The organism is Palaeococcus sp. (in: euryarchaeotes) (genome assembly GCF_053987695.1).
In genome coordinates this window covers 1-56429 of sequence record NZ_JBMXHE010000058.1, presented here as the reverse complement: position 1 = coordinate 56429, position 56429 = coordinate 1, and the positions used below count along the sequence as shown (strand labels likewise).

Below are 56429 nucleotides of genomic sequence, written 5' to 3'. Positions count from 1 at the left end.
AATAAAACCCGGGCAGATCGTTGGAAAGCACTATCATAAAATACAATATGAAATATTCTATGTAATCGAAGGAAAGGCGGAGCTCGGCATAGGTAAGAGCACATACGAAGCTACACCTGGAGATATCTTCCTCGTCAAACCGAAAACGGTTCACTGGGTGAGCAATAATAAAAAAGAGCCGTTCAGACTGTTCGTGGTTAAGTTAAATTACGAAGGGGAGGACACGGTCTGGCTATAGGAGTTCGCTGAAAAGGAGATCTTCCTTTCTTCCACCTGCTCTTTTAAAAATTTTCTCACTCCATCTGATTTTCCCCACATCCTCCGGCTGATGGGCATCGCTTGCAAATACGAGCTTTACGCCCCGTTTAATGCACTCCCTTATAAAATCAAGCTCCGGCACCCTGTAGCGTGAGCTTATCTCAAAGGCTTTCCCATGGGCTTCTGCAATCTCTATAACTTCCATGATCTCTTCCCTCGAGGGGTATCCTATGTAGGGAAAAACATTTCCAAAATGCCCTATTATGTCGATGTTTTTATCCTGAATCGCCAGTTTAACGAGCTCCACGTACTTCCAGCTCTCCCCGGGGTTGAACCATAAATGGACGGATGCAATAGCGTAATCAAGCCTTCCCCTTATTTCATCGGTTATGTCAACCCCTGTTTCCATTATATTGGCTTCTATCCCTGCTAGAATTGGTATTTCACTCTCTTCTCGGGCTCTCTCAATATCCTTCAAGTAGTGGTTCAGGTTTGTAAAGCTCAAGTAATGAATGTGATCGCTTATCCCTACAAGTCTAATGCCATTTAGGGCTCCATAGGCTGCGTTGTCCCACACTTCCCCTATACCATCCGAGAATTTTGTGTGAGTATGGAGGTCCATCATGGTATAAGGTAGGAGGGGGAATTAAAAAGGTTCACCCTCCCTCTCTCCAATTATTATGGTGGCGTAGTTTAGCATATAATATACCGTTATGATCACACCGCCTATGGTTGCCACAGCCATCAGCTGGTATGCCTCTAAGTATTTCATCGCTACTCCAACAATCCCCATGCCTAGGGGTGTCGTACCCATGGCGAGGAGCTCAAAGACCGAGAAAACCCTTCCCCTGAGTTCGCTGGGAACCATTTTTTGAAGCTTCGTCATTATGGGGACGTTTACGAGGGCGTTCGTGATCCCAAAGGGCACCTGAACCGCAACGAAGGAAAGGTACAGCTGCCATGTCTCCATCCTCACATAGGGAGACGCAAGGAGTGTCATAATCCCTGCAAGTATGAGCTCCCCGAAGAGACACTTAAAGAGCAGGTTTTCAGCTCTGGAGCCGAGCTTTCCCATTATAAGCATGTTTCCAAGGAGCATACCCACCATGAACGCCGTCTCAAGGGAGCCAAACTGGGTTGATGAGAAGCCGAACTGGACACGGTAGAGATAGGGAAGGACCACGGCACCTATGGGATTGAAGAGGAAATTTAGTATCAGGGCGTAAATTAGAAGGAGGCTTATGGATTTCCTTGCCTTTAAGAACGATAATCCTTCCTTTAAATCCTCCCAGACTTCCCCGACATTCCCGATTTTTCTGCTCTCCCATTCGTAGTGGATTAGCATCTCGAACAGCCCGGATCCGAAAAATGAGATTGCATTTATGAGTATGGCGAGCCTGATGCCACCAAAGGCATAGAGTACACCTCCCATTATGGGACCCGCTATCCTCGTGACTATTCCTGCACTCTGGATTATTGAATTGGCCTTTGCAAGCTCTTCTTTCTCCACCAAATCGGGATACATCGCGCTTATCCCGGCGGAGAAGAACGTTCCTAGAATGCTCATTAGGATTTGAACTATCAAGAGCGACTTTAAATCCAGAAGATTTAACCATATTATCGAAAAAAGGAGGATGCCTCTCGCTATGTCCAGCCATACCATAAGAGCTTTTCTGTTATAACGATCTCCCACAACACCTGCAATGGGATTTAAAATAAGCCGTGGAACAAGTTCAGCCATGACGAAAACGCTCATCATTGCCCCGCTTTTGGTTTGATCGAGGACATAGAGAGGTAAAGCCACATCCTGCACTGCCCATCCTATCTGAGATATGAAGCGTCCTATGGTGTAGAGCCAGAAGTTTCTGTTGAGCATTACCACCACCTAAACCCTTTCTGAGTGCTCAATGGGCTTTAATTTTGTGAGCACTTTTGAACACCTTAATGTTGGAGTAACCTTTATTAAGTTAAGTGTCCTCCATATACCAACGGTGGGTGGAATGATTGAAGTTGAGGGACTCGTCAAGAAATTTGGCTCAAAGGTTGCTGTCAATGGTATAAGCTTCACGGTTCACGATGGGGAGATTTATGGCCTTTTGGGTCCCAACGGAAGCGGTAAATCAACTACGATGAAAATCCTATCCGGAATTTTGAGACCCACCAGGGGTAGGGTTCTCGTTGGTGGAATAAACGTTGCAAAAGATCCCATAAGAGTGAAGGAAATCGTGGGATATGTACCGGAGACTCCCGTCCTCTATGAGAGCTTAACTCCCAGTGAACTATTCAATTTCGTTGGGGGTATAAGAGGCATCCCTAAAGATAAGCTGGAGGACAGAGTGAACTACTTTGTTAGGGCATTTGAGATAGAGGAATACCTCGAACAGTTCATAGGGACTCTGAGCTTTGGGACACAGCAGAAGGTATCCCTCATAACTGCTCTCCTTCATGACCCTAAGATTCTTGTGATGGATGAGTCAATGAACGGTCTGGATCCCAAGAGCGCACGCATTTTAAGGGAGCTTTTGATTGAATTCAAGCGACAGGGTAAAAGCATAGTCTTCTCAACCCACGTGCTGCCTCTCGCCGAAATGATATGCGACAGGGTCGGTGTGATATATCAGGGAAATATAATTGCTGAGGGAACCATAGAGGAGCTCAAGAGCAAGGCACATGAGGAGAACCTTGAAGACGTCTTCCTGAAGCTGACGGAGAGTAAGGATGAGGTTTACAATATCGTCCAGGCACTGAAAGAAGCCCTCTAGGTGGTCTCATGTTTGAAATCGTGAAGATACTCTACCGGGAGCTCCATTATCAAATTGTGAAGAGAAATCCTCTGGTCGCAAATAATGAGCGCAGGTTTAGGAAGCAACTCAAAACATCCCTCAACATGAAGAGGAGTGTGGGGATGCAATCCATAGCCTTTCTCGCCTTTGGTGCGATGTCCGCCATGGGAATAGCAATCAGTCCCGAAAAGTATGTAATAACCTCGCTGCTGGCATCCCTCGCCTTGATACCTTTCATATTCGGGATATACGTAACCGCTGTTCAGTCATCCTATGTGCTTTCTCTGGGCCTATTTGAACCTTTAAAGGTGCTTCCGCTGAGAGTTGGAGCCCTATACTTAAGCGAGCTCCTGTCGATTGATTTAATTCCCTCCTTTTCCATAGTCCTTCCGAGCATTCTCGTGGTCATTGTGAAGTACCCCATCAGTGGAATTTTAGCCCTATTGTGGATGATCCTCGGCGTTTTCATTGGACATACCCTCGGGCTTCTGATTTTAACCTTCTTTGGCTTGAAGGTCAGTCAGAGGAAGGGAAGGGGTCACTCGTTGAAGAACCTCTTCAAAATATTTGCCCTGATGCTTTACATGGGTGTCTTCTACGTGATGGCATATGCCCAGAACTACATAAAGGCTCACAGCGAATATCTTGCCTCCTTTATGGGCAGATACTCCCTTGCATATCCCTTCACGATAGCATCAATATTTGAACCATTTAAGAGCTTCCTCCTCCTCGCGGTGTACTCCGTAATCTTTGGCTCCCTCTATGTGGTGGTCATAAGGAGGACATGGTCGAAGATAATCGAGCCTGAAGTAATCTCATCGGCTCAGAAATTCTCAAAATTCAGACCCTCTAAAGGCGGGAGCCTCTTCGCATTGGTTTCCAAGGATTTGAGGATAATATTCAGAAAAACAGCAATGTTAACGGGATTTTTGGTTCCCCTCTACTTTGCCCTGCCCCAGCTCATAATGGGAATTCAAAGTGGAAATTTTGCTCTCTCGGATGCGACTGCGTTATTCTTCACGGTTGGTTTTATGTCAACTGCAGGGGCAGATGCTATTTTAAAGGTTGAAGGAAAAACGCTTGATTTCCTCAGGACACTTCCCCTTAAAAAGGGCACTTATGCCCTGAGCAAGGCGCTCTCAATGAGCACTGTGCCTTCAATAATCTTACTTCTAGTTCTTGGGGTAACCTACTACTTCAACGGGATCAAAGCGGTTTATCTCCTGCCCTATGCGTTAATGCTTCCACTGACGTCTTCCCTCATAGTCATGCTTTACTTCTTCCATTACAAGGCAGAAGAGATAGGAATTTCCGAAGTCAACTTCGGACATATCATTGTTCTCTTCATAATAGTTGGGGTAGCCTATGCCCTTCTAGGAGCCCCCCTGGTTCTTCTGGGGCTCTTGAAAGGTCTTCCTTTAAGCTACGGAATCGATGCGATTTTGATAGCAGTACTTCTGTATGCACTCGGAGTTAGCAGGTGATGTGAAATATTCCAAGAACCCTCTTCTCCCCTTTGAGCTCATTGAAGAGCTTTACCGCTTCAGGGGTTGGTCTTTCAATGATCTCCTTATTCTTGACGAATTCTCTGCTCTCCGGAAGGAGGCTCAGGAAACCGTAGATTCCGGTACCAACAATGAGAACATCGAAGTCTTCCTTTAAGTACTCCTTCAGTTCTTCGGGATCGAGCCTATGGCTGGTACCATGCTTTTTCTTTGAGAGCCACTTCTTCCGCTCTTCTATTTTCCCCGAGGGGTATATCACAATATCATGCACATACTCCACACCATCTATCAGAATCCTCCCAAATTCCACCCTCTCAATCATCCCTTCGCCTCCAGATGGGCTTTTTTAACCCTCAAAATACCTGAGTATGAGTAGGGGTCAAAATGTTTCTCAATTTCATCAAAAACTATCCGGGATTTGAAGAACGGGGCGTCCCTTACGAATGTTTCAAATTCCCCACCTTCGCCCCCGATGTGTATTCCATACTTCTCATGGAGCCTCTTTAAGTCGGCTATAGTCCTCTCATCTATCCTCCTTCCAAGCCACTTCTCATCGAGACCGTATGCTGACACCCCGACGATTACGACATCGAAGCCCTCTCCAACGAGTTTTTTTAAATATTCCTCAGGGTCGATGTGCCAGAGGGGTGAAAAGGCTTCTATCCCGAGTTCCCTGCAAATCCTCTCTATCCTATCCCTCTGGTATCTGCTCGCAAGGGCTCCCGCCACCACACCATCGATATCGAGGTTCTCCAGAATGCGCTTTAAGTCCTCGACTTCCTTCTCCTTCTCTCCGCTCGTGAAGCCCCTGACGAGGGGAATTCCTATTGCTCTAGCCTGAAGCTCGGTGAGGTGTATGTTGGGGACGTGATACATATAGCTCTCGTCGCTCTCCGAGTGCATGCTCACCAGATATTTCACATCGAACCCCTGCTTCAACGCCCAGTAGAGGGCATATGTGGAGTCCTTGCCTCCTGAAAAGAGTGCCGCTATTTTCATGTTCCCCCCGGATTAAGCTTTCTTGAGGAACTTTTAAACCTGCCGCCGGTATAAACTTTTAAACCATTGCCCTTCACTCTAGAGCATGAACATATATGAAATGCTCGGGATAATAGGCACGGGTTTCGTACTGAAACGAATTGTGGGAGGGGGATGAGCCTTTTCTGACCTCCCCACCTTTGTGAGGGTTCCAATGAGGGTGGGGAGGTTCTCATTAGGGAACCCGTTAGAAAGAGTTCCTCGAACCCCGAGGTGGGGCACGGCGGTTCCACTGGCTATCCAGAGAGCATGAGGGAACTTCTTGTTGTGGATATGGGGCCGCAGGCAAAGAGACGGCCGTTTCAATAGCCGCAAAGGATTCAAGCGGTCCCCATGACTATGAAATGACGACGAGGCTTATAGAGCTGGCAGAGAAGAGGGAAATTCCACATGTTGTGGATGTCTTTCCCTACTACGGCTCCGATGGTTCGGCAGCATTAAGGGCAGGATGGGATGTTAGAGTGGCGCTCATCGGTCAGGGTGTCCATGCGAGCCATGGGATGGAAAGGACGCACATTAAAGGTTTGCTTGCCACGAAGGATCTTATACGAGCCTATATTGGGGATAAACTTTAAAATTTCTTCACCCTTTTTTTTTGTCGGTGATTGGATGCACGAGCTTTACACAGTTTTAGCCGGATATTATGATGCAATTTACAGCCGTCGGGTGCAGGACATAGAAAAGGAAATCGACTTTGTGGAGAGCATCTTTATGGAAGATGCCAAAAGAGAGGTCAAAAAAGTCCTGGATCTGGCATGCGGTACGGGTATTCCAACCCTTGAGATGGTGGGGAGAGGTTATGAAGTCCTGGGTGTGGATCTCCATGAGGAGATGCTTGAAGTTGCCCGGAGAAAAGCGAAAAACTGCCAGAACGTGAGCTTCATGCAGGGAGATGCTCTGGAAATAGCCTTTAGGGAGGAGTTCGATGCCGCAACGATGTTCTTCTCGAGCATCATGTATTTTGATGAGGATGCTATAAAGAGACTCTTTTCCTCTGTGGTCGGCGCCATTAGAGAGGGAGGGGTCTTCATAGCGGATTTTCCAAATCCTCTTGTAATGAAGAGCAGCGGGCCCTTCGTATGGGATGAGAAAAGGGGAGATGAGACATTGATAATAACGGACTGGCGTGAGCTCGAAAATGCCTCTCAAAGGCTCCATTTTAAACGTCTGGTTCAAATACTCAAGCCGAGCGGGGAGGTTAGAGCATTTTACGTGCACGACATACTGAATCTGTACACTCCCAGGGAAATGAGGCTCCTCGCAAGGGAGTACTTCAGTGATGTGAAGATCTATGGGGATTTAAAGAGGGAGCTTGGAGGAAATGCCCGAAGGTTCTGGCTGGTCGGAGTTAAGTGATTCCACGAGTTCAAGGAGCTGCCAGAGGGTCTTTACATAATAATCCGCATTTTCAACTTTTTCAAACCTCACTATCTGAACTGCTTTGACCCCTGCCCTGTGTGCCGCAAGGACGTCCGATTTTGAATCCCCCACCACGAGGGCTTCCTCCGGGGAGATTTTTAGGGTTTTGAGAGATTTTTCTATCAAATAGGGGCTGGGTTTTGCACCATCCAGATATGAGTAATCCTTTCCAAAAACAGCATCGAAGTATCTCCTCAACTTAAAGAGGTCGAGCACAAATTCTGTGCACTCCTGGGAGGCGTTGCTTACTGCAGCGAGCTTTAATCCCATGTCTTTGAGCTCCTTTAAAGCATCCACATCGGGAAAGGGCTTTATCTTCCCTCTTTCTGCAGCTTCGATGCGGTATTTTAGATTCGCCCCGTCCACTGTCTTCCAGAAGAGCACGTGACTTACCCCAAAGCGTTCCACATAGCTCCTTGGAAGCTCTCCCCGCGTCATCTTCCTGTAGGTTTCGGCATCAATCTCAATGCCTAGGCGCTTTATGGCTGGGGCGGTGTACCTTCCGAACCACTCCTCGAGGTTATATCCTTCATAATAAACGAGTGTTTCATCAACATCAAAAATCAATGCCCTAATTATATGCCTCACCAAAGCAAGTATTTCCTGGAGTTTTTAAGATTTCCGAAGACCGAATCCCCGGTTCCATCCTGATTTAAAAATCTCATTCTCCCTTTTGCCCCAGCATCACTCTCCAAAAACCTCCTTGAGAACAGGGAATTCTCTCTTCAGAAGTGTGAACTCCTTCTGTGTGAGAATCTCCTTTTCAATGGGAATGATTACCGTTGATTTGTGGAGGAGCGCATGATCCTTGAGGGTGGTGAGAAACTTGAACATGCTCTCAAAACCGTTCTCCATTATCATGTACTCCAGACCTTCGAAGAGTATCACCTTAGCTGTATCCTCTCTTCTCATGAAACCTATGAGCATCTCAAGGAGATATGGGAGGCGTGAGGGGTGTATTGTGTTCTCTCCCTCCATTTTGGTTATCCATATAACGGGCGTCTTTTTGAGCTTCAGCTCCCTCTGGATCACCTTGGGAGGCACTCGTGAAATTATCAAGCCCGCTCTTCCGCTTAAGAACTTGAGGAACACCGCATACGCCTTTCCTCTGCTGAGGCAGAGGTAAACTCCATGGGGCGCTTTAGTTCCCTTTTGATTCTCTTTCTCTTCGAATTCTAAAGTTGGAACCAGCGTGTATTTAACCAGAACAGATGTTATAATGAACATCCAGCCGAGGAGAAAGAGGACGAGAGCCAGTGCAAATAGAATATTCCCCAAGGCGGCCATTAGGGCACGAGTTGAAGGGGACAGTTTTATAACACCACAGTCTTCGAGATCAAGCCCGAGGAAAACGAGCTTTGAAATTGCCCCCAGGAGCCATCCACTGAGCATATAGTCGTAGGCTTTTCTCATGCCTGGATAATGTTCAATAACCCGATTCCTGTATCTCAAGCTAACCGCAAAAACCGCTATAAGAATGAGCTCCACCATGAGGGCTATCGCAACCCTCACAATATCCATGACATATCCCATATAATATCTCCTTCAACCCAATTAAATTTTTCTCTAATATTGCACAATGCATGTAAAAAACTTCGTTAAATGAACCAAAATGTCAGAAAAAAATGGAAAATTAAACCTCAGATAAAGCCCATCTTCTTTCCGATCTCCTCAAAGGCATCAATTGCATACTGCAGGTCTTCCTTCGAATGTCCTGCGGATGGCTCCAGTCTTATTCTTGCCGTTCCCTGTGGGACGGTTGGATAGACTATGGCTTGGGCGAAGATGTTATACTCCTCATAAAGGCGCTTTGAGAACTCCTGGGCTCTCTTCTCATCGTAGAGCATGACGGGAGTAATTGGATGCTTTGTGTTTCCTAGGTCATATCCAAGCTCCCTAAGTGAGCTCTGGAGGAATTTGGTGTTGTCCCACAGTTTTTTAACGAGCTCATCGCTGTGCTGGAGAATTTCAACGGCAGCTATTGCGGCAGCGACATCGGGTGGGTTGACGGCACTTGAGAAGAGGAATGGTCTTCCCCTCTGCCTCAGGTAGTCTATGGCTTCTTCGGGTCCGGCGACATAACCCCCTATGACACCGAATGCTTTGCTAAGGGTACCCATCTCAAAGTCAACGCGGTCATGGAGCTTGAAGTGGTCAACTATACCCCTACCGCTGTCGCCCAAGACACCTTCTCCATGAGCATCATCTATGTATATCATAGCGTCGTACTGCTCTGCCAGTTCCGCCATCTCCGGCAGTGGGGCAAGATCTCCGTCCATTGAGAAAACACCATCGCTCACTATGAGCTTCTTCTTTTTGTCTTTGACCTCTTCGAGTTTCTTCTTTAAGTCTTCCATGTCAAGGTGCTTGTAGATAACCTTTGGTGCACCGCTTAATTTCATTCCGTCAATAATACTTGCATGGTTAAGTTCCTCGCTCACAAAGACGGCATCTTCATTCTTCTTTATGAGGGCACTCAAAGCCCCGAGGTTGGCGTTATAACCGCTCTGGAAGAGTATCGCGGCCTCCCTCTTCTTGAACTTGGCGAGCTTCTCCTCGAGCTCGACATGGAGCTCCATGGTTCCGGCTATTGTTCTAACGGCACCAGCACCGACACCATAGTCAAGAATAGCTCTTATCGCGGCTTCCTTAATCTTTGGATGTGCAGCAAGGCCGAGATAGTTGTTTGAACACATGTTGAGAACTTTCTTCCCATCAACAACAATCCATGGCCCTTGGGCGCTTTCAAGCTTTCTAATGGTCACATAGAGACCTTTCTCCTTAAGTTCCTTCAGTTCTTCACTAATCCAGTCAAGCTTTCCCATAAAACCACCCATGGGAGAATAACGCTTTATGAGTATAAAAGCGTTAAGATTATCTCATTCAGTTTCCTTCCTTTTGTTTTGTACAAATGACAGTGAAAAACAACATTGGTTGATGTTATGGAGATAAATGATAGAAAAGATTATTTAAAGAGCACTTTGAGCTCCTTTTTGTACAGATTCCAATTTAGGGCTAGGTGGATGATTATCAGAACGTTCATTATAGGACCCAGAATATTTCTGGCATTAAAAAGCTCGGATTTGCTCATGCCCAGAAAAGGATTTCCCGTTTTTGTTATGTATAACACTCCTATTGTGATTACTAGAACCCCAATAAACACCACAAGCAAAATCGAGGAAAGTAGCGCCCGTACCTTTACTATGTTCATGATATCGCCTCCAAGTTTTGTGATAATGTGGAAGATAAAAAACTTTTGAAAATAGAAGATTATTGCAAAGAGGAACTCATTCAAACTGGAATGGGGAGATGTAATCGCCATACTTCTCCTGTGCCTTTGTGAGTCTGTATCTCTCCTCTTCTAGGATTATAAAGAGCTCCTTTGGGATATTACCTATTTCGTTGTAAATTCTCTCTATCCTGTCAATCTTGGCCAGAAGCTCGGGAATCCTTATAGTGAACTGCTTTTCGTAATCTTTCCGGCTGTACTCCTTGTTGAGCACTTCTTTGAAGAGCCTTGCTAGATCCTCGTACTTTGGAATGTAGCCTATGGGAGTCTCTATTGCATCCACATCACCGTGAACCCTGAGCTCCATCCATTTAAGCCACACAGCTTTGTCGAGCTTGTGATTGAGCCACTTCCCATCTCTATCTTTGAGGAAGTAGTTCACGGCGAAGATTTTGGGCTTGATACGGAGGCATTTCTCAAATTGCAGGTAGTTCTTTAAATATTCTCCGATGTGGACGCTCATGAAGTCAAGGATTGCCATGGGGTTGAATTTTCTAACTCCTTCCTGTCCAAGCGTGGCAGCTGTGGTTTCACTTTCTAGAGCGGCGCCCATAGTGATTACACCATGTGCCCAGTCGAAGGATTCTCTAACAGGAGGCCATGTATCAGCGTCTCTTCCCCCAAAAATCATCCCTCCGATTCTAACACCGCACGGAGCATCGAGAGCTTCTCTATCAAGGTTTTTGAAAGCTTTTAAATCGACGGTAAAGCGGGCGTTTTTGTGTGATGGAGGGATTTCATTCCCCTCAGCATCCCTTTTACCACGCCACCACTTCCCGCTGTGGTTTTCGCCTTCATCGGGTATCGGAACGCCCATATCGTTCCAGTAAGGCTTTCCATCCTTGACGAGCACATTTGAGAATATAATCTCGTTTGGAGAGTGTAGCACTTCCCATATTATTGGATCATCAACTTTGTTCACACCCTGTATGATGCCAAAAACGCCTTTCTCAACGTTGGCACCTCTTGCCTCCCCCTTCATGTTAACTATGAAGGTTAAGTCATCTCCGACTATATTCTCCCATGAGACCATGGCGGTTGATGTCTTTCCGCACATTGAGGGATAGGCACCGGTGAAATATGTCCTTCTCCCATGGGGGCCGTTCACCCTCATTAGGAACATATGCTCACTCAGCCATCCTTCTTCAACGGCTCTCTTTATGGTGAGCCTAAAAGCGAGCTTTTTGAGACCTATCGTGTTCCCTCCGTACTGTGTGTTGGCCGAGAAAACAGTTTCACTCTCCAAGTCGATGTAAATCCTTCTCTTGTCTATGTTCTTGCTGGTCTTTCTCTCATCAAGCTCCCCTTCACTGTGCACGAACTTCAAAAACCTCGCTTCCTTTCCAAGCCTTTTAAAGTCTTCATATCCCTTCCTGTAGAGGATGAATTCGCTGTGAGCTACATAAGCTGAATCGGTGAGCTGAACAGCGGGAATTGTAAAGATGGAATTTTGGGGTCCCAGGGTGAAGAAACACACGAAGAGTTCCTTCCCCTTCATTATATCCTTCATGATCTCGTGAATCTCTTCCAATCCCTCTTCCCTGTCCAGAGTATTTATGAAGGGGATGCTCTTTCCTCTGGGCACGAGAATTTTGGTTCTCTCCTTATCCCGGGCTTGATCATAATAGCCGTCGTAATGAACGGTATGCCCCTCCATAGCCAGAGGGTTCTCCTCACCGTACTCAATGGCTTTCTTTCTTATATAATCCTCATCTTCTGGCGAATCTGTGGCTACAAAAACCTTTGAGGGATTTAAATGCTCAATATACTTTGCCAGAAACCCGTGAAGTTCAGGGTTATCTATGGCGCTGATTTTTTCAAACTGTTCTTTTTCGAGTCTTTTTTCGAGATATTCAAGAGCATTCATAATTATCACCCATTACTTTTGTGGATATGGGACAATTCGAAAAAACACCTTAAGAACCTTTTGGCACAATGACAAGATGAAGCCCTTTTTGGACATGAAATTGGCGAATTTCCAAAGGCAAAAAAAGAGTGAAAAATCACTCCTTGGGGAAGAAAACAACCTTGCCTGTCTTTCCTGCTCTCATGAGCTCGAAGGCTTCCTCAAACTCGTCAAAACCCCTGTACTTGTGGGTTATAACCGGGTCGAGATTGAGTTTGCCGCTCTGAATCAAGGTGGAAACGGTGTACCACGTTTCCCATAGATGCCTTCCGGTTATGCCGTGAACCTCGAGTGCCTTGAATATGATCAGATTGTTAAAGTCTACGCTAACGTCCCTCGGAAAGAGTCCCAAGAGTGAAACCCTTCCTCCGGGAGTCGTTGCTTTGAGACCTTGTTCAAGGGCTTTTGGTGCGCCGCTGAACTCGAGGAAGACTTCGACACCAGCACCATCCGTTACGTCCATAACAAATTTGACGGGGTCTTCCTCTATCGGATTCACAACGTAGTCGGCTCCCACCTTCTTGGCAAGCTCTCTTCTAAACTCACTTGGTTCGCTGACGATGACGGGATAAGCACCGCTGGCTTTCGCAACGGCGACTCCTAAAAGACCCAAGGGGCCGGCACCTGTGATGAGGGTGCTCCTTCCCGCTATTGGTCCCGCCAGAACAGTATCAACCGCGTTTCCAAGGGGCTCCTGAAGTGTGGCGTACTCGGGTGGCATGTCTTTTGGATTTTTCCAAGCGTTTTGAGCCGGAACTATCGCGTAGTTCGCAAAAACTCCATCCATGTCGACGCCGAATATTTTGGTATCCTGGCAGACATGATAGCGGTTGTGTTTGCACGCATAGCACTTGCCGCAGACTATATGGGTTTCCGCACTTATATAATCCCCGACTTGGAGATCATCGACTCCGGGTCCAACTTCAATAACCTCCCCGGCGACTTCGTGCCCCATTATCTGAGGGGGATGTATCCTGCTCTGAGCCCATTCATTCCACTCGTAAATATGCAGGTCGGTTCCGCATATGCTAGTCGCCAGCACTTTAATTAGCACTTCTCCTTCTTTGGGCTTTGGAACATCGACTTCTACGAGCTCAGCACCATAAGCGGGCTCCTTTTTCATAATTGCAACCATCTTATCTTTCATGCATATCATCTCCATAAAACGCTTACATGAGTATCTAAATGCAACCCGATTTAAACTTTTTGCGAAATCTAAGGCATCTGTTCTCACAAAGTATATTAGGCTGGAAGAGTATAATACCATGGGTGAATCTATGCAGGCTGTTTTACTAGCAGGAGGCAAAGGAACGCGTTTGCTACCTTTAACTGTCTACAGGCCCAAACCCATGATTCCATTTTTTAACAAGCCCATGGCAGAGTACATACTGAAAAATCTGGTTAGCATGGGTGTTGATGAGGTTTTTGTTCTCGTGGGTTACTTGAAGGAGAGGATGATGGAATATTTTGGCGATGGCAGCGATCTGGGTGTTGAGATACACTACTCGAACGGGGATAATATTAAGCTCGGAACTGCAGGGGCAACGAAAAAAGTTGTGAATAAAATGGAGGATACCTTCATAGTCGCGTCCAGCGATGTTCTCACAAATTTGGACTTAAAGGCTTTTTATGAGTATCATAAAAGGAAAAAAGCCCTCGCCACGATTGCCCTCTCCCGGGTGGATGACCCCACCCAGTATGGAATCGCCATAATAGATAATGAGGGCAGAATAATGAGGTTTAAGGAGAAGCCAAAACCGGAAGAAGCCTTCAGCAATCTGGTTAACGCGGGGATCTATGCCTTTGAACCGGAAGCTTTTGATTTATTCCCAAAGGGGCAGAACTTTGACTTTTCAAAGGATCTCTTCCCAAAAATGCTGGAGGAGAATCTCCCTCTCTACGGATTCCCCTTTGAGGAGTACTGGAATGACGTTGGAAGACCCTCAAGCTATCTGCAGGCGGTTCATGACGTGTTCTTAGGGAGACTCAAACTTTCGGAGGTTCGTGTGGATTCCCTTAAGGGGAATATGGAATATGGAGGGGCAATCTTCACGGGTAGGAGATGCAGAATCAGACGTTTCGATGTTAGGGGCTTTGCAGTTCTGGGAGATAATATTGAGATCGGGAGAAATGTTGTAATAGATCGCTCCGTTATTTTTTCGAATGCTGTGATAGAGGAGGGTGCTGAGATTAGGGAAGCCATAATAGGGGAAAACGTTCATATAGGAAAAGGTGTCCAGATAAAAGAGGGAAGCGTTATAGGCGATAACAGCGTGATTGAGGAGTTCAGCAAAATTGGTTCAAATGTTAAGATTTGGGTGGAATCCAGGATAGGTAAGGAGAGTATAGTCTTGCCTGATTGAGGTGATATAAATGGAAGTGTATGCTTCGAAAAAATTCAATCCTGAAGAACTCGCGCTATTGGGAAGGGCTGTTGGAACCGTTGTTCAGGGAACTATAATCGTTGGAAGGGATGGGAGAGCAATCTCCAGATATGGAAAGAGGGCAATGGTCGTTGGGACAGTAAGTACGGGAACAGCAGTCATGGATGTTCGATTGATCCCCTTGGTCGTCTTAAGGGACTTCGCCCATAAGAAGGGGTTTCCTCTGGCTTACGTTTATTACAACCAGGGAGTTAAGGTGGAGATAAGCAGCATGGACATCGATGAGGTGAAAGCCATTCTGGACAGCAGGAACTTTGTGGAAGCACATCCCAATGATATAGGGGCGACAATTTATTATCCCAACGCTCTGGATGATTTTCTCCATGACATTTTCAAATATTATAACTTCAGAATTGATGGTAAAGTCCTTGTGGACTGCATGAATACCCCTGCAGCTCTTTTGTTCCCCAGACTTAACGAGCACTTTGGGTTTGAAGCAGATATAATAAACGACATGATAACCAGTTACGTGCCTCCAAAGCCCAAAGAGGTATTCCTACAGCGTCTTAAGAAGGGTAATTATTTATTCGGGCTGAGGTTTAAGCCGGAGGGGATCATAGAGTACTATGGGAAAGAGGAGAAGATATTCACCAGCACCTGGAAGTTCTTGGACTACCTGAAAGCTACTTTCCGGTGATTATCTCCCTTTTAATTTACATGTTCTTGTCTAAAAAGAGTTTAAAGCGAATATCCCTAAAACATTAAACATCTCGATTTTGGAGGTGGAGTGATGGGGATGTTTATTGTGCTGGAAGGCATAGATGGCGCCGGTAAATCAACGCAGGCGAGGCTTTTGGCTCAATGGTTTGAAAAAAGAGGTTATGAAGTAGTTCTTACAAAAGAACCCACGGATACTCCCTTTGGGAAGCTCATCAGAAAGCTCGTTTTAATTGGGGGAAAGGAGGGCATTATAGACGGTGCCAGGATAAGCCATGAAGCGGAGGCACTTTTATTTGCTGCAGACAGAGCTGAGCATGTCCATAAGTTAATAAAACCCTCTCTTGAACAGGGAAAGGTTGTAATCTCTGATCGCTATTTCTATTCATCCCTGGCGTATCAGTGGGCTAGAGGCTTGGACTTGGAATGGCTTGTGGATTTAAATAGATTTGCGGTGCGTCCTGACCTGGTTATCCTCTTAGATCTGCCTGTTAGGGAGAGTATGAACAGAATAAATGGACGTAAAATCAAAACAGAGTTTGATAAAATAGCCGAGCTTCAGAGAAGGGTTAGGGAGAACTATTTAAAGCTTGCAAAGCGCTTTGAGGAAATTAAAATAATAAACGCCTTAGCTTCTCTAGAAGATATACACAACGATATAGTGGCTCTTGTGCAGCATGAAATTTTAGGGGAGTATTGAAGGTCAGTTAACCCTCTTTTCTTCACCCTTCAGAGTGGCTAACGTTCATCATCCCCTTGAAATGGAGGCAATCATCATTTAAATACTTGTGGTATCCCGCGAGCATACTGTCAGGATAACTGTGGCATCACCCTCTGGAGCCATTCAGTCACATCACCAGGCGGCTCATCAAACCAGGAATGATGCCGGGCAAAATTATACCAGAAAGCAAACAGAAAAACTGACTTATGAATTCTCTCATTTCATACTGACACTTTTGAATTGCTCCAATCGCATTTAGGACTTCCTTCTCTGTGGGCGGCTTCTCGGTGCCGATGCATCCTGTAACTAGAAGTAAAAGGAGAATTGCAAATGCTTTTTTCATCCAGACGTCTCCTCCCGAAGTTTCTTTGCCCACTCAGGAATTTCAAACCTGTAATCAAATGTTACATTGTAATCCTTTGTGATGGTATGCGTTGTGTTCGAGGACGGCTCCACAAAGCTACTCACGTGAACCACATGGATCTTTGTGGGGAGCCCATCTCTCACCCACATCTCTCCGGAGATGTTTTCCACCTTCCGCATTTCTTCCATATATCCGGAGATGGAACCGTTTCTCTGCAGTGCAAATCTCAGGATATAGTATCCTCCTTTTCCTTCGACTCCTTCTATGGTAGCATTTTTGAAGAGGGGCACAAGTATGTTTGAGATATAGTCCCTCTGGCTGGTGATAACTTGAATTACATCCTCCCTGCTCGCATTAGCCGGCAGGAAGTCTTTTAAAAGATATTTCAAGTCGTTTAAATCCCACCTGTGGCTCTCCTTTGTGGATATGTTATCCTCTGTCCTTACAACCTTGCTGTATCCGTATTCTCCATCGAAGAACTCCCATGAGTGTGTCTTGATTGGGGTGTTTTTAATGGTGGGACCAGGGGAGATGACCTCATACTCAGCAAAGGAGACGTTTTTGCTCTTATCAAGCCCTTCGTGGGCTTTTATGGTGGAAGTGCCGTAGGGAGTTGCAATTTTCATATTCAGCATGTATGTGTAGGCGTCCACATTCTCCATCCTCTCTATGATCTCCTCCTTTGTGGGAGCCCCCATCGTGCATGCCGGGAGAGCAGCCATGAGGAGGAAGACCACTCCCAAACTCAGGAGTTTTTTCATGGAATCCACCAAAAGTTTAATTCACTTTGATGTTAAAATACTTTTCGATTTAAATAAAAAGAAAATATCACAGGACCTCAAACTTCTGGAGGAAAATCCTCAAATCTGTCTTGAAAGGTTCCTTTGCTAGTGTTATCTCCTTTTCAACGAGTGTCTTAAACTCTTTATCATTTGAAGCTTTTGATGATATCTCCTCTATTTTGGCTTTGAGCTCTTCAAAATATTCCACATATGGCCTTGCCTCAAAAAGCGCCTTTTCAATTTTCTCATTCATATCTCCTGCCTCCTACAAACCAGTACCACCACATCTTTTCTAAATCCTCTCTCTGACCGGCCATCACGAAGTATCTAATTAAAGCTATGTTTATGAAGATTAGGAGTACTGTGAAGATTGTGTATGCGGGTATTTTGAGACTCAGGAACGCAAAGTAGTCCCAGAGAAAATGGAGTAGAATTGCCAGGATAAAGTAGTTTGAGAGGGACTGTATCTTCCCCTCCGCTTTTAAACCGTACCCCACACCTATAATGGCACTCCATGTTGCGTGGGCAAAGGGTGTTAGAAAAGCTCTCGTTATGGTGGTTCCCAGACCATAACCTAATCCGTAAAAGAGATTCTCCGTTGCGGCAAATCCCAGCCCCGCTGCCACACCATACACTACACCATCCATTATCCCATCCATCTGCCCCGCTTTAAATGGGAATCTCACGGCAAGTGCTTTTGCCGGCTCCTCAACAAAACCTGCAACCAGAGCAGCGTAGAATGCCGTTGCTGGAAGAAGTACATACCCAAATTCTCCCTGAACCATGATGGCTTCAAGGAGCATGGCAATTCCAACGGAGAGCGTGGCTCCTAGTATGAAAGTTCCTATGACATATTTTTTTGGCTCTGGCTCGTACTTATCCTCATGATAGAAGTACCACAGTATGGCGAGTGCCGGGGCATATGCAAAGAATATTATCGCATTTAGGATATGCATTTGATCACCATGATGAAGTTACTCCTTCGGGATTTTAAGCTTTGTCTATAATGCCGCGACTGGATTCCACATTCTTTATAACATCGAAGATGCTCCAGAGGTCTCTTATAATGTGAAGGCGTGGTATCTGCTCCAGAGCTTTTTCCTCCGCATATTTGCTTGTAATAGGGAAGTAGTACCATACATACTCCGTGTTTTCATCTCCCCTCCCCACAAAGCGCCATGGCTTGTCATCCACCCATAGGAAGATTTCATCCCCATATTTTTCTCTCACCAGACATAGTGCCTCACTAAGGGTAACCTCACGTCCAAATATTATCACATCATCGAAGAGGTCATAAAAGCCATTAAGCCGCAATCGGTATTCCTTCATGCCATCTATGAAGTCCTCGGCAGAGAAGGATATGACGACATGTCCTTCCTCCTTCAGCTTTCTTATGAGCTCCTTTGAATCATCTATAGGCTTTGTCAGCTTTGCCCTCTCATCGAACCATGTTCTTGAGAACTTCAACTTAAAAAAGAAAGGCTGGCTTATCTTCCCTTTGTGTCTCTTTTTGCCGAATTTTGGTCTTTCAAAGTAGAGCTCAATTCTGGTGAGAATTTTAGCCCATAACCCTTTGAAGGGTAGCCATGAATAATGTTTTTCCAGAGCATGGATGAACGCTTCTTCAATCACCGAATAACTGTCCACCAGTGTTCCATCGTAGTCGAAGCCTATTATCATTGACTCACCCCAACCCGGTTAAGGAGTTCTGTAATTTAACATTTTCCACTTAACCTGAGATTAACGCAAAGCATATATTATATGACTGCGAAACTTTTTGGTGATGATTTAAAGGTGATGCCTATGGGAAAGCATTATATGCCAAATTCGGCGCATAAGGAGGAAATGCTCAGGGAAATAGGATTTGAGAGTATTGAAGACCTCTTTTCGGATGTTCCGAAGAATGTCTCCTATGAGTTCAACCTCCCTGAAGGCAAGAGTGAATATGAGGTTTTCCTCGAAATGAACGAGATGCTGGGCAAAAATAAAACTGCCCTGGAAATGCCAAGCTTCCTCGGTGCTGGAACATACTTCCACTACGTACCCGCACACGTTAAATATCTCATAGAGAGAAGCGAGTTTCTAACAGCTTATACCCCCTATCAACCCGAGATAAGTCAAGGAATGCTTCAGGCACTCTTTGAGTATCAAAGCTTGATTGCAGAGCTTGTTGGTTTGGAGATAGTAAACGCTTCTATGTACGATTGGGGTACTTCCCTTGGAGAAGCTGCCAGAATGTCTGCAAGATTTACAAGAAGAAACAAATTTATCGTTCCAAAGAATCTCAGCCCTGAAAAAATAAAGGTGCTGCAAACATACGTTGATGGTGCAGGTATTGAAATTGAGTATGTGAAGTGGAATGAGAAGGGACAGATGGATCTGGAAGAGTTAAAAGAGAAAGTTGAAGGAGCCGCTGGTGTTTACATAGAGATGCCAAACTTCTTTGGACTCATTGAAGAGGAGATTAAGGCGGTTGGAGAGATTGCCCATGATAACAACGCCCTTTTTGTTGTTGGTGTTGATCCAACGAGCCTTGGGGTCTTAGAAGCACCTGGAAATTACGGAGCAGATATCGTGATAGGTGAAGCCGCCTTCTTTGGAAGCCCCATGAACTTCGGTGGGCCACGGGCGGGAATATTTGCGGTTAAGAACGATAAAAAGCTCGTGAGGCAGATGCCAGGAAGGATCATAGGGATGACAAAGGATGCGGATGGGAGGAGAGCCTTTGTTATGGCGCTTCAGACGAGGGAGCAGCACATAAGAAGGGCGAAGGCAACCTCAAACATATGTTCAAACGAGGCTCTTGTTGCTGTTGCGGCTGCAATTCACATTGCTACGCTTGGTCCAAAGGGGCTCGCAAAGCTGGGTGAGGTCATCCTCAAAAACACAGCCTATTTCAAAAAGCGCATGAAAGAAGTTGGAGAGCTGCCCTTTGAAGGCATAAACTTCAAAGATGTACCCGTTAAGTTTGAAGTTCCCTACGATGCAATTCACGAGCGTCTGCTTGAGAGGAACATTCACGGCGGCTTCTATTTGAAGCCTCACTTCCCGGAGCTCGGCGAAAGTGCACTCTTTGCAGTAACCGAGACGACGAGAAAGGAGTGGATTGATGCCCTTGTGGATGCTTTAAAGGAGATAGAAGGTGATGCCTATGTTTAAGCAGGCGAGATGGGACGAACCGCTCATATTTGAGCTCGGTGGCAGAGGAAGGGTTAGCTTTACACTCCCTGAAGCAATCGAGGACATCGATGTTCAAATCCCCGAGGAACTCAAGCGCGGGAGTCTTGAGCTTCCGGAGCTCAGCGAGCCGGAGGTGGTTAAACACTACACAAGACTGAGTGAGATGAACTATGGTGTTGATAGCGGCATTTACCCGCTCGGTTCATGTACGATGAAGTACAATCCAAAGATAAACGAGGAGCTTGCAGGGCATCCAAAAGTAACTTATGTTCATCCATATCAGGATGAGAGAACAGTTCAGGGAGCACTTCAGGTAATGTGGGAGCTTGAGCAATGGCTTAAGGAAGTTACGGGAATGGATCGCTTTACGCTGCAGCCTGCAGCAGGGGCAAACGGTGAGTTCACGGGAGTCATGATAATTAGAGCGTACCATCTGGATAGGGGCGATACAAAGAGAGATGAAATTATTGTACCCGATTCTGCGCACGGAACAAACCCAGCAAGTGCTGCAATGGCAGGTTTCAAGGTTATAGAGATACCTTCAAACGAGCAGGGAATGGTGGATTTGGAAGCTCTAAGAAGTGCTGTAAGCGAAAGAACTGCCGGATTGATGCTCACAAACCCCAACACTCTTGGAATCTTTGAGGAGGACATTCTCGAGATAGCAAAAATAGTTCACGATGCTGGAGGTCTGCTCTACTATGATGGGGCAAACTTAAATGGAATCCTCGGGAAGGTCAGACCAGGGGATATGGGCTTTGATGTGGTTCACATAAATCTCCACAAGACATTCTCAACGCCTCATGGTGGTGGAGGGCCCGGAGCCGGCCCAGTCGGTGTGAAGGATTTCCTGAAGGACTACTTGCCAGTGCCGGTTGTGGAGTACGATGGAGAGAAATACTACCTCAACTACGACCTTCCAAAGAGTATAGGAAAGGTGAAGGAGTTTTACGGCAACTTTGGAGTTCTTGTCAAGGCTTTAACCTACCTCAAGATTATGGGACGCCAGGGTTTGAAGGAAGCCAGTGAGATAGCCGTGCTCAATGCAAACTACCTGGGAAAGAAGCTGAAGGGAACGAAGGGATATGAACTTCCTCACAAAGAGCTCAGGAAGCATGAGGTGGTCTTCTCAGCGGAGCCCATGAAGAGGGATACCGGGGTTAAGGCTCTCGACGTGGCAAAGAGGCTCCTTGATCACGGATTGCATGCTCCAACCATATACTTCCCCCTCATCGTGCATGAGGCACTCATGATTGAGCCAACGGAGGGGGTTACCAAAGAGGAACTCGATGCCTATGTTGATGCCCTCAAGAGGATAAGCGAGGAAGCCTATAGCAACCCCGAGCTTGTCAAGAGTGCGCCTCACAACACGGCGGTTAGGAGGGTTGATGACGTTCTCGCCACCAAGAGACCTGTAATAACATGGCGCATGTACCGGAAGCTCAAGGAGAAGGGAGATATTGACATCTGATTTTTATTTTGATTTTGTTCATTTCTTTTTCTCTGTACTTCAGAATTACATCACCTTTTATATCCCATGAGCTCCGAATTACCATGGGTGAGCCCATGAAAGCGCTTGAGGTCGGGGAATTGAGAAAAAGATACGGGAATTTTGAGGCTCTCCGGGGGGTTAATTTGGAGATTGAAGAAGGCGAGATATTTGCCCTCCTTGGGCCCAACGGAGCGGGGAAGACCACACTAATCAGAATTATTGCGGAGGGGTTAAAATATGATTCCGGTGAGATCAGGGTCTTTGGAGAGCCGCTAACAAAAAAGACCTCCCGTTTAATAGGATATGTGCCCCAGGAAAGCATAGCTTACGATTTGCTGACCGTGGAGGAAAACCTCCGGTTCTATGCTGATATCTATGATGCTCCCAGGGATAGGATCAAAGAACTCATGGAATTTTTTAGTCTGCCCAGGAGGAAAAGGGCGAAAGAACTCAGCGGCGGCTATAAGCATCGCTTAAACCTTGCTATAGCTCTCCTCTATGAACCGAAAATTCTGATACTCGACGAGCCTACTGTAGGTCTGGACGTACCTTCTAGGAGGGAGGTGTGGGAGCTCATAGAACACTTCAGGAGCGACGGAAAGACGGTTCTCCTAGCCACACACTATATGGAAGAGGCGGAGGCACTGGCCGATAGGGTGGCGATAATCAATGAGGGAAAGATAATAGCCCTTGGAACGCCTGCTGAGCTTAAAGGACTCATAGGAAACGAGAGTATAATACAGGTGGAGGGAATTCTTAAAGGGATTGAAAGGCTGAAGGGTAGGTTTAAGATAATTGATAAGGAGGGAAGAGTGAGAATTCACGTGAAGAATGCGAGAGAGGCGCTTCCCACTGTAGTTCACGCCCTTGTTGAAGCGGGGAGCGAGATAAAGGCAATAACAGTTGAAGAACCGACTCTGGAGGATGTTTTTATGAAGCTAACTGGGAGGGGGCTTGAATGAGAGTTAAAGCCATTCTGGCGGTTTTAAGAAAGGATTTGATAGAAACTCGAAGGGAGAAGATGGTTCTCTTCTGGATTTTCGTGTTTCCTGTAATGTGGCTCCTCCTTCTTGGGGGCATATGGGGAAGTGAGAGTCCTCCAGTGACAGTGGATGTGGGCGTTGTTTATGCAAATGGCGGGAATGTGGTCGGGATAATGGAGAACGCCACTTTTGAAGGCTCCCATCTGTTTGATGTGACGGTATATTCAAGCGAGATGGAAGGATTAAAAGCCCTTAAAGAGGGCAGGATAAAAGCGCTGATGGTATTTCCCAGAGGATTTGAGGAAAACCTCACCACCGGAAAGCAGGCAAAGATTGAGGTCTATTTTGACAAAAGCGATCCTCAGGAGTACCAAATAGTAAGAGGCATAGTTGTTTCCTTCTTTTCGAGACTCTCAAAGGAAATCAGGGAAAGACAGCTCCAATACATACCTCCAGGGCATTATAATCTAAGTGCGAAAGAGATCATGGCATATATAAAGGCATCCGGGGAGCCGATAGCCCTTGAGGAGAGGGCTGTGAGCAGGGAGGCACCATCACCCATAAAGTTCTACGTCATAAGCTTCATGGGAATACAGTTCCTCTTCGCCACCATGCTAAGCATAAGCGGCTCCGTCTTCGAAGAGATGGAGAAGGGCACTCTCCGGAGAGTGGCGGCTTCCCCTGCAACGCCCTGGGACTTTCTCGTCGGCAAGATGCTTTCAACCATAATTACAATTGGAGTGAGCATATTTGTGGGAATAGGTTTTGCGAAAGTGGTCTTTGGGGAAACAGTGTTTCCGAGTCTTTTTGGGTGGGCATTCATACTTACGGCGGCAACATTTTCAATGGGTCTTGGACTGGCAATAGGAATGTCTACGGGAAGCGCTAGGGCAACAAACGCCCTTGTAAATCTCATTGCAATGCCCCTGCTGTTCCTGGCCGGGATAGTTATCCCCGAAAGTGTCCTTCCCGGATGGGCGAGACCTATAGTGAACTACTTTCCGTTAGGCAGGGCTTTGAAGGATTTAAGGCTCCTAGAATTGTACCATCGTCCCCCCATTGAGCTCCTGCCCGATTTGGCACTCCTGGGACTCACTGCTCTGGCAACACTCCTCTTTGCCGTGGTTCTCTACGGGTGGAGGGTGAAGCGTTTGGATTAATAGAGTTCGGCATATGCATCTCCTTTAAAGTGAGGAAATTCCTCCACATCCTTATCCCTTATTAGGAGCCTCTCCTTTTTCTCCGTGAAGCGCCCTATTCTGAAGGCTGGAATTCCCGCCACGTGGAGAGTTTTTATCAGTGCCTCCACATTTTCGGGCGGAGTTATCGCTATGAGCGTCCCTGTGGAAGAGATGGTGAGCGGATCCACTTCGTAAATATCAAGCACCTTTTTAACAGGTGGCGAAATGGGAATGCTCTCCATATATATCTCAAAACCAACATTCGAGTTGTCCGCTATCTCATGGAGTGCTGTTAAACCCCCCTCCGTTGCATCGTGCATACCTCTCACAAATGGTCTCGCTATCTTTGCATCCCCAACAACGGTTTCTAGGGAATACATTTCCTTTAATGTCCTTACATCCTCCGCTGAGAGCCTTTTTCTGAGTTCTTTTTCTTTGAACCATGCCGTACCCACGGCAAATTCTATTCCAACGCCCTTTGTTATTACTATCTCGTCCCCTGGCTTTGCCAGAGGGAGCTTGAGCTCTTCCTTGGGGACTATTCCCATCGCTGTTGTAGTGGCTGTAATATCTTTTATCGTTGTATAAACACCTGTGTGTCCCCCAACTATAGAAGTTTCGTACTTTCTGCACTCTTCATTGAGTTCCTTCATGGTCTCCTTGAGTTCCCCTTTCGTTGTGCCATGAGGAAGCAGTAAGTTTACAATAAGCCATCTCTGCTTTGCTCCAAAAACGGCCACATCACTCGATGCAAAGTGATATGTAAAGAATCCAAAGTGCTCCTTTGGAACACCCAGAACAGGATCAGTTGCTACAATAAGGTAGTTCTCCTCATCATATTCTATGACTGCAGAATCGAAGCCCTCCCTAGGCCCGATTATGACTTTCGAGTCGGATGAGGGGATGTCTTTGAGAATTTCGTTTAGTACTTCACTTCTCAGCTTTCCGAGGGGCAGCAAGGAACCTCACCAGTTCTTCATTGCTGTTATGATTTAAAAATGTGCCGTCCTTCAAAATATCCCGTAAACTCTCTCCACTTCCTATACGAAACTTTCAGAAACGGAAGAACCACAATCGTTCCATCGGGTTTCTAAAATATCTCCTCTTATAGACTATTTTTGGTGGTGCGGATGGCAGAGATGTTAAAAGCTCTATCTGGTGTGGAACTTAATAGGAGGACGGAGACTGAGGGAATATTTCCAATAAGTGGATATCTATTCAAAAAAGGCTCGTTGGTTGGGATTTATGTTGGGGGCAAACTCATTATGATTGAGGAAGTTCTTCCTTCTGATATTCAGGAGGGGATTTTAAGAGGTAAAATAAGAGGGAGTTTGAGAATTCTGCTCACGGATTGTGAGTTAAAGAAAATTAGACTATATTTTAGTGATGGCATAAGAGAATGGCTAATCTCCGAGAAGAACGTGGAAGAAGTTCAAGTGGGCCCGGGGGGCTTTGAACCCCCGACCACGCGGTTATGAGCCGCGCGCTCTGACCAGGCTGAGCTACGGGCCCATATGGCGCCGCCGCCCCGGCTCGAACGGGGGACCGCCGGATTAACAGTCCGGCGCTCTACCGACTAAGCTACGGCGGCACAAGCCCATTCATAGCAAGTGCAAATCCATTTATAAATCTTGCGGTTAAAGGAATACGAAAACTTTATAAACGCCCTGGAACATCATTTCAACCGTGCCCCGATGGCTCAGCCTGGTAGAGCGGCGGACTTGTAATCCGCAGGTCCCGGGTTCAAACCCCGGTCGGGGCTCCATTTTTCAGGGGCCGTGGGGTAGCTTGGTCCATCCTGCGGGCTTTGGGAGCCCGTGACCCGAGTTCAAATCTCGGCGGCCCCACCAGTGCACGCCCCGGTGGCTCAGCCTGGCGGAGCGGCCGCTTGGTAAGCGGCAGGCCGCGGGTTCAAACCCCGCCCGGGGCTCCACAAGGTTTTCTCAGAGTGCCACTGAAAGTATACATTTCTTTTAATGCTAACCGCTCAACGCTCGTTTACATATTTGGTAGATTTTCCCACCTAATTTTTAATGTTCATTCATGTTCATTGGTGAAGCTTTCGTGGCTCTCCTTCATCCATTTTTTATTTTTAAACTTTACGCAAGAGATATAAATGAAAAAATCAAACTACCTTCCGATATCCACGAAAAGCTTATATACCAAAAGCTGAAGGTTGAGGTTAGCATGTTCATGTTAAGTTCTAAAAATATTAAGGGGGCAATTCTCTGTGGCGGCGAAAAGAAAGTTTAATATATTTGATCATGAGCTGGTTCCTGAGCATAGAATATTAAGCGACGAGGAGAAAGCGGAATTGCTAAAAAAATACAATATAAAGCTTTCTCAGTTACCTCAAATCAAGGCTAGTGATCCCGCAGTTGAAGAACTCGGTGCAAAGCCTGGGGATATCATAGAAATTAAAAGGAAAAGTCCGACAGCTGGAATTTACTACTACTATAGAATAGTGGTTGAGGATTGAATTTTTGGTGAGGTGAGATTATGAGAGGTCCTACCCTTGTTGAGGTTAATCCGGATGACCTATGGTATGTTATGGAGAACTACTGGCAGGAAAAGGGTTTGGTCAGGCAGCACTTGGACTCTTACAATGCCTTTTTAGAGCATGGTCTTCAGGAGGTCATTAACGAATTTGGAGGGGTCAAGCCCGATATTCCAAACTTTGAGGTCAAGTTCGGGAAGATAAGAATAGGAGAGCCGGAATTCCAGGAGCCACAGGGACAGAGGAAGCCATTATATCCTCTGGATGCAAGAATTAGAAATCTAACCTATGCGGCACCCGTGTTTTTGGAAATGATTCCTGTGGTTAACGGTATAGAGCAGGAGTCAACAGAAGTGAGGATTGGAGAGCTTCCCATAATGCTTAAGTCCAAAGCATGCAGGCTCCATGGGATGAAGGACGAAGAGCTCAGGCGCGTTGGCGAAGATCCAAAGGATCCGGGAGGATATTTTATCATAAATGGTTCGGAGAGAGTAATAGTTTCCATTGAGGATCTGGCACCAAATAAAACCCTTGTGGAGAAGGATGAGAACAACAGGAGATACCTTGCCAAGTGCTTTTCATACAGACATGGATATAGAGCTTTGATCCAGGTGGAAAAGAGGAAGGATGGCATTCTCTATGTTTCAATGCCAAATGTCCCGGGTCTCGTAAAGTTCGTCGTTGTCATGAGGGCTCTCGGTCTTGAGAGCGATAAGGAAATTGTCGAGGCTGTTTCTGATGATCCTGAAATTCAAAAGGAACTTTTTGAAAATCTTGATGATGCGGCGGATATATTGACCCAAGAGGAGGCGCTTGATTTCATAGGAAAGAAAGCATTGCCTGGGCAGCCAAAGGAATACAGGCTTAGGAGAGCTCAGAGCATAATAGACAACAATCTATTGCCTCATATGGGTGTTTCTCCTGAAGATAGAGTTAAGAAGGCATACTATCTTGGAATGATGGCATTAAAGGTTCTGGAGCTCTCCCTTGGGATGCGTGGTGAGGATGATAAGGATCACTACGCAAATAAGAGGTTGAAGCTTGCGGGTGATCTCTTAAAAGACCTCTTCAGGGTTGCTTTTGGGCAGCTTGTTAAGGATATGCAATACCAGCTTACCAAGACCTACCAGAGAAAGGGCGAGAAGTACATGTATGAAAATGTGCAGAGGTTCGTTAGACACTCGGTTAGACCTGACGTTTTGAGTGAGAGAATAGAGCACGCAATGGCAACCGGAGCTTGGCCCGGTGGTAGAACAGGTGTCAGTCAGTTGCTTGATAGAACTAACTACATGTCAACTCTCTCGCACCTGAGGAGGGTTACTTCGCCATTAAGCAGGGAACAGCCACACTTTGAAGCCCGTGATTTGCATGGAACCCACTGGGGAAGGATCTGCCCCACGGAGACGCCTGAAGGTCCCAACTGTGGTTTGGTTAAAAACCTCTCTCTAATGGCTCAGATCACAACTGCCGTCTCTGAGGAGGATGTTTTAGAATATCTGAAAAAGCGCGGGGTTGTTGATATCCTAGAGAAAAGACCGAATCCTCACATATGGAGAGTTTACCTCAACGGGGTTCTCGTTGGAACAATAGAGGAAGGTATTGAGCTCGTTAACAAGATCAAGAGTGATAGAAGGAGCGGAAAAATAAGCGATGTCATAAACATAGCCTACTACGAGGATGTTAAGGAAATATATGTGAACAGTGATGACGGCAGGGTCAGGAGACCCCTAATTATAGTGGAGGATGGAAAACCTAAGCTAAAGAAGGAGCATGTAGAGGCAATTAAAAACGGGAAGCTCAAATGGAGCGATTTAGTCAAGATGGGTCTTATAGAATACTTGGATGCTGAGGAGGAAGAAAACGCCTATGTGGCACTATGGCCCGAGGATGTAACGAAGGAGCACACCCACTTGGAGCTCATGCCTGCTGCAATTTTAGGTTTGCCAGCTTCTTTGGTACCATATCCAGAGCACAATGCCGCTCCAAGAAACACATATGGAGCGGGTATGGCAAAGCAGAGCCTCGGTTTGGGATGGGCAAACTTCAGACTCAGGGTTGACACTAGGGGACATTTGATGCACTACCCACAGGTTCCGCTTGTTAATTCAAGGGTTATGGGTGCTGTTGGTTTCGAGGACAGACCTGCAGGTGAGAACTTCGTGGTTGCCGTGCTTAGCTACCAGGGATATAACATGGAAGATGCCATCATAATGAACAAAGCGTCGATAGAGCGCGGTCTCGCAAGATCAACATTCTTCAGAACCTACGAAGTTGAGGAGAAGAAGTACCTGGGCGGACAAACCGATCACTTCGAGATTCCTGACCCAACGGTTAGGGGATATAGAGGAGAGCAATACTACAGGCACTTGGATGAGGATGGTATAATCTTCCCGGAGTCAAAGGTCTCGGGAAAGGATGTCCTCGTTGGAAGGACTTCGCCGCCGAGATTCCTTGAAGAGCAGACCGGTCTGGGGGGAATAATACTCCAAGAGCGCAGGGAGACAAGTGAAGCGGTTAGACACAGCGAGAAAGGTATAGTTGATAAGGTTATCGTTACGGAGAGTGGAGATGGAACCAAGCTCGTTAAAGTCACCGTCAGGGACTTAAGAATACCAGAGATTGGAGATAAGTTCGCCTCGAGACACGGTCAGAAGGGTGTTATAGGCTTAATAGTGCCCCAGGAGGATATGCCTTGGAGCGAGAGCGGAATAACCCCCGATTTAATAGTTAATCCGCATGGTATTCCATCGAGAATGACCGTCGGACAGCTTTTGGAAGCCATCGGCGGAAAGGTGGCATCACTTAAAGGAAGGCGTGTTAACGGCACAGCTTTCATCGGAGAGCCGGAAGAGAAGCTTAGAAGAGAACTTGAAGAGCTCGGCTTCAAACACAATGGCAGAGAAGTCCTCTACGATGGACTTACCGGAAGGAGGCTTGAGGCGGATATATTCGTGGGTGTCATATACTACCAGAGGCTCCACCACATGGTTGCCGATAAGATGCACGCACGTTCAAGAGGTCCCGTTCAGGTTCTTACGAAACAGCCTACGGAAGGAAGGGCAAGGGAAGGAGGTCTCAGGTTCGGTGAGATGGAGCGTGACGTTTTGGTTGGTCACGGTGCTGCAATGCTCCTCATTGAACGTCTCCTCGAAGAGAGCGATAAAAGCGAAGTATGGGTCTGTGAAAGCTGCGGTCATCTGGCATTGGAGGATAAGAGGAGAGACCAAGTTTACTGCCCAGTATGTGGTGAAACAGAGCGCATAGGCAAGGTAGAAATGAGTTATGCCTTCAAGCTCCTGCTTGATGAGCTTAAGGCTATGGTAATAAGACCCAAGCTGAGATTAAAGGATAGGGTGTGAGAGCCATGCACTCAATTAAGAAAGTTATTGGAAAGATAGAGTTTGGTATCCTCGCTCCTCAGGAAATCCGTAAGATGAGTGCCGCTGAGATAACAGTTCCAGACACTTATGATGACGATGGTTATCCAATAGATGGAGGGCTCATGGACAAGCGCCTGGGCGTTATAGATCCAGGTTTGAGATGTGAGACCTGCGGGGCAAGAGCAGGAGAATGTCCGGGTCATTTTGGGCATATAGAGCTTGCCCGTCCAGTAATTCACGTGGGATTTGCAAAAACATTGTTTAGAGTCCTCCAAAGCACGTGCAGGGAATGCGGCAGGATACTCCTCACGGATGAGGAAATCGAGGAATACATGCATAAGTTTGAGTTTGCAGAGGGAAGAAGGTCGGAAATTAACAGACTGATCAAGGAAATTCACAAGAAAGTCAAGGAGAGGAAAACATGCCCCCATTGCGGTGCTCCTCAGTTCCCCATAAAATTCGAAAAGCCCACGATCTACTGGGAGACCCGGATAGATGAGGAGGGCAACGAATACAAGCACAGAATGATGCCAAGTGAAGTAAGGGACAGGCTGGAAAAGATCCCCGATAAAGATTTGTCCCTTTTGGGATTCCATCCCGAAAACTCGAGACCCGAATGGATGGTTCTAACGGTTCTGCCCGTTCCTCCCGTTACCACGAGACCTTCAATTACCCTGGAAAATGGAGTTAGGGCGGAAGATGATTTAACCCACAAGCTCGTCGATATAATTAGGATAAACAACCGTCTGAAGACCAACATTGAAGCGGGTGCTCCCCAGCTGATCATAGAGGATTTATGGGATCTTCTGCAATACCACGTTACCACTTACATAAATAACGAGACTTCAGGTGTCCCAGCGGCAAAGCACAAAAGCGGAAGACCATTAAAGACACTTTCCCAGAGATTGAAGGGTAAAGAGGGAAGATTTAGAGGCAATTTGAGTGGTAAACGTGTTAATTTCTCAGCCCGTACTGTTATTTCTCCGGACCCCATGATAAGCATAAATGAGGTGGGTGTTCCCCTAGCAATTGCGATGGAGCTGACTATCCCGGAGAAGGTTACTGAGTTCAACATGGAGAAGCTTAAGAAGCTCATATCGAACGGGCCCGATAAATATCCTGGAGCCAATTACGTTATCGATCCCGAGGGGAGAAGGATTAGGATAATGGAGACCAATAGGGAGACGGTACTTGAGATGCTCGATATAGGATGGACGGTTGAAAGACACTTGATGGATGGGGATATAGTGCTCTTCAACAGACAGCCATCCCTCCACAGAATGAGCATCATGGCACACCGCGTTAGGGTAATGCCCTACAAGACATTTAGGCTTAACCTCTCGGTTTGTCCTCCCTACAACGCAGATTTCGATGGGGATGAGATGAACCTCCACGTGCCACAGACGGAGGAAGCTCAGGCAGAGGCAAGAATATTGATGGAAGTGCAAAACCACATCATATCTCCGAGGTATGGTGGCCCTCTAATAGGGGGAATTCAGGACCACATCTCCGGAGGATACCTATTGACGAGGGAAGGGGCATACTTTACGAGGCTTGAGGTTGAGCAGATGCTGATGTTCGCCGGCGTTGATGTGGACGAGCTCCCGGAGCCCGATAGAGTGGAAAAAGGTGTGGAGTTCTGGAGCGGTAAGACCATATTCTCACTTCTCCTCCCAAAGGATCTGACAATCTGGTATGAGAACAAAGTGGGATGCAAGGATAAAGAGAAGTGCGAAAAGCTCAAGAAAGCCATTGAGGAGAAGCTGGTTCTCAGCGATGAGGAGATTAGAGAGCTTTCGGATGATGGCTTTGTCTATATAAGAAACGGCAAACTGCTCAGCGGTGTAATAGACAAAAAAGCATACGGTAGAGAAGATGGGAGGCTCTTGGATCTCATAGTAAAGGAGTATGGCACAGAGAGGGGCAAGCAATTCCTTAATCAGGTTACAAAGCTTGCAATTTGGGTTATAACTCACAAGGGATTCACGACAGCAATCGATGATGAGGATCTGCCCCAGGATGCAATAGAGAGAATCAGGGAAATCATAAGGGAGGCAGAGAACAATGTCAACAGACTCATACAGGCATATGAAATGGGAGAGCTTGATGCACATCCGGGTAAAACACTGGAGGAGACATTGGAGAGCCTTATAATGCAGAAGCTGGCAGAAGCTAGAGATCAAGCCGGTGACATCGCTTCCCAGTACCTGGGTATGGGCAATCATGCGGTCATTATGGCAAAGACTGGAGCAAGGGGTAAAATCCTTAACATTACACAGATGGCGGCAATGCTCGGACAGCAATCAATTAGAGGTAAGAGGCTCTACAGAGGATACAGGGGAAGGGTAACCACGCACTTCAAGCCCAATGATCTGGGTGCGGAAGCTAAAGGATTTGTGGTTAACTCTTACAAAAGCGGACTAACCCCCACGGAATACTTCTTCCATGCAATGGGAGGTAGAGAAGGTCTCGTTGACACTGCGGTTAGAACTGCACAAAGCGGTTATATGCAGCGTCGTTTGATAAATGCTCTCCAGGATCTCAAAGTGGACTATGACGGAACGGTCAGGGACCCCTCTGGGATTATCGTGCAGTTCCGCTATGGTGAGGATGGGGTTGATCCAATGAAGAGCTGGGGCGGAAAGACCCTGAATGTGGATAGGGTCATTGTGAGGACATTACTGAAGATGAGAGGTGAGTGAAATGCCATCCCTTTCCCCCAAATCCATTCATTCAATAGTTGAGAGTAAAGGTGCCGCTCTTCCCATAAACATCAGGGAAGAGCTTTACCAAAAACTCCTTGAATATCATAAGAAGTACAGGCTCAAGAAGAAGGAAGTGGAGGCAATAGTAAAGGAAGCCGTCGAAGAGTATGAAGGCGCTTTAATCGAACCTGGAGAAGCCGTTGGTACAGTTGCGGCACAATCCATGGGTGAGCCCTCAACCCAGATGACCCTCAACACATTCCACTATGCAGGTGTCGCGGAAATTAACGTTACTCTGGGTCTCCCGAGAATCATAGAACTTGTGGATGCCAGAAAAAACCCCTCCACACCAATTATGATGGTCTATTTGGACGAAGAACACAGATATGACAAAAAGAAAGCGGAAGAAGTTGCCAGGAGAATAGAAGGTACAACAATACTAAACCTGGCTCAGAGCATAACAACGGACATTATAAACCTCGAGATTATAGTGGACATTGAACCCGAGCGTTTGGAGAAATCTGGTCTGACAATGGAGGACATCCAGAAAAAGCTTAAGAGCTCATTCAAGACAGCTGAATTTGAAGTTGATGGTTACACCCTCATAGTTAGACCCAAGAAAGCCGAGAAGCTTTCAGACCTTAGGAAAATTGCCGAAAAGGTTAAAAGTCATCGCTTAAAAGGTCTCTCCGGTGTGAACAAAACCGTTGTTAGACCAAGTGGCGAGGAGTATGTAATATATACAGAGGGCTCAAACTTCAAGCAGGTGCTCAAGGTTAAAGGCGTTGACCCAACGAGAACCAGAACAAACAACATACACGAGATAGCAGAAGTGCTTGGTGTTGAAGCTGCCAGAAATGCAATAGTGGAGGAGATAGTTAACACAATGCAGGAGCAGGGTCTGGAAGTTGATGTTAGGCATATCATGCTCGTTGCGGATATGATGACTTTAAACGGTACCGTCAAGGCGATAGGAAGGCACGGTATCGTTGGTGGAAAGGCGAGCGTGCTTGCGAGGGCGGCCTTCGAGATTACCACTCAACACTTATTTGAAGCAGCCGAGAGGGGAGAATCCGATCCCCTTAGCGGTGTGGTGGAGAACGTCCTGATAGGACAGCCGGTGCCCGTTGGAACGGGTATGGTTAAGCTGACAATGAGGTTACCAATCCAACCAAAAGAAAAGGAGTAGAGGAGGTGTAGTTAATGGATTTAGCTTACGAGCTTAGAAAAGCTCTGGAGACTGGTGAAGTTGTCATTGGTTCAAAGAGAACAGTTGAACTTGCTAAGATTGGGGGAGCCAAGCTCATTATAGTTGCTAGAAATGCACCAAAGGATGTCAAGGAGGATCTGGAGTACTACGGCAAGCTGAGTAATATACCCATCTATGAGTTCGAGGGGACTAGCGTTGAGCTCGGAACAACATTGGGTAAACCATTTGTGGTCGCATCCCTGGCCATAGTGGAGCCTGGAGAGAGCAATATTTTAGCCCTGAGTGGGGGTAAGGCGTAATGCCCTTAAAGTTAAATACTGACCAGATAAGGTTCATAGCACTCTTTGAGAGCATGACAGGGGCTACAGCGCTCGACTGCATTATTGATCAAAATAAGAACAGACTCATCTACGTCATAAAAAAGGGTGAGATGGGTTTGGCCCTCGGAAAGAGGGGAGCAAACGTTAAGAAAATCCAGAACATGCTTGGAAAGGGCATTGATCTCATTGAGTTCTCAGAGAATCCTGAGGAGTTCCTCAGAAACATTTATAGGATAGTGGGCGTAAAGGTTAAAAAAGCCCACATCACGGAAAAGAGAGATGGGAAGAAAGTTGCCCTCCTCGATATAGCCCAGAGGGAAAAGCCTAAGGCTATAGGGAGAGGGGGCCAGACCATAAACCTGGTTAAGGATTTGATGGAGAGACACCATGGCATTGAAGATGTGATAATAATTTGAGGTGATGATCATGGCTGGTAAGAAAGCACCAAATGGTGAATTTGCTGGAAGGAAGCTTAAGCTTAAGAGAAAGAAGTTTAGATGGAGCGATATTACGTACAAGAGGAGAGTTTTAAATCTCAAGGTCAAAAGCGACCCTCTTGAGGGTTCGCCGCAGGCCAAGGGGATAGTCCTGGAGAAAATTGCCGTCGAGGCCAAACAGCCAAACTCAGGAATGAGAAAGGCCGTCAGAGTGCAGCTCATAAAGAACGGTAAGGTTATTACCGCGTTCACACCGGGAGACGGTGCTATAAACCACATAGACGAGCACGATGAGGTTATCATCGAGGGAATCGGTGGTGCAAAGGGTGGTTCAATAGGTGATATACCGGGAATCAGATACAAGGTGGTTAAGGTTAACAGAGTTTCACTGAAAGAGCTCGTTAAGGGAAGAAAGGAGAAGCCAAGAAGGTGATAGCATGAACATGGAGAGCGTTGAGAAGAGATTTTACCAACCCAAAGAAGTCAAAGTCTTTGGAAGGTGGAGCGTTGAAGACGTTGAGATTAGGGATCCATCACTAAAGCCCTACATCTCCCTGACCCCAATCATCCTACCACACACCCACGGCAGGCATGCCAAGAAGGCCTTTGGAAAAACAAATGTTCACATAGTGGAACGCCTCATAAACAAGCTCATGAGGAGCGGTGCTTCATCCCACAAGGTTGGCGGGCACTTCATGAGGAGAGAGCACAGGTCAGTTATGAGCAAGAAAGTCAAGGTTTATGAGGTTGTTAAGGAAGCTTTTGAGATCATCGAAAAGAGAACAAAGCAAAACCCAATCCAAATCCTCGTCAGGGCGATTGAGAACTCCTCCCCCAGAGAGGATACAACGACAATAGCTTTCGGTGGAATTAGATATCATATGGCAGTTGACGTCTCACCTATCAGGAGGCTTGACATAGCCCTGAAGAACATTGCCCTTGGAGCGAGCGCCAAGTGCTACAGAAACAAGGTAAGTTTTGCCGAAGCCCTCGCCGAGGAGCTTATGGCTGCCGCAAACAGGGACACAAAGAGCTTTGCCTACAGCAAGAAGGAAGAAATCGAGAGAATTGCCCAGTCTTCAAGGTGATTTCCCTTCTTCTCTTTCTGCTATTTTGGGCATTAATTCTCTAACAATATGACACTTTTTCCAACATTAAAGCGCATTGAATGAGCGGATGGCTATATCCCCTTTTAAAGAGTGCGCCAGCATTAATCAAACTCTGCTCAAGCAGGGTGTTCTGGGGAAAGATTTATAACCGAACTTTTAGAGTGAAAGATGACAAGCTCATCGAGAGAATTTGAGGTGATTGATAATGGGAAGAAGGGAAGAAATGATTAAACATATTAAGGAATTGATGGTTCAGCCCGAGAGAATTAGGAATATGGGCATTGCCGCTCACATTGACCACGGTAAGACGACGCTGAGCGACAACCTTTTGGCTGGAGCGGGGATGATTAGTGAGGAGCTTGCAGGGAAGCAGCTCGTGCTCGATTTTGACGAACAGGAGCAGGCAAGAGGTATAACAATTAACTCCGCCAACGTTTCAATGATTCACGAGTATGAGGGTCAGACTTATCTCATCAACCTCATCGATACCCCGGGTCACGTTGACTTCGGTGGTGACGTTACAAGGGCAATGAGGGCCATAGACGGTGCCATCATCGTCGTTGACGCCGTCGAGGGTGTCATGCCCCAGACGGAGACCGTTTTAAGACAAGCTCTTAGGGAATACGTTAAGCCCGTCCTTTTCATAAACAAGACTGACAGGCTCATTAAAGAGCTCAAGCTGACCCCACAGCAAATGCAGGAGCGCTTTGTTAAGGTTATTAAAGACGTCAACAGGCTCATTAAGAGATACGCTCCCGAAGAGTTCAAAGACAAGTGGCTCGTTAGGGTTGAAGATGGTAGCGTTGCCTTTGGTAGCGCCTACTACAACTGGGCTCTAAGCGTTCCATACATGAGAAAAGCAGGTGTCTCATTCAAGGACATCATAGACCTAACAAACGCCGGTGACCTTAAGACGCTCAGAAAGAAGGCTCCACTTCACGTTGTTGTCCTTGATATGGTCGTCAAGCACCTACCAAATCCATCCCAAGCTCAAAGGTATAGGATCCCACACCTCTGGAGGGGCGATATTAACTCATCAATGGGGCAGGCAATGATGAACCTCGACCCCAAGGGCAAGATGGCAATGGTTGTTACGAAAATAATCATAGACAAGCACGCCGGCGAGGTCGCTACCGGTAGAGTTTGGAGTGGAACCCTAAAGACAGGACAGGAGGTTTACCTAATTACGGCGAAGAGAAAAGCCAGAGTTCAGCAGGTCGGTATTTACATGGGTCCTGAGAGGGTTAACATGGAAGCAATTCCCGCAGGTAACATAGTTGCGGTTACCGGTTTGAGGGATGCTATGGCGGGCGAAACCGTCAGCGAAGAACCAATTGAACCATTCGAAGCTCTCCACTACACAAGTGAGCCCGTTGTTACGGTTGCCATTGAAGCCAAGAATGTCAAAGATCTTCCAAAGGTTATTGAAGCGTTGAGACAGCTTGCCAAGGAAGATCCAACGCTCCACGTCAAGATTGATGAGGAAACAGGACAGCACCTCCTCAGCGGTATGGGTGAGCTTCACCTTGAGGTCAAGCTCGTTAAGCTAAGGGAAGACTGGGGAATTGATGTTGACGTTAGTGAGCCAATAGTTGTTTACAGAGAGAGCATCACAAAGCAGAGCCCAATAGTGGAAGGGAAATCACCAAACAAGCACAACAGATTCTACATAATAGTCGAACCTCTTCCGGACAGCATATATCAAGCAATTAGAGAGGGGGACATTCCAGAAGGAAGGCCAAAGAATCCAAAGGAAGTCGCCAAGAAGCTTGCAGAGCTTGGGATGGATTATGACATGGCAAAGGGAATTGTGGATGTCTATCAGGGTAACATGTTCCTTGACAATACGAAGGGTATTCAGTACCTTAACGAGGTTATGGATCTCCTTGTCGATGGTTTCCACCAAGCAATGGATGAGGGACCATTGGCTAGAGAGCCAGTTATGAAGGTCATGGTGAGGCTTGTGGATGCAAAGATACACGAGGATAACGTCCACAGAGGCCCTGCTCAGATTTATCCCGCCATTAGAACAGCAATTCACTGCGCCATGATGAAGGCAAAGCCAGTTCTATACGAGCCATACCAGAAGGTCATAATAAACGTCCCATACGAGTACATGGGTTCAGTTAGCAGAGAGATGAACCAGAGAAGAGGACAGCTCATTGACATGAAGCAGGAAGGAGAGGTCATGACAATCATTTCAAAGGCTCCAGTGGCGGAGATGTTTGGATTTGCTGGAGCACTTAGAGGTGCAACAAGCGGTAAGGCCCTATGGAGCACGGAGCACGCTGGCTTTGAAAGAGTCCCAGGAGAGCTCGCCATTAATGTGATAAGACAGATAAGGCAGAGAAAAGGTTTGGATCCAAACCCACCGAAAGAGCAGGATATCTGCCCAATGCAGTGATCTTTCTATTTTAATCTTCCTTTTTCCGCTATATTTGTAAGCTCTTGTTCAAAAAAGGTGATGCCATGAACTTAAAAAATTATCTCTCCTCTTTTTTCTTCTCATTGTCATTATCTCTGCAAGTTAACGCTTAATGAGTCCTGCGAGATTGTGGTTATCCTTAGAAACGTTGGGAACAGGCATGTCAGAGTTCTGCCTCTGGTTCATCAAGTTACCTTGGAGTTAAGAGCTTATAATGAAGATGGTGAGGAACTACCCTACAATGGAGTTGTAACAATGTTTAAGTCCATAACAAACAGAGATTTGAAAGTATTGGAACCTGAAGAGTCCATTGAGACAAAGATTCTCTGTTATCCTTCAACTTCATGCTAAAATTTTACAAAGCCGGGAAGATATAAAATTAGAGCAGTTTACAATACTAGCAACTATCGAGGGGAACACTTTTTGCTGCCTTATTGGAGAGGAACGATAGGCAATGTCACACCAATTACAGTGGTTTCTGATCAATAACATAATTAAAGAGGCAATTCTTTGCAATGCCATCCACCGGCATGAAAATCTCATTAGTTAACTTTTTAAACCCTCTCTTGTATTCTCAGATGAACTTATGAGGCTCTCTTAAAAAAAGCGGGTTCCCCGCTCGAGGGAGCTGAAGTTATAGAAAGATTTAAAAAGCAATCCTAATCAATATGGGTTAGGCAAAAATTTGGAGGTGTGTTAAGATGGCAAAGGAGAAGCCACACGTTAATATTGTGTTTATCGGACACGTAGACCACGGTAAGAGTACAACAGTCGGAAGATTGCTCTTTGAAACAGGCAACATACAGGAGAACATAATCAAGAAGTACGAGGAGATGGGTGAAAAGGGTAAGTCATTCAAGTTCGCTTGGGTTATGGACAGGCTCAAGGAAGAGAGGGAGAGAGGTATCACCATCGACGTTGCCCACACCAAGTTCGAGACCCCGCACAGGTACATCACAATTATCGACGCTCCAGGACACAGGGACTTCGTTAAGAACATGATCACCGGTGCTTCACAGGCTGACGCCGCAGTTCTTATCGTCGCCGTAACAGACGGTGTCATGCCACAGACAAAGGAGCATGCATTCCTTGCAAGGACACTTGGTATAAACCACATCATTGTTGGTATAAACAAGATGGATATGATTAACTACGATGAGAAGAAGTTCAAGGATGTTGCCACACAGGTTACAAAGCTCCTGCAGATGCTCGGTTACAAGAACTTCCCCGTCATCCCAATCAGCGCTTGGGAGGGCGACAACGTTGTAAAGAAGAGTGACAAGACACCATGGTACAAGGGTCCAACCCTAATGGAAGCCCTTGATCAGATCCCAGAGCCACCAAAGCCAACAGACAAGCCACTTAGAATTCCGATTCAGGACGTTTACTCAATCAAGGGTGTTGGTACAGTTCCAGTTGGCAGGGTAGAGACAGGTGTTCTCAAGGTTGGTGACGTCGTCATATTTGAGCCTGCATCAACCATATTCCACAAGGCAATACAGGGTGAAGTTAAGAGCATTGAAATGCACCACGAGTCAATGCCTGAGGCTCTCCCAGGTGATAACATTGGTTTCAACGTCAGAGGCGTTGGTAAGAACGACATAAAGAGAGGTGACGTCGCAGGTCACCCAGATACAGCTCCAACAGTTGTCAAGCCAAAAGACACATTCAAGGCGCAGATCATAGTCCTCAACCACCCAACGGCAATCACAATCGGTTACACCCCAGTCCTTCACGCCCACACAGCCCAGGTTGCTGTCAGGTTCGAGCAGCTCTTAGCCAAGCTTGACCCAAGAACAGGTAACATCGTCGAGGAAAACCCACAGTTCATCAAGACAGGTGACTCGGCTATCGTCTTACTCAGACCGACCAAACCACTTGTCATTGAGCCAGTCAAGGAGATCCCGCAGATGGGTAGATTCGCCATCAGAGACATGGGTCAAACAGTTGCAGCGGGTATGGTTATTTCAATTCAGAAGGGCGAGTGAAGCCCTTTCTTCTTAATTCCTCTTTAGCTTAAATTTTAAAATTTTAAGGGGTGTCTAGGATGCAAAAGGCGAGAATTAAACTTGCGAGCACCAATGTAAGGTCATTGGATGATGTTTGTGGTCAGGTCAAGCAGATTGCAGAGAGAACTGGCGTCAGGATGAGCGGCCCTATACCATTGCCCACGAGGAAGATAAGAATTACAACAAGGAAAAGCCCTGATGGGGAGGGTACTGCGACCTTTGATAAGTTTGAGCTTAGAATTCACAAGCGTTTGATTGACATTGAAGCTGATGAGAGAGCCATGAGGCAGATTATGAGGATTCGTGTTCCTGAGGATGTTACCATCGAAATTGAGCTCATCTCATGATTCTCTCCCTTTTTAATGCCGGGGTAGCCTAGCTTGGGAAGGCGCGGGCCTGGAGAGTCCGTGGGCGTCTAGCCCACCAGGGTTCAAATCCCTGCCCCGGCGCCAAAACATCTTTAAACTCTCATTCTTATTCTCCTCGGTGGCGAATCATGGAGAACTATTTAAGGTTAATCCCTAAAAGGAATGAGAACATCAGGCTGAAAAAAATGGACGATAAGTACTATCTCCTGATTCCCATGGATTCTCCCTTCGACATAATTGCAAGAAAGCTCCATGGAGAATACAGGAGGCTGGAACTAGATGAGAGAGGTGTCTTTGTCTGGAATCTGTGTGATGGAACTAGGAATATAAAGCTCATAGGAAAGAAGGTAAGGGAGAGATTCGGAGAAGAGGAAGGCTTGTATGAAAGATTGATAACATTTATTCTGGAGCTCTATAAGAGAAATCTGATCTCCCTGGGTGGAACTGATGAATAGGGAAGCCCAAGGCACACTGCTAGCACTCTTGGGAATGATTCTCTATGGTTTGGAGCCCGTAATTATTAAGTCAAATCCTTCCAATCCCCTGAGCTTTGCGGCATTTTCCGCTCTTTTTGCTTCTATCTTTCTATGGATCTTCGTTTTGCTGGCTGGAAACTGGAGAGATTTGGAGGAAAACCCCGCACACATACCGAAAACATTTTTAATCGGGCTCTTCGGAACGGCTCTCGCATACCTCTCCTATTCTTACGGTGCCCGTTTAAGCACGGCAATAAATGCCTCTCTAATAACTAGGGCAGAGGTTCTCTTCTCATTTGTGCTTTCCTACGTGCTCTTGAAGGAGAGGATTACAAAGAAACAGGGTATATATTCCCTCCTAGTACTCCTCGGTCTAATTCTCGTCATAACTCAAGGGAGGATTATAACCCCAAAGCGAGGAGATGTTTTGCTCCTTATGGTACCCCTTTTCTGGCAGATAGGCCATGTAATAGCAAAGAACCTCCCTTACAATCCCTATTTGATAGCCACGATGAGAAACACCTTTGGAGGTCTCCTTCTCTTTATGTTTGCTCTTTCCTCGGGTTTGGAGTTTCATCCTCTATCAATCGCTGAGGGTATTATAATAGCCGTGGGTCAGGTTGTCTGGTATCTCTCCATAAAGCGCATAAACCTGTCAAAGGCAACTGCCATAATAACACCCGCCCCTGCGGTGGCAATAGGGCTTTCAATACTTCTAGGGGAAAGATTCACCCTTTATCATGCAGCTGGCTTTGTTTTAATGACTCTGGGGACGCTTGAGATAACAAAAATAAAAAGCGAGAGGAGGGTTTAATGATCTTCCGAAATTTTCTCGAGGACTCTCTTTCTTTTCTTTTCAAAGTCGTCTTTATCCAGAAATTCCCAGTAGTGTCTGGGTTCGGGAAATCTCCCATCCTTCACATCGTTCTTGTACTCTTCCAAAGCAAGTCCTATCATGCTCCTTAAATCGGCATATTTCTTTACAAAGGGAGGAACATTCTCATATATACCCAAGAGATCATGCCACACCAGAACCTGGCCGTCGCAGTGGGGACCGCTCCCAATTCCTATAGTTGGTATCTTAACCTCCTCTGTTACAAGTTTTGCAACGTCTGATAGCATGAATTCAAGAACCATTGCAAATGCTCCCGCTTTCTCAAGTGCCTTCGCATCCATCAGAATTTCTTCAATCTCTTCCTCCCTCTCACCCATTAAACGATAGCCCCCCAATCTTAAATATCTCTGAGGGGTCAGTCCTGTATGTCCCATAACAGGAATTCCGGAACGAACGAGCTTTTTTACAAGTTTGTAGTGATCATAGCCACCTTCGATCTTCACAGCGTCTGCACCAGCCTGTATGAGCCTTGCAGCGTTTTTCATGCCCTCCTCTATACTCACCTCATAGCTCATAAAGGGCATATCAGCAAGAACGAGTGCCCTTTTGACACCCTTTGCCACAGCCCTGGTGTGGTATACCATCTGATCCATGGAAACATTCAACGTATTCTCCTCTCCGTAGACAACCATCCCTAGAGAATCCCCTATGAAAATTATATCCATCCCTGCTTTGTCCGCTATGAGTGCGGATGGATAATCATAGGCTGTTACCATCGTAATCTTTTCCCGTCCCTTCATCTCAACTATCTTCTTTGGAGTAATCTCCCTCACTTCAATCCCCCAAAGCTAATAAACGGTCATTGAATATTAACCTATCGGGTGAGAACATGAAGAAGTGGGAGCATTATGAACATACCGCTGATGTGGGTATTAGGGGGTATGGAGAGAGTTTGGAGGAGGCATTCAAAAATGCCGCTATTGCACTTTTTGAAATCATGGTTAACACTGAAAGGGTTGTTAGGAGGGAAGAAAGGGAAATCGAGGTTTTTGGAGAGGATCTGGAAGATTTACTCTACAGCTTTTTGGAGGAGCTTTTGGTTCTCCATGATATTGAGGGGCTGGTGTTCAGTAATTTTGAAGTCCGGATCGAGAGAGCAGATAAAGGTTATTTATTAAAGGCAAAGGCATATGGAGAACCATTAAGTAGGAATCATGAACCTAGGAGTGAGGTAAAGGCAATAACCTACCATGAGATGGAGATCAAAAGACTTGAGGACGGCACTTGGATGGTTCAGCTTGTCCCGGATATTTGAGGTGGTTCAATGAGGGAGATGTTTGGGGAGCTCTATGAGAGGTACTCTGTTCTAGATGATAGCGATGAGTTCTGGGAGTATCTCAAAAAGCCTTTAAGGCAGAGTATCAGAATTAACACGCTTAAAGCTCCTTTTGAATCCATAAAAGAGCGCCTTGAGGAGGAGTATATCCTCGAACCGATTCCGTGGGTGAGGGAGGGATTTTTCATCAATAAATCAGAGTTCAGCGATGTCCTTGAGCATGCCCTTGGACTCATATTCCCCCAAGAAGCCGCCTCAATGATTCCTCCTGTTGTCCTTAATCCAAAACCCGGGGAACTCGTGCTGGATATGGCTGCAGCTCCTGGAGCTAAAACAACACAAATAGCACAGTACATGAGGAATGAGGGCTGCATCGTCGCAAATGATATGAAAAAGTTTAGGGTTAACATCCTCATTGCCAATTTGAACAGATTTGGAGTTTTGAATGCCCGGGTCACCCAAAAAGATGGAGCATACTTCGGTCGCTTCAGGGAGACTTTTGACAGAATTCTTCTCGATGCCCCATGCACCAGTGTGGGGATGATAAGGAAAAATTTCAAATTTGCAAAGGGCTGGAGCATGGATAGGGTTTACATGTACTCAAAAATCCAAAAAAAGCTGATTATAGCCGCCTATAAAGCTTTAAAACCTGGAGGGATTTTGGTATACTCAACATGCACGGTTGATCCCTTCGAAAACGAAGAGGTCGTGGATTACCTCCTGCGCAAAACTGATGCAAAACTTGAGAAGATAAAGCTCCCGCTCAAATCGAGCCCGCCGGTTTTGGAATTCGATAGTCATGAATATTCAAAGGAGGTGAAAAAATGCCTGAGGCTTCACCCGCAGGACAACGACACGGAAGCCTTCTTCGTGGCAAAGATAAGAAAACCATAGAGGAGGAAACCAAAAAAGTCATAGAGCTATTAATCGAACAGTATGGATATGCTCCTGATTTAATCTTTGAAATCCGGGGGAATAGAAAGGTATATGCCTATAAAGATTGTCCTCTCGATATGCAGATCCATGCCGAGAGGGGCATATATTTCGGAAAAATTGAGAGCGACGGAATAAGGCTCACGATTGAGGGGGCTTTTTTGGTGGGTCCAAAAGCCGAAAGAAATGTTATAGAGCTTGATAGGGAGAAGATGCTCAAATGGATGAAGGGGGAGGATGTACCCGTGGATTTTGAGGGGAATGCGTGGGTTATTCTCAAGCATAATATGTACTATCTTGGAGGGGGCAAGGCTTCCGGAGGTGTGGTGAGGAATTATGTGCCCAAGGATAGGAGGATAAGATAGCTCTAGGGCGTGTTTAGTTTAACTTCATTATCACGCGATCTATCCCGCAACCAACAAAGAGCGCAGCACATAACACGTTACAAATAAAAGTTACTACAAACCCAGCCAAGCCCCACAAGCCTCTTAAGTTTTGATGTGAATTGAGTTATGAGGTGAGAATATGGAAGTACCATTGAAGAGGCTGGATAATATTAGGTGGGAGATTCCAAAGTTTGATAGACGGATGAGGGTGCCGGGTAGGATTTATGCAGATGACACTTTAATCCAAAAGATGCGGGGAGATAGAACCCTCGAGCAGGCGGTGAATGTGGCAATGCTCCCCGGAATATATAAGTACTCGATAGTCATGCCAGATGGTCATCAGGGGTATGGCTTCCCCATAGGGGGTGTGGCTGCTTTTGACGTTAAAGAAGGTGTGATAAGTCCCGGAGGGGTCGGTTATGATGTGAACTGCCTTGCTCCGGGTTCAAAGATCCTCACGGAGCATGGGTACTGGGTTAGGGCCGAAGAGATGCCAAAAAAATTCAAGCTCCAGGGGGTGAAGGTTTACAACCTTGACGAAGGTCATAATGACTCATCACGGGTGGCATTCGTTGCTGAGAGAGATGTTGAAGATAACGAGCTTGCTGTGAAAATCGTTACCGAGTCCGGGAGGATCATCGAGGGGAGTGAAGAGCATCCAGTGCTCACTCCTGAAGGTTATATACACCTCAGCAATATCGGCGAGGGTGACTTTGTGATGGTTTATCCATTTGAAGGCGTGGAGTACGAGGAAAGGAGGGGAATAATACTCGATGAGGGGGCATTTAGCGATGCCGATGGTCAGATTGTAGAATATCTGAAGGAGAAAAACCTCATTCCTGTAAGATGGGATGACCCGAGAATAGGAATTCTAGCGAGGGTTCTTGGTTTTGCATTTGGCGATGGTCATCTTGGGGAGATGGCGGGAAGGCTTACCCTTAGTTTCTATGGAAAGGATGAAACGCTGAGGGAACTCAAAAAGGATCTGGAAAGGCTTGGCATTAGAGCTACCATATACGTGAGAGAGAGAGACTACAGGATCGAGACCCTCAATGGTTTGTACACGGGAAAGAGCATTTCCGCCGAGCTAAGGATTGCCTCAAGAGCCTTTGCTCTGCTCATGGAGAAGCTCGGAATGCCCAGGGGCAAGAAGGTTGAGAAATCCTACAGAGTCCCCGAATGGATTAAAAAAGCACCCCTCTGGATAAAGAGGAACTTCCTGGCCGGCCTCTTTGCCGCGGATGGAAGCATCGTAGAGTTCAAAGGAGTTACCCCATTACCGATAAATATCACCCAGTCAAAGGCTGAGGGGCTTGAGGAGAACCTCAGAGAGTTTATGGAAGAGATTGCAAAACTCTTGGAGGAATTCAATGTTAGAAGCACTATCTACCGGGTCAGATTAAAGCAAGGCGTCACGTACAGGCTCGCCCTTGTTGGTGAGAAGAGTATCAGGAACTTCTTGGGGAAGATAAACTATGAGTATTCCCCTGAGAAAAAGATCAGGGGGCTGATAGCTTACGCCTACCTACACTTTAAGGAGAGGGTTAAGGAGGAGAGAAGGAAAGCGGCTGAAATTGCGAGGGATGTCTACCAAAAAACCGGAAGTGTATCCAAGGCTTATGAAGCGGTTAAGACCGTCGTAAACAGGCGCTTCGTAGAGAGGGCAATCTACGAGGACAAGAAAGAGCCGCGTGTTCCGAAGTACTTCCCGACGTTCGAGGAGTTCGCGCGCGAGAGGGGCTACGGGGGTGGCTTTGTCGCCGAGAGGGTCGTTAAAGTCGAGAGAGTCAAGCCAAAGTACGGGAAATTCTACGACATCGGCGTCTACCACGGGGCTCACAATTTCATTGCCAATGGCATCGTTGTGCACAACTGTGGCGTCCGCCTTATCCGCACGAATCTAACAGAGAAGGAAGTGAGGCCCAAAATAAAGCAGATTGTTGATACCCTCTTTAAGAATGTCCCAAGCGGCTTGGGAAGTAAGGGAAGGGTAAGGCTTCAATGGAGCCGGTTGGATGATGTTCTTGCAGATGGGGCAAAATGGGCAGTGGAGAATGGATATGGATGGGAAGAGGATTTGGAACATCTCGAAGAAGGAGGAAGAATGGAAGGAGCCAATCCAAATGCCGTTAGTCAAAAAGCGAAGCAAAGGGGAGCCCCCCAACTGGGCTCATTGGGGAGCGGGAATCACTTTTTAGAGGTTCAGATTGTGGATGAGATTTATGATGAGAATATCGCCAAGGCATATGGCCTCTACAAAGGACAGGTTGTGGTGATGGTCCATACGGGATCAAGGGGATTAGGACATCAAGTTGCAAGTGATTATTTAAGGATAATGGAGAAAGCAAATAGAAAATATAATGTGCCATGGCCCGATAGAGAGCTTGTGAGTGTTCCATTTCAAACGGATGAGGGACAAAGATATTTTAGCGCAATGAAGGCTGCTGCTAACTTTGCTTGGGCAAACAGACAGATGATAACCCACTGGGTGAGGGAGAGCTTTGAAGAGGTCTTCAAGCGTAAAGCGGAAGATTTAGAGATGAGCATAGTTTACGATGTTGCCCACAACATAGCAAAGGTGGAGGAGCACGAGGTGAATGGAAAGAAAGTTAGGGTTGTCGTTCACAGAAAAGGGGCGACGAGAGCATTCCCACCAAAACATCCCGAAGTTCCAAGGGCATATCGTGATGTGGGACAGCCTGTTTTAATACCCGGTTCTATGGGCACGGCGAGTTATGTTCTGGCTGGGACAGAGGGGTCTATGAGAGAAAGTTTCGGCTCCACATGTCATGGTGCAGGTAGGTTGATGAGCAGGCATGCCGCCACGAGGGCATGGAGGGGAGAGAGAATTGAGCGCGAGCTCGCACAGAGGGGCATATATGTTAGAGCTGCGAGCAAGCGCGTGGTTGCGGAGGAAGCCCCGGGAGCCTACAAGAGCGTGGATAATGTTGTCAACGTTGTTCACAAGGCAGGGATTGCCAAACTTGTTGCAAGGATGAAGCCAATGGGTGTGGCCAAGGGGTGAGATCTTCTATTTTCAATTTTTGTAAAAATAAAAAGAATCACCTTAAATCGCTCGTCATGAACCTTGTGTATGCTATTGTAAACGGCAGCAGCAGTTCCACAAGAAGCATTGCAAAGCTGTTGAAGCCTGTTGAAAGTGATTCTCCCAAGGGTAAATAATCTTGGGCAGCTTCATCTCCTGCAAAGGCGCTTATTATGAGCTGTCCATAATGATGCGTTGGGTCCAAGAGGAAAAGCCTCTTTTGCCAGAGATGCCTTTTATTAAGCCACTCATCCATTGCGGGGCACGGGTTATGAGAGACTCTTTGAATCGGTTGCCCCGGTACTATTTCATAATGCTGAGGCGGGCAGTAGGGCTCTTCTCCTGCTATTTTATCTGCAGCGATGTTTACAGTGATTGGATATATTAGAGTTAGGAATATCGCCAAGGCTATTGCCAGCAGCATGGCGGTTTCCGGCTTTTTTAATATGGTAGATAGCATGATTCCCATGCTCAGAAATGTCATCATGTAAATTAGGGTGAATACCGCCGCTATTAGTGCCCTTATGAGCGAGGCACCATCTAAAGGTACTCCCAGCAGAAGGAGGTAGGCTATTGAGAATATATACCCTGTCATTATTATCGAAAATAATGCCAAACTGTTGCCAATGAATTTCCCATTTATAACCTGATCCCGGTAAACAGGATGGCTCATTAAAACTTTGGCGGTTCCTTCCTCTATTTCCCGGTTTATTGTATCCGCCCCTAGTGCTATCCCAATTATAGCTCCGAAAAGCATAAGTGCCATTAAATTTGTGGTTATGGAAATTGAAAGGGGAGTTGCCGTTATGAACCCTTCTGCTCCTGTTAGCGATAATGAGGCATGGCTAACCTCTATCTGGCCCGCAGAGTTTATTATCTCGTCCTTAATTGCATAATTGAAGAAAAAAGTTATGAGAAGGTAAAAAGCCATGAGGCTTATGAACCTCTTGCTTCTTATGGAGGAATAGAACTCCTTGAAGGCTATGTTGAGCTCTTTCATGCTAACGCCTCCCCACACGGCGCATCATCAATATAACTGCCGCAAATGCAATCACTAGAATTATCACCCCCACATATGCTGAGCTTGAGCTCTGTCTGACTCTTGCAGTGAGCTGGATTTGAGACTCCACCTGATCAGACTTCACATCTATACTTATTCTATACTCTCCAGCGGGAGTTGTTTTCGAGGGTTTTATGTAAAGGGTTATTGTTTCAATGTTCTTTCCTTCTATCTTGGCCAGTTTTTGGGGTTTCACCTTAATGTCCCATCCCTTTGGAGCATTAACCTCAATATTAACGTTGGTAACAGTGTTTCCCAGGTTTCTCAATATTAGGGGAATGCTCTTTTCCTCATCGGGCTTCAGGGATACCAAATAGTTTGATGTTTCGATGGAGAGCATATATTTCCCGATAACCTCCACTTCAATTCTCTTCTCTATTTCATTTCCCGAAGAACTCCTTAGCCTCAGTGTCGCATTATAGACTCCTGGCTGTGCGTTAAAGGATGGGATAATCCTCAAATACACACTCCTGGCTTCCCCGCTATCCACTTTTATGCTCTTGATCTCCAGGTTGCTCTGAGTATCCCTGAGGAAGTTCACTGCCCAATCGGAGGGAAGTCCCTCAATGCTCAGAGCGTACTCATCATCCTCCTTACCCAGATTTTTAATCCTAATCTCATAGGAAGGCTGGTTATTAAATCCGGTAGTCAGATGGTTGCTTTCCATTTCCACTGTGAAATAATAGGAGAGCCTCTTTAAGGTAACTGTCTCTTCTTTTTTCTCACCATCCTCCAGAATAATCTTCTCCTCTTTGCTTTCATAGCCTTCCTTGCTTACGGTTATTGTGTAATTTCCCTTTGGGAGCTCCCTCTCTAAAACTCCATTACTGTCCGCGATGTATGTCTCATTCTCAATCTGAACCTTTGCTTTTGCCACAGGTTTTCCTCCATCATCAACTATGCTCAAAATAAGTTTTGCCGGCTCTCCTTTGTGTGTTTTGTAAATGAAGACACTCACGCTTTTCTCCATTCCATTAACTGAAAATTTTATTTCATGTTTGCCAAGTTCGGCATTTCTTGGCGTTTTTACCACAAGCGTTATTTGTCCGCTTTTGTCTAGGAGGAATGATCTGATTCTCTGCCCATTTAAGGTGAAGTAGGCATCCCAGTTTGCAGGTTTCTCCTTTATCTCAAGCTCGATGCCCCTCTCATCTCCGTGGTTTATGAGGTCTATTGGAAAAGTGACGGTATTTCCGGCTTCGGCTTCCACCCCGAGGAGGGGTGTTTTAACTTCCATTCCCTCTTTTTCAATTACATCAAACGTTATTTTCCTTGTCTCGTTTCCAATGGCAAAACTCACGCTGTTTTTTCCCTTTACGCCCACAGGGATGTCAATTTGAAGGATCAGGTTTGCAGAACTCCCTGTTTTTACGTTAATTTTGCTGACCTCATAGTTATTTCCCCCTTCGAGAAACCTAACCTCCCATCCAGATGGCTTTGAGACTACTCTCAAGGGGAGATTTAAGTCCTCTCTGCCATTGTTTATCACAGTAATCGGGACTTGAATCTTAGAACCAGCTTCTGCTTTTAACCCCTCAAAGGGGTAGTAAATCTCATAATCTTTCTTCTCCTCAATCTTCACCTGCACACCAGCATGGTAGACTCTCAAAATCCCCTCGTTGTACACAAGGGCAAGCCTATCGTAAACTCTGGAGGAGTTATCCTTCACCAGCATGTCATTTCCATTTATCTTCAGAGAGATGCTTTCGTTGCTGGATTCGAGTATTTTGATAGAATATCCATCGATTTCAAAGGATGTTCCAGCCTTAGGGGCTATCTCCGTAGCCAGAGTTGGCTTGTATTGGAGGACGATAAATATCTCCTGTGTCTCCTCGTTGAAGCTTCCGGGAATTATTCTGATATCCTCCACCTCGATTATATCCTTCAGTTCTGCAACATCCTTAATTTGCTCTCCTTTGTAGATTATTGCATAGGGTTCCTGCACCTGCGAATTGTTTGTATACCCCTGAGTTATCTTAACGTGATAATCCCCCAGAATCAAAGTTTCCCCTATCTTTACCTTCCCTTCGAATACGCTTATCCATGGCTGTGACGTTCCCATTGGTAGTGTTGAAGCTAGCAAAATTAAAACCATGACAAAAACAACCTTCCTCATTTTTATCCCTCCTTTTTATAAATCGTTTTGAGGAACACGTCCTCCAGACTGGGTTCTTCAATTTCGAGGTTTATGAGAGTTATATCCTTTTTTGATAGATAGTCGGATATCTGTTCTCTTATGTCATCTCTGGCAAATATTATTGCCTTTCTCTCATTTATCCTCTCCACTCTAATTATTCCATCGAATTCAAATTCAGGCAGTGCCTGCTTTGCCTCTATCTTTATCTCATATCCTTCGAGCTCCATGAACTGTTTCTTTATATCCTCCAGTGTTCCAAGAGCCTTGAGCCTTCCACCTACGAGGATTCCAACTTTATCACTCAGCTCCTCGACTTCACTAAGGATATGTGATGAGAAGAACACTGTTTTCCCCTTTTCTGCTTCTTCCTTTACAATGCTTTTGACAAGATGAGCTCCCTCGGGATCTAAACCACTTGTGGGCTCATCGAGTATAAGCACCTCGGGATCGTTTATCAGTGCCTGGGCTAAAAGCAAGCGTTGCTTCATTCCCTTCGAGAATGTCTTGGCTTTTCTATAGCGAACGTCCCAGAGACCGACCATTTTGAGAAGCTCTTCTATACGTTTTTCTTTCTCTGATCTGTCCATGTCATAGAAGTTGGCAAAGAACTCTAGATTGCGCCATGCGGTGAGCTCGTCATAGACTGTTGCGTTCTCCGGTAAATATCCTACCCTTTCCTTGACTTTAATGGGTTCTCTGAAGACATCATGACCAAGAATCCTTATATTTCCGCTGTCAGGGATTATCAATCCCAGCATGCTGAGTATTGTTGTGGTCTTTCCAGCTCCATTTGGACCCAAAAATCCGAAGACGCAGCCTTTTTCAACGTTTAGAGTTAAACCATCAACAGCTTTGAGCTCCCCGTACTTCTTAGTCAAATTTTCAATTTCAATGGCGTACATAAAATCACCTCAGATCAGCCTTCATGAACTTGGTATAAGCTATTGCAAAAGGCAGGAGAAACATTACGACGAGTGCTACAATGCCCTGCCACACGAGAGTTAGACTTTCACCTATGGAGCGCTCTTCGAATATGCTTCCACCAAAGAGTGTCGCACCACTTATTTCGGCTTTTGTGCCGAATATTGCCCCTATAACTGAGTTATAATGGGTTGATGGAGCTATGTAGAGCATCCTACGGAGTGTCTTGTAGTAGTTCTCAAAACCCTGCTGTGGAGCCATATATTGCGTGGTGTTGTTAACCATCACCATTTGGGAGGTTGCGCTCATAAGCTCCTCTCTGTGCATGGCAAATGCAATCACACCCGCTATCATGGGATAAACCAGCTCAATGAATATTATGAGGATTATTGCAACTATAAGTGCTGTTGAGGGTTTCTTCACAAATATTGATATGAGCATCCCGATTACAAGGAAAATCAGGGTGTAGATTAGGGAGAAGGGAAGTGTTGCAAGGAGCATTGTAATGTCCCTCATCCCCACCGGAACTCCAAAGATAAGTGCCAGGGAAATGGTGAGCACGTAGAAGAGCAGAATCCCAAGTGTTATCGTTATTGTGGAACCTAAGAATTTTCCATTTATGAATTGATCTCTATAAAGAGGCTTACTTAATGTGAGCTTTATTGTCCCTTCCTGAATCTCCCTGTTGATTATGTCATATCCAAGTGCCCCGCCTAAGAATGGAAGAAGGTTTGAGAGGGCACTTGAGAATGAGGATGTGAACATAATCTGGAAGGGAGACGCTCCTTCGTAGAGCTTTTCAAATTGAGGGGTCTGTGACAGAGACCATTTCATTAAATAAACCCCACCAAATGCCATAAGCACGAATATAGTGAGGATTATGTAAAATCTTTTTGTCTTCAGCTGGAGGTAAACTTCTTTCTGGGCAATATTAAGGATAGGATGCATTAAAACACCCCCTAAGTTGGTTCAATGTGAAATAACGTCTCTTACTTATAAAATTTACGAAAAGAATAAGAAAACCATCACTCCTTTTCAACAATCACTGCAGTTCCGTAGGCAAATATCTCTGCAACGCCTGAGGCTATTCCTGAGGTCATAAAGCGAACCCCTACTATTGCATTGGCTCCCATTTCTTTGGCATGCTGTATCATCCTCCGTATGGCAATTTCCCTTGACTCAGCGAGCATCTCCGTGTATTCTCTAACTTCTCCACCAGCAATGTTTCTCAATCCAGCTAAAATATCTTTACCAAGGTGTTTAGCTCTGGCAGTCCCCCCTCTTGCAATACCGAGCACTTTAACGATCCTATATCCGGGTACGTGCTCGGTTGTGGTAATTATAAACTCCTCCATATCCACCCCTCCCATACCTCGAATTCCGAGGTAATGTTAACCTTCAAAACTTAAATACTTTTCTGTAGAGAAAGCATGGGTGATACTGTGAAGCTAACTCATGTTGATGAGAAGGGTGTTAAGATGGTGGAAGTTGGACACAAGGAAGTAGTTTTTAGAAAAGCCGTGGCGAAGGGAAAGATAAGACTCAAGCCGTAGACGATTAGGCTTATTCAAGAGGGAAAGACCAAGAAGGGAAATGTTATTGCGAGTGCGCAAATAGCTGGAATCCTGGCTGTAAAGAGAACCTGGGAGATTATCCCATTGTGTCATCCGATTCCCTTAACGGGAGTGGATATAAGCTTTGAGTTCGGCGAGGACTACATTGAAGCAACTTGTGAGGTTAGAGCATATTACAAAACAGGCGTCGAGATGGAAGCCCTAACAGGCGTAAGCGTTGCGCTATTGACGATTTGGGATATGGTAAAGGCTGTTGAGAAGGATGAGAAAGGACAATATCCAGCTACGATGATTTACGATGTGAGGGTCGTGGAGAAGGTGAAGGAGAAGTGAAGCTCAACAGTGAAGCCAAAAGGATTTACAATCAAATCACCGGCGAGATCAAGAAGAGAATTATCTTAAAAGAGAGCCTAGCATATTTGGAGCACTTTTCTCCCACAAACGATAAGGGGGAGATACTGAAGCGCCAGGCCTACCTCAAAGAGAATCTTAAACTGGTTAAGCCCGAAATGAGGAATCTTCTGCTGAAAATCAAACCAATACGTTTTAGGAAAAATTTTCTTTACGACAGGCTTTTGGTTGTTGATGAGAGCGAACTTGAAAAAGCTCAAGCGTTGGGGGTTTGTGAAGTCTCCACAGAGCCTTTAGAAGGGTACGATTTAATTTTAAGCACGATTGATGTTGATCTGAGCGTTGGGGATATTGCCCCCGAGCTCTACATAATGCCTCTCTGGGAGAACAGAGAAACTCTTGAAGCCCTTGCAAGAATTGGGGAGCTTACTGGGGAAGGAAGTGTCGCGGGAGAAATCCTTGAGGGTCTTAAAGAGCTTGATGAAGTAATGAAGCGGAAAGGGCTAATAGAGGACTTAGATGAGCTTGTAGCCTATGAAGAGAAGAGGCTCAACGAGAAGATAGCAGAAAAGCTTGAAAAGTTCAGCTTAACTTTGAGTGGAAAGGAGCTTTTAGAGTTCTTGAATGAGCTTAAAAGTGGCAACTACGAAGCAATATTCGCCCACTTTTCAGAGGTTGAAGGGGATATATTGAGCGAGATAAATGAGAGCGAAAAAAAGCTGAGTGAGATGCTCGGGTTTACAGTAGAGCTCTTTTCGAGAGAGAATCTTTACCCCGTTGAAGTATCAGCGGAGCAAATCGAGCTTTTGAGGCATGAGCTTGAGAAGGAACTCAAAGTAGAGCTCTACTTGAAGAGCCGCGAGATTTTGGAGAAAGTTAGACCTCTCCTACCGAAGCTTAAGGAAGAGCTTAAGAGAGCTTATGAGCTGGAGTTCCTCAGGGCAGTGAAAGAATTTACTGAAGGATTTACTTTTCCAGAGATTGTTGAAGGAGGCATAGCCTTTATCAATGGGAGGCACCTCTTCATTGAGCGCCCTCAACCTGTAAGCTATGTCGTTGGCAATGTCAAATTGACTTTTGATGGAACCAATGGAGAGAAGGTTCTTATCCTAACCGGTGCAAACAGCGGTGGCAAAACCTCATTGCTTGAACTTATTTCTCAAATAATTATCTTGGCTCACATGGGCTTCCCTGTAAATGCTGAGAATGCTTATGTTGAGCCTCTCGATGAGCTTTTCTTCTTTAGGCGTAAGCGCTCCTCCTACGGTGCTGGAGCGTTTGAAACAGCCCTTAGAGGGTTTGCACGCTCTCTTGTTCGCGAGGGCAAAAAGCTGATCCTTATTGACGAGTTCGAGGCAATAACCGAACCCGGTGCAGCTGTCAAGATAATTGGTGAGCTATTGAAAATTGCCCATGAAAAAGGCTTTTATGTTGTCATTGTGTCCCACTTAGGTGAGGATTTGATGAAGATTCTCCCCTTTGCAAGAGTGGACGGTATCGAGGCAAAGGGACTCGATGAACATCTAAACCTAATAGTTGATAGACAGCCGAAGTTTGGCGTTTTGGGCAAGAGCACTCCAGAGCTGATAGTCCAAAGGCTCTATCACAAAAAGAGAGGCAGGGAAAAGGAAATTTTTGAGAGAGTCTTGGGAGCTTTTAGAGGCTGAAATCCCACCGCTCTTTTAAAGCCATTTTCTGTGTTTTGATATGTGGTAAAGAGCTAAAAATGAAGCCAGTGTTGAGAGGTATGGGCTCACCATATAGAGCGGGGTAAAAAGTGCAAATATTGGGACAGCGGCCAACAATAGCTTTAAGCTTTCGAAGAGATACGTCATTCCAAGCTTTGTGAGAGCGTAGAGCCCTATTAGACTTATTATGAGTTCAATTGGATAAAACATCACCTTACTGTTCGCAAGACAAAAAGTCCAGGGGTGGGGGTTGAGCCCTATAATTCTATCACTCAATAGGGGTATTCCACGAGCATAGAAATCGCAGAGTAAATGGAGTGCGTTTCCTAAAAGCCCGTATGGGCCAAACGGGAGAACATAAGCAAAGGACACAATAGAGTGATTGAAGAATGCTCTAGTGGGAGAGCTCCAAGAGGGATGGACAATGATCATCTGGACATAGCTCAAATCTGGCGCTAAGCTCCCCAATATTAGTTTTGCACTCTTTTTTCTGTCAAGCTTTAAAAAATAGGCGAATATAAAACCCAAGAGAATGTGTGTTGTTCCAAGCATCCAACCACCTTCTTTACTTTATCCACTTCCTCTCCCTCACATACCTTCCCCTGCTCTCAATCTCCCCTATTTTCTCTTTTACCTCATCCGTTTTTTCTTTGCCTCTAATCTCTGCATACCCCTGGAGAACAGCTTCAAATCCCTTATCGAACCATTTATAGTGAGTGCTCTCCATAGCGCGCTTTAAGAGGTGTAAATCAACACCTTGGGCTTCTAATGTTGGGTCAAAGTCCGCAAGACCGAAGTCTATGAAGTAAATTTTTCCCCCTTTAAGGACCATATTTGACGTCGTTAAATCGCCGTGCACGATTCCGGCTTCGTGTATCTTCCCGAGTTGCCTTCCAATTTCTTTGCACAGTTCCAAGCGCTCTTTCATTGGCACTCTATCGAGGAGCTCCTTTAAGCGTTCTCCCTCGATGAATTCCATCACAATTCTCATGTCCTTAAGGTCAACCTCATAAATATGGGGTACATTTACACCAGATTTCTTAGCCCTGTGCAGTATTCTCGCTTCTCTAACGGTCCTTTCCCTTCTAAGCTTTTCATCTATCTCTTTTATGCGATATTTCTTTGGTATCCTGTCCTTTATTATGACCTTCTCTGTGCCTAACGGGAAATAGAGCTCTTTAAAACTGGCTAGATATATCCTAGCCTCGGCACCTTGCTTTATCA

At 45.9% G+C, this 56429-nt stretch carries 53 protein-coding genes, 6 tRNA genes and 3 pseudogenes (1 of these 62 running past the window's edge); 36 read left to right on the top strand and 26 right to left on the bottom strand.

All coding sequences use genetic code 11. The annotated features are described in order from the left end of the window. Positions 1-238 carry the 3' portion of a cupin domain-containing protein gene (locus ACXJGZ_RS04760; protein ID WP_456321686.1) on the top strand. It extends 101 nt beyond the left edge of the window, so only the last 238 of its 339 coding nucleotides appear in the window; its start codon lies off the left edge, out of view; the stop codon is at positions 236-238. Here the strand turns inward: ACXJGZ_RS04760 and ACXJGZ_RS04755 are convergent. Further along, the gene (locus ACXJGZ_RS04755; protein WP_456398431.1) at positions 233-880 is read right to left on the bottom strand and encodes a PHP domain-containing protein; all 648 of its coding nucleotides are present in this window, start codon (positions 878-880) and stop codon (positions 233-235) included. The genes ACXJGZ_RS04760 and ACXJGZ_RS04755 overlap by 6 nt on opposite strands. Positions 881-904: 24 nt before the next feature. Continuing rightward, positions 905-2134, bottom strand: coding sequence for an MFS transporter (locus ACXJGZ_RS04750; RefSeq protein WP_456398429.1), 1230 nt, complete (start codon positions 2132-2134; stop codon positions 905-907). Positions 2135-2258: 124 nt separating this feature from the next. Between ACXJGZ_RS04750 and ACXJGZ_RS04745 the strand changes: the two genes are divergently transcribed. Both ACXJGZ_RS04745 and ACXJGZ_RS04740 read left to right on the top strand, forming a co-directional pair. Next, complete coding sequence (locus ACXJGZ_RS04745) at positions 2259-3020, top strand: ABC transporter ATP-binding protein (RefSeq protein ID WP_293254782.1); 762 nt, start codon at positions 2259-2261, stop codon at positions 3018-3020. Between the two features lie 8 nt (positions 3021-3028). Then, a complete protein-coding gene (locus ACXJGZ_RS04740) occupies positions 3029-4525 on the top strand; it encodes a permease-like membrane multi-spanning protein (protein WP_456398398.1) in 1497 nt (498 codons plus the stop codon). On the opposite strand, the gene ACXJGZ_RS04735 is transcribed toward ACXJGZ_RS04740, so the two are convergent. Further along, positions 4515-4868 carry an Mth938-like domain-containing protein gene (locus tag ACXJGZ_RS04735; protein WP_456398397.1) on the bottom strand — a complete coding sequence of 118 codons (354 nt, stop codon included), beginning with the start codon at positions 4866-4868 and terminating at the stop codon, positions 4515-4517. The genes ACXJGZ_RS04740 and ACXJGZ_RS04735 overlap by 11 nt on opposite strands. Next, positions 4865-5545: a diphthine--ammonia ligase gene (locus ACXJGZ_RS04730; protein ID WP_456321689.1), complete on the bottom strand. Its 681-nt coding sequence runs from the start codon at positions 5543-5545 to the stop codon at positions 4865-4867. Before ACXJGZ_RS04730 ends, ACXJGZ_RS04735 begins: the two co-directional genes overlap by 4 nt. A gap of 249 nt (positions 5546-5794) precedes the next feature. Between ACXJGZ_RS04730 and ACXJGZ_RS04725 the strand changes: the two are divergent. Together ACXJGZ_RS04725 and ACXJGZ_RS04720 are read left to right on the top strand one after the other, a co-directional pair. Then, positions 5795-6159 (top strand): annotated as a pseudogene (locus ACXJGZ_RS04725) (M42 family metallopeptidase); the annotation flags it as partial. Positions 6160-6193: 34 nt separating this feature from the next. Beyond that, complete coding sequence (locus ACXJGZ_RS04720; protein ID WP_456398396.1) at positions 6194-6940, top strand: class I SAM-dependent methyltransferase; 747 nt, start codon at positions 6194-6196, stop codon at positions 6938-6940. On the opposite strand, the gene ACXJGZ_RS04715 is transcribed toward ACXJGZ_RS04720, so the two are convergent. The 6 genes from ACXJGZ_RS04715 to tdh form a co-directional block, all read right to left on the bottom strand. Further along, entirely contained in the window at positions 6884-7582 is a 699-nt protein-coding gene (locus ACXJGZ_RS04715; protein WP_293254787.1) for an HAD family hydrolase, read from the bottom strand. The genes ACXJGZ_RS04720 and ACXJGZ_RS04715 overlap by 57 nt on opposite strands. 105 nt (positions 7583-7687) lie before the next feature. Continuing rightward, entirely contained in the window at positions 7688-8536 is an 849-nt protein-coding gene (locus ACXJGZ_RS04710; RefSeq protein WP_456398395.1) for a DUF835 domain-containing protein, read from the bottom strand. A 107-nt stretch (positions 8537-8643) separates the two neighbouring features. Continuing rightward, positions 8644-9828, bottom strand: coding sequence for a glycine C-acetyltransferase (locus ACXJGZ_RS04705; RefSeq protein WP_293254785.1), 1185 nt, complete (start codon positions 9826-9828; stop codon positions 8644-8646). Between the two features lie 140 nt (positions 9829-9968). After that, entirely contained in the window at positions 9969-10214 is a 246-nt protein-coding gene (locus ACXJGZ_RS04700; protein ID WP_456321732.1) for a DUF4405 domain-containing protein, read from the bottom strand. A 76-nt stretch (positions 10215-10290) separates the two neighbouring features. Next, complete coding sequence (locus ACXJGZ_RS04695; RefSeq protein WP_456321733.1) at positions 10291-12159, bottom strand: phosphoenolpyruvate carboxykinase (GTP); 1869 nt, start codon at positions 12157-12159, stop codon at positions 10291-10293. Positions 12160-12295: 136 nt separating this feature from the next. Next, positions 12296-13345, bottom strand: a complete 1050-nt coding sequence (gene tdh / locus ACXJGZ_RS04690) for an L-threonine 3-dehydrogenase (RefSeq protein WP_293254758.1) — start codon at positions 13343-13345, stop codon at positions 12296-12298. Positions 13346-13475: 130 nt separating this feature from the next. Here tdh and ACXJGZ_RS04685 point away from each other — a divergent pair, with 130 nt between their 5' ends. The 3 genes from ACXJGZ_RS04685 (at position 13476) to tmk (ending at position 15999) form a co-directional block, all read left to right on the top strand. Then, on the top strand, positions 13476-14561 hold the full coding sequence (locus ACXJGZ_RS04685; protein WP_456398394.1) for a sugar phosphate nucleotidyltransferase: 1086 nt from the start codon (positions 13476-13478) through the stop codon (positions 14559-14561). A gap of 10 nt (positions 14562-14571) precedes the next feature. Continuing rightward, positions 14572-15279: a phosphohexomutase domain-containing protein gene (locus ACXJGZ_RS04680; protein ID WP_293254752.1), complete on the top strand. Its 708-nt coding sequence runs from the start codon at positions 14572-14574 to the stop codon at positions 15277-15279. 93 nt (positions 15280-15372) lie between these two features. After that, complete coding sequence (gene tmk, locus ACXJGZ_RS04675) at positions 15373-15999, top strand: dTMP kinase (protein ID WP_293254749.1); 627 nt, start codon at positions 15373-15375, stop codon at positions 15997-15999. A 110-nt stretch (positions 16000-16109) separates the two neighbouring features. Here the strand turns inward: tmk and ACXJGZ_RS04670 are convergent. From ACXJGZ_RS04670 to ACXJGZ_RS04650, 5 genes and pseudogenes are all read right to left on the bottom strand, one after another. Then, positions 16110-16235, bottom strand: a pseudogene (locus ACXJGZ_RS04670) (IS6 family transposase); the annotation flags it as partial. A gap of 124 nt (positions 16236-16359) precedes the next feature. Continuing rightward, complete coding sequence (locus ACXJGZ_RS04665; RefSeq protein ID WP_456398393.1) at positions 16360-17145, bottom strand: hypothetical protein; 786 nt, start codon at positions 17143-17145, stop codon at positions 16360-16362. A 67-nt stretch (positions 17146-17212) separates the two neighbouring features. Continuing rightward, on the bottom strand, positions 17213-17419 hold the full coding sequence (locus ACXJGZ_RS04660; protein WP_456321737.1) for a hypothetical protein: 207 nt from the start codon (positions 17417-17419) through the stop codon (positions 17213-17215). Continuing rightward, positions 17412-18122, bottom strand: a complete 711-nt coding sequence (locus ACXJGZ_RS04655; RefSeq protein ID WP_456321738.1) for a PrsW family intramembrane metalloprotease — start codon at positions 18120-18122, stop codon at positions 17412-17414. Before ACXJGZ_RS04655 ends, ACXJGZ_RS04660 begins: the two co-directional genes overlap by 8 nt. Positions 18123-18156: 34 nt before the next feature. Then, on the bottom strand, positions 18157-18846 hold the full coding sequence (locus ACXJGZ_RS04650) for an HAD family hydrolase (RefSeq protein ID WP_456398392.1): 690 nt from the start codon (positions 18844-18846) through the stop codon (positions 18157-18159). A gap of 123 nt (positions 18847-18969) precedes the next feature. On the opposite strand from ACXJGZ_RS04650, the gene gcvPA reads away from it, so the two are divergent. From gcvPA to ACXJGZ_RS04630, 4 genes are all read left to right on the top strand, one after another. Continuing rightward, entirely contained in the window at positions 18970-20325 is a 1356-nt protein-coding gene (gene gcvPA, locus ACXJGZ_RS04645) for an aminomethyl-transferring glycine dehydrogenase subunit GcvPA (protein ID WP_293252679.1), read from the top strand. After that, on the top strand, positions 20318-21817 hold the full coding sequence (gcvPB, locus tag ACXJGZ_RS04640) for an aminomethyl-transferring glycine dehydrogenase subunit GcvPB (RefSeq protein WP_456321765.1): 1500 nt from the start codon (positions 20318-20320) through the stop codon (positions 21815-21817). The genes gcvPA and gcvPB overlap by 8 nt, the downstream gene beginning before the upstream one ends. Positions 21818-21912: 95 nt before the next feature. After that, on the top strand, positions 21913-22800 hold the full coding sequence (locus ACXJGZ_RS04635) for an ABC transporter ATP-binding protein (protein WP_456398391.1): 888 nt from the start codon (positions 21913-21915) through the stop codon (positions 22798-22800). After that, positions 22797-23981, top strand: coding sequence for an ABC transporter permease (locus ACXJGZ_RS04630; protein WP_456321741.1), 1185 nt, complete (start codon positions 22797-22799; stop codon positions 23979-23981). The genes ACXJGZ_RS04635 and ACXJGZ_RS04630 overlap by 4 nt, the downstream gene beginning before the upstream one ends. Here ACXJGZ_RS04630 and ACXJGZ_RS04625 read toward each other — a convergent pair. The 3 genes from ACXJGZ_RS04625 to ACXJGZ_RS04615 form a co-directional block, all read right to left on the bottom strand. Next, positions 23978-24961, bottom strand: a complete 984-nt coding sequence (locus ACXJGZ_RS04625; RefSeq protein WP_456398390.1) for an AIR synthase family protein — start codon at positions 24959-24961, stop codon at positions 23978-23980. The two genes, ACXJGZ_RS04630 and ACXJGZ_RS04625, sit on opposite strands and share 4 nt — an antisense overlap. A 478-nt stretch (positions 24962-25439) precedes the next feature. Then, positions 25440-25514 (bottom strand) — tRNA-Ile (locus tag ACXJGZ_RS04620). A gap of 3 nt (positions 25515-25517) precedes the next feature. Then, positions 25518-25593, bottom strand: a tRNA-Asn gene (locus tag ACXJGZ_RS04615). Between the two features lie 97 nt (positions 25594-25690). On the opposite strand from ACXJGZ_RS04615, the gene ACXJGZ_RS04610 reads away from it, so the two are divergent. The 18 genes from ACXJGZ_RS04610 to ACXJGZ_RS04525 all read left to right on the top strand — a co-directional run bounded on the left by ACXJGZ_RS04610 (position 25691) and on the right by ACXJGZ_RS04525 (position 41752). Beyond that, positions 25691-25767: transfer RNA gene (locus ACXJGZ_RS04610), tRNA-Thr, on the top strand. 7 nt (positions 25768-25774) lie between these two features. After that, a tRNA-Pro gene (locus ACXJGZ_RS04605) sits at positions 25775-25852 on the top strand. A gap of 6 nt (positions 25853-25858) precedes the next feature. Beyond that, a tRNA-Thr gene (locus tag ACXJGZ_RS04600) sits at positions 25859-25935 on the top strand. A 110-nt stretch (positions 25936-26045) separates the two neighbouring features. Next, the gene (locus ACXJGZ_RS04595; RefSeq protein WP_293256202.1) at positions 26046-26255 is read left to right on the top strand and encodes a hypothetical protein; all 210 of its coding nucleotides are present in this window, start codon (positions 26046-26048) and stop codon (positions 26253-26255) included. Then, positions 26233-26481, top strand: coding sequence for a DNA-directed RNA polymerase subunit H (locus tag ACXJGZ_RS04590; protein WP_293256205.1), 249 nt, complete (start codon positions 26233-26235; stop codon positions 26479-26481). The genes ACXJGZ_RS04595 and ACXJGZ_RS04590 overlap by 23 nt, the downstream gene beginning before the upstream one ends. A 20-nt stretch (positions 26482-26501) precedes the next feature. Continuing rightward, positions 26502-29858 carry a DNA-directed RNA polymerase subunit B gene (locus tag ACXJGZ_RS04585; RefSeq protein WP_456321743.1) on the top strand — a complete coding sequence of 1119 codons (3357 nt, stop codon included), beginning with the start codon at positions 26502-26504 and terminating at the stop codon, positions 29856-29858. 5 nt (positions 29859-29863) lie between these two features. Further along, positions 29864-32581: a DNA-directed RNA polymerase subunit A' gene (locus tag ACXJGZ_RS04580; RefSeq protein ID WP_456327018.1), complete on the top strand. Its 2718-nt coding sequence runs from the start codon at positions 29864-29866 to the stop codon at positions 32579-32581. Position 32582: 1 nt separating this feature from the next. Then, the gene (gene rpoA2, locus ACXJGZ_RS04575; RefSeq protein WP_456321745.1) at positions 32583-33773 is read left to right on the top strand and encodes a DNA-directed RNA polymerase subunit A''; all 1191 of its coding nucleotides are present in this window, start codon (positions 32583-32585) and stop codon (positions 33771-33773) included. Positions 33774-33787: 14 nt separating this feature from the next. Continuing rightward, positions 33788-34093, top strand: coding sequence for a 50S ribosomal protein L30e (locus ACXJGZ_RS04570; RefSeq protein ID WP_293256217.1), 306 nt, complete (start codon positions 33788-33790; stop codon positions 34091-34093). Next, the gene (locus tag ACXJGZ_RS04565) at positions 34093-34530 is read left to right on the top strand and encodes a NusA-like transcription termination signal-binding factor (RefSeq protein WP_456321746.1); all 438 of its coding nucleotides are present in this window, start codon (positions 34093-34095) and stop codon (positions 34528-34530) included. The genes ACXJGZ_RS04570 and ACXJGZ_RS04565 overlap by 1 nt, the downstream gene beginning before the upstream one ends. A 10-nt stretch (positions 34531-34540) precedes the next feature. Then, positions 34541-34984 carry a 30S ribosomal protein S12 gene (locus tag ACXJGZ_RS04560; protein ID WP_293256223.1) on the top strand — a complete coding sequence of 148 codons (444 nt, stop codon included), beginning with the start codon at positions 34541-34543 and terminating at the stop codon, positions 34982-34984. Positions 34985-34994: 10 nt separating this feature from the next. After that, positions 34995-35639: a 30S ribosomal protein S7 gene (locus ACXJGZ_RS04555; RefSeq protein WP_293256234.1), complete on the top strand. Its 645-nt coding sequence runs from the start codon at positions 34995-34997 to the stop codon at positions 35637-35639. A 226-nt stretch (positions 35640-35865) separates the two neighbouring features. Continuing rightward, positions 35866-38064 (top strand): elongation factor EF-2, encoded by a 2199-nt coding sequence (locus ACXJGZ_RS04550; protein WP_293256226.1) that lies wholly within the window; start codon positions 35866-35868, stop codon positions 38062-38064. A 722-nt stretch (positions 38065-38786) separates the two neighbouring features. Further along, positions 38787-40073: a translation elongation factor EF-1 subunit alpha gene (gene tuf, locus ACXJGZ_RS04545; protein ID WP_456321747.1), complete on the top strand. Its 1287-nt coding sequence runs from the start codon at positions 38787-38789 to the stop codon at positions 40071-40073. 59 nt (positions 40074-40132) lie between these two features. Beyond that, positions 40133-40441, top strand: a complete 309-nt coding sequence (gene rpsJ / locus ACXJGZ_RS04540; protein WP_293253409.1) for a 30S ribosomal protein S10 — start codon at positions 40133-40135, stop codon at positions 40439-40441. Positions 40442-40458: 17 nt separating this feature from the next. Next, positions 40459-40546 (top strand) — tRNA-Ser (locus ACXJGZ_RS04535). A 44-nt stretch (positions 40547-40590) separates the two neighbouring features. Then, a complete protein-coding gene (locus ACXJGZ_RS04530; protein WP_456321748.1) occupies positions 40591-40917 on the top strand; it encodes a PqqD family protein in 327 nt (108 codons plus the stop codon). After that, the gene (locus ACXJGZ_RS04525) at positions 40910-41752 is read left to right on the top strand and encodes a DMT family transporter (RefSeq protein WP_456398389.1); all 843 of its coding nucleotides are present in this window, start codon (positions 40910-40912) and stop codon (positions 41750-41752) included. The genes ACXJGZ_RS04530 and ACXJGZ_RS04525 overlap by 8 nt, the downstream gene beginning before the upstream one ends. On the opposite strand, the gene panB is transcribed toward ACXJGZ_RS04525, so the two are convergent. Next, positions 41749-42606 (bottom strand): 3-methyl-2-oxobutanoate hydroxymethyltransferase, encoded by an 858-nt coding sequence (panB, locus tag ACXJGZ_RS04520; protein ID WP_456326660.1) that lies wholly within the window; start codon positions 42604-42606, stop codon positions 41749-41751. The two genes, ACXJGZ_RS04525 and panB, sit on opposite strands and share 4 nt — an antisense overlap. A 56-nt stretch (positions 42607-42662) precedes the next feature. Here panB and ACXJGZ_RS04515 point away from each other — a divergent pair, with 56 nt between their 5' ends. The 4 genes from ACXJGZ_RS04515 to ACXJGZ_RS04500 all read left to right on the top strand — a co-directional run bounded on the left by ACXJGZ_RS04515 (position 42663) and on the right by ACXJGZ_RS04500 (position 47453). Next, a complete protein-coding gene (locus ACXJGZ_RS04515) occupies positions 42663-43088 on the top strand; it encodes an archease (protein WP_456321751.1) in 426 nt (141 codons plus the stop codon). A 9-nt stretch (positions 43089-43097) separates the two neighbouring features. Continuing rightward, positions 43098-44003 (top strand): tRNA (cytosine(49)-C(5))-methyltransferase, encoded by a 906-nt coding sequence (locus ACXJGZ_RS04510; protein WP_456321752.1) that lies wholly within the window; start codon positions 43098-43100, stop codon positions 44001-44003. Further along, complete coding sequence (locus tag ACXJGZ_RS04505) at positions 43934-44407, top strand: methyltransferase RsmF C-terminal domain-like protein (protein WP_456398388.1); 474 nt, start codon at positions 43934-43936, stop codon at positions 44405-44407. Before ACXJGZ_RS04510 ends, ACXJGZ_RS04505 begins: the two co-directional genes overlap by 70 nt. 160 nt (positions 44408-44567) lie before the next feature. Beyond that, positions 44568-47453, top strand: a complete 2886-nt coding sequence (locus tag ACXJGZ_RS04500) for an intein-containing RtcB family protein (RefSeq protein ID WP_456398387.1) — start codon at positions 44568-44570, stop codon at positions 47451-47453. Between the two features lie 37 nt (positions 47454-47490). Here ACXJGZ_RS04500 and ACXJGZ_RS04495 read toward each other — a convergent pair whose 3' ends face one another. The 5 genes from ACXJGZ_RS04495 to ACXJGZ_RS04475 form a co-directional block, all read right to left on the bottom strand. Next, the gene (locus ACXJGZ_RS04495) at positions 47491-48474 is read right to left on the bottom strand and encodes an ABC transporter permease (RefSeq protein ID WP_456398386.1); all 984 of its coding nucleotides are present in this window, start codon (positions 48472-48474) and stop codon (positions 47491-47493) included. Position 48475: 1 nt separating this feature from the next. After that, positions 48476-50650 carry a COG1470 family protein gene (locus ACXJGZ_RS04490; RefSeq protein ID WP_456398385.1) on the bottom strand — a complete coding sequence of 725 codons (2175 nt, stop codon included), beginning with the start codon at positions 50648-50650 and terminating at the stop codon, positions 48476-48478. 2 nt (positions 50651-50652) lie between these two features. Then, positions 50653-51573, bottom strand: a complete 921-nt coding sequence (locus tag ACXJGZ_RS04485) for an ABC transporter ATP-binding protein (RefSeq protein ID WP_293255409.1) — start codon at positions 51571-51573, stop codon at positions 50653-50655. A 4-nt stretch (positions 51574-51577) separates the two neighbouring features. Further along, positions 51578-52540 carry an ABC transporter permease gene (locus ACXJGZ_RS04480; protein ID WP_293255406.1) on the bottom strand — a complete coding sequence of 321 codons (963 nt, stop codon included), beginning with the start codon at positions 52538-52540 and terminating at the stop codon, positions 51578-51580. Positions 52541-52617: 77 nt separating this feature from the next. Beyond that, a complete protein-coding gene (locus tag ACXJGZ_RS04475) occupies positions 52618-52947 on the bottom strand; it encodes a YbjQ family protein (RefSeq protein ID WP_456398384.1) in 330 nt (109 codons plus the stop codon). 87 nt (positions 52948-53034) lie between these two features. Between ACXJGZ_RS04475 and moaC the strand changes: the two are divergent. Both moaC and ACXJGZ_RS04465 read left to right on the top strand, forming a co-directional pair. Next, a pseudogene (gene moaC / locus ACXJGZ_RS04470) lies at positions 53035-53499 on the top strand (cyclic pyranopterin monophosphate synthase MoaC). Further along, positions 53496-55184, top strand: coding sequence for an endonuclease MutS2 (locus tag ACXJGZ_RS04465; RefSeq protein WP_456398383.1), 1689 nt, complete (start codon positions 53496-53498; stop codon positions 55182-55184). The pseudogene moaC and the gene ACXJGZ_RS04465 overlap by 4 nt, the downstream one beginning before the upstream one ends. A gap of 15 nt (positions 55185-55199) precedes the next feature. Here the strand turns inward: ACXJGZ_RS04465 and ACXJGZ_RS04460 are convergent, their stop codons facing one another. Then, the gene (locus tag ACXJGZ_RS04460; RefSeq protein WP_456398382.1) at positions 55200-55757 is read right to left on the bottom strand and encodes a hypothetical protein; all 558 of its coding nucleotides are present in this window, start codon (positions 55755-55757) and stop codon (positions 55200-55202) included. A 13-nt stretch (positions 55758-55770) separates the two neighbouring features. Next, a complete protein-coding gene (locus ACXJGZ_RS04455) occupies positions 55771-56427 on the bottom strand; it encodes a Kae1-associated kinase Bud32 (protein ID WP_456398381.1) in 657 nt (218 codons plus the stop codon). Between the last annotated feature and the right edge of the window lie 2 nt (positions 56428-56429).

What these genes read in the sequence shown, in the direction of transcription:
- ACXJGZ_RS04755 (WP_456398431.1), bottom strand. Translation starts at nt 880, where the DNA reads ATGGACCTCCATACTCACACAAAATTCTCGGATGGTATAGGGGAAGTG.
- ACXJGZ_RS04750 (WP_456398429.1), bottom strand. Translation starts at nt 2,134, where the DNA reads ATGCTCAACAGAAACTTCTGGCTCTACACCATAGGACGCTTCATATCT.
- ACXJGZ_RS04745 (WP_293254782.1), top strand. Translation starts at nt 2,259, where the DNA reads ATGATTGAAGTTGAGGGACTCGTCAAGAAATTTGGCTCAAAGGTTGCT.
- ACXJGZ_RS04740 (WP_456398398.1), top strand. Translation starts at nt 3,029, where the DNA reads ATGTTTGAAATCGTGAAGATACTCTACCGGGAGCTCCATTATCAAATT.
- ACXJGZ_RS04735 (WP_456398397.1), bottom strand. Translation starts at nt 4,868, where the DNA reads ATGATTGAGAGGGTGGAATTTGGGAGGATTCTGATAGATGGTGTGGAG.
- ACXJGZ_RS04730 (WP_456321689.1), bottom strand. Translation starts at nt 5,545, where the DNA reads ATGAAAATAGCGGCACTCTTTTCAGGAGGCAAGGACTCCACATATGCC.
- ACXJGZ_RS04720 (WP_456398396.1), top strand. Translation starts at nt 6,194, where the DNA reads ATGCACGAGCTTTACACAGTTTTAGCCGGATATTATGATGCAATTTAC.
- ACXJGZ_RS04710 (WP_456398395.1), bottom strand. Translation starts at nt 8,536, where the DNA reads ATGGGATATGTCATGGATATTGTGAGGGTTGCGATAGCCCTCATGGTG.
- ACXJGZ_RS04705 (WP_293254785.1), bottom strand. Translation starts at nt 9,828, where the DNA reads ATGGGAAAGCTTGACTGGATTAGTGAAGAACTGAAGGAACTTAAGGAG.
- ACXJGZ_RS04700 (WP_456321732.1), bottom strand. Translation starts at nt 10,214, where the DNA reads ATGAACATAGTAAAGGTACGGGCGCTACTTTCCTCGATTTTGCTTGTG.
- ACXJGZ_RS04695 (WP_456321733.1), bottom strand. Translation starts at nt 12,159, where the DNA reads ATGAATGCTCTTGAATATCTCGAAAAAAGACTCGAAAAAGAACAGTTT.
- tdh (WP_293254758.1), bottom strand. Translation starts at nt 13,345, where the DNA reads ATGAAAGATAAGATGGTTGCAATTATGAAAAAGGAGCCCGCTTATGGT.
- ACXJGZ_RS04685 (WP_456398394.1), top strand. Translation starts at nt 13,476, where the DNA reads ATGCAGGCTGTTTTACTAGCAGGAGGCAAAGGAACGCGTTTGCTACCT.
- ACXJGZ_RS04680 (WP_293254752.1), top strand. Translation starts at nt 14,572, where the DNA reads ATGGAAGTGTATGCTTCGAAAAAATTCAATCCTGAAGAACTCGCGCTA.
- tmk (WP_293254749.1), top strand. Translation starts at nt 15,373, where the DNA reads ATGGGGATGTTTATTGTGCTGGAAGGCATAGATGGCGCCGGTAAATCA.
- ACXJGZ_RS04665 (WP_456398393.1), bottom strand. Translation starts at nt 17,145, where the DNA reads ATGAAAAAACTCCTGAGTTTGGGAGTGGTCTTCCTCCTCATGGCTGCT.
- ACXJGZ_RS04660 (WP_456321737.1), bottom strand. Translation starts at nt 17,419, where the DNA reads ATGAATGAGAAAATTGAAAAGGCGCTTTTTGAGGCAAGGCCATATGTG.
- ACXJGZ_RS04655 (WP_456321738.1), bottom strand. Translation starts at nt 18,122, where the DNA reads ATGCATATCCTAAATGCGATAATATTCTTTGCATATGCCCCGGCACTC.
- ACXJGZ_RS04650 (WP_456398392.1), bottom strand. Translation starts at nt 18,846, where the DNA reads ATGATAATAGGCTTCGACTACGATGGAACACTGGTGGACAGTTATTCG.
- gcvPA (WP_293252679.1), top strand. Translation starts at nt 18,970, where the DNA reads ATGGGAAAGCATTATATGCCAAATTCGGCGCATAAGGAGGAAATGCTC.
- gcvPB (WP_456321765.1), top strand. Translation starts at nt 20,318, where the DNA reads ATGTTTAAGCAGGCGAGATGGGACGAACCGCTCATATTTGAGCTCGGT.
- ACXJGZ_RS04635 (WP_456398391.1), top strand. Translation starts at nt 21,913, where the DNA reads ATGAAAGCGCTTGAGGTCGGGGAATTGAGAAAAAGATACGGGAATTTT.
- ACXJGZ_RS04630 (WP_456321741.1), top strand. Translation starts at nt 22,797, where the DNA reads ATGAGAGTTAAAGCCATTCTGGCGGTTTTAAGAAAGGATTTGATAGAA.
- ACXJGZ_RS04595 (WP_293256202.1), top strand. Translation starts at nt 26,046, where the DNA reads ATGTTCATTGGTGAAGCTTTCGTGGCTCTCCTTCATCCATTTTTTATT.
- ACXJGZ_RS04585 (WP_456321743.1), top strand. Translation starts at nt 26,502, where the DNA reads ATGAGAGGTCCTACCCTTGTTGAGGTTAATCCGGATGACCTATGGTAT.
- ACXJGZ_RS04580 (WP_456327018.1), top strand. Translation starts at nt 29,864, where the DNA reads ATGCACTCAATTAAGAAAGTTATTGGAAAGATAGAGTTTGGTATCCTC.
- rpoA2 (WP_456321745.1), top strand. Translation starts at nt 32,583, where the DNA reads ATGCCATCCCTTTCCCCCAAATCCATTCATTCAATAGTTGAGAGTAAA.
- ACXJGZ_RS04570 (WP_293256217.1), top strand. Translation starts at nt 33,788, where the DNA reads ATGGATTTAGCTTACGAGCTTAGAAAAGCTCTGGAGACTGGTGAAGTT.
- ACXJGZ_RS04565 (WP_456321746.1), top strand. Translation starts at nt 34,093, where the DNA reads ATGCCCTTAAAGTTAAATACTGACCAGATAAGGTTCATAGCACTCTTT.
- ACXJGZ_RS04560 (WP_293256223.1), top strand. Translation starts at nt 34,541, where the DNA reads ATGGCTGGTAAGAAAGCACCAAATGGTGAATTTGCTGGAAGGAAGCTT.
- ACXJGZ_RS04555 (WP_293256234.1), top strand. Translation starts at nt 34,995, where the DNA reads ATGGAGAGCGTTGAGAAGAGATTTTACCAACCCAAAGAAGTCAAAGTC.
- ACXJGZ_RS04550 (WP_293256226.1), top strand. Translation starts at nt 35,866, where the DNA reads ATGGGAAGAAGGGAAGAAATGATTAAACATATTAAGGAATTGATGGTT.
- tuf (WP_456321747.1), top strand. Translation starts at nt 38,787, where the DNA reads ATGGCAAAGGAGAAGCCACACGTTAATATTGTGTTTATCGGACACGTA.
- rpsJ (WP_293253409.1), top strand. Translation starts at nt 40,133, where the DNA reads ATGCAAAAGGCGAGAATTAAACTTGCGAGCACCAATGTAAGGTCATTG.
- ACXJGZ_RS04530 (WP_456321748.1), top strand. Translation starts at nt 40,591, where the DNA reads ATGGAGAACTATTTAAGGTTAATCCCTAAAAGGAATGAGAACATCAGG.
- ACXJGZ_RS04525 (WP_456398389.1), top strand. Translation starts at nt 40,910, where the DNA reads ATGAATAGGGAAGCCCAAGGCACACTGCTAGCACTCTTGGGAATGATT.
- ACXJGZ_RS04515 (WP_456321751.1), top strand. Translation starts at nt 42,663, where the DNA reads ATGAAGAAGTGGGAGCATTATGAACATACCGCTGATGTGGGTATTAGG.
- ACXJGZ_RS04510 (WP_456321752.1), top strand. Translation starts at nt 43,098, where the DNA reads ATGAGGGAGATGTTTGGGGAGCTCTATGAGAGGTACTCTGTTCTAGAT.
- ACXJGZ_RS04505 (WP_456398388.1), top strand. Translation starts at nt 43,934, where the DNA reads ATGCCTGAGGCTTCACCCGCAGGACAACGACACGGAAGCCTTCTTCGT.
- ACXJGZ_RS04500 (WP_456398387.1), top strand. Translation starts at nt 44,568, where the DNA reads ATGGAAGTACCATTGAAGAGGCTGGATAATATTAGGTGGGAGATTCCA.
- ACXJGZ_RS04495 (WP_456398386.1), bottom strand. Translation starts at nt 48,474, where the DNA reads ATGAAAGAGCTCAACATAGCCTTCAAGGAGTTCTATTCCTCCATAAGA.
- ACXJGZ_RS04490 (WP_456398385.1), bottom strand. Translation starts at nt 50,650, where the DNA reads ATGAGGAAGGTTGTTTTTGTCATGGTTTTAATTTTGCTAGCTTCAACA.
- ACXJGZ_RS04485 (WP_293255409.1), bottom strand. Translation starts at nt 51,573, where the DNA reads ATGTACGCCATTGAAATTGAAAATTTGACTAAGAAGTACGGGGAGCTC.
- ACXJGZ_RS04480 (WP_293255406.1), bottom strand. Translation starts at nt 52,540, where the DNA reads ATGCATCCTATCCTTAATATTGCCCAGAAAGAAGTTTACCTCCAGCTG.
- ACXJGZ_RS04475 (WP_456398384.1), bottom strand. Translation starts at nt 52,947, where the DNA reads ATGGAGGAGTTTATAATTACCACAACCGAGCACGTACCCGGATATAGG.
- ACXJGZ_RS04460 (WP_456398382.1), bottom strand. Translation starts at nt 55,757, where the DNA reads ATGCTTGGAACAACACACATTCTCTTGGGTTTTATATTCGCCTATTTT.